54 protein-coding genes and 1 pseudogene (1 of these 55 running past the window's edge) are annotated in these 57,200 nt (G+C 61.3%); 25 read left to right on the top strand and 30 right to left on the bottom strand.

Annotated elements, in window-relative coordinates; all coding sequences use genetic code 11:
- From ACP7AP_RS08585 to ACP7AP_RS08555, 7 genes are all read right to left on the bottom strand, one after another.
- On the bottom strand, positions 1-493 hold the 5' portion of the coding sequence (locus tag ACP7AP_RS08585; RefSeq protein ID WP_426033790.1) for a M16 family metallopeptidase. Its footprint begins 857 nt before the window's first position; only the first 493 of its 1,350 coding nucleotides appear in the window; its start codon is at positions 491-493; its stop codon lies off the left edge, out of view.
- 77 nt (positions 494-570) lie between these two features.
- Entirely contained in the window at positions 571-1,092 is a 522-nt protein-coding gene (locus ACP7AP_RS08580) for a DUF3035 domain-containing protein (RefSeq protein ID WP_426033789.1), read from the bottom strand.
- A 56-nt stretch (positions 1,093-1,148) separates the two neighbouring features.
- Positions 1,149-1,646, bottom strand: a complete 498-nt coding sequence (gene lspA / locus ACP7AP_RS08575) for a signal peptidase II (RefSeq protein ID WP_426033788.1) — start codon at positions 1,644-1,646, stop codon at positions 1,149-1,151.
- Between the two features lies 1 nt (position 1,647).
- The gene (gene purH / locus ACP7AP_RS08570; RefSeq protein ID WP_426033787.1) at positions 1,648-3,234 is read right to left on the bottom strand and encodes a bifunctional phosphoribosylaminoimidazolecarboxamide formyltransferase/IMP cyclohydrolase; all 1,587 of its coding nucleotides are present in this window, start codon (positions 3,232-3,234) and stop codon (positions 1,648-1,650) included.
- Positions 3,235-3,250: 16 nt separating this feature from the next.
- The gene (locus ACP7AP_RS08565; protein ID WP_426033786.1) at positions 3,251-4,990 is read right to left on the bottom strand and encodes a heparinase II/III family protein; all 1,740 of its coding nucleotides are present in this window, start codon (positions 4,988-4,990) and stop codon (positions 3,251-3,253) included.
- A gap of 233 nt (positions 4,991-5,223) precedes the next feature.
- Positions 5,224-6,360, bottom strand: coding sequence for a saccharopine dehydrogenase family protein (locus tag ACP7AP_RS08560; RefSeq protein WP_426033785.1), 1,137 nt, complete (start codon positions 6,358-6,360; stop codon positions 5,224-5,226).
- 12 nt (positions 6,361-6,372) lie between these two features.
- The gene (locus ACP7AP_RS08555) at positions 6,373-7,425 is read right to left on the bottom strand and encodes a saccharopine dehydrogenase (RefSeq protein WP_426033784.1); all 1,053 of its coding nucleotides are present in this window, start codon (positions 7,423-7,425) and stop codon (positions 6,373-6,375) included.
- Between the two features lie 171 nt (positions 7,426-7,596).
- Between ACP7AP_RS08555 and ACP7AP_RS08550 the strand changes: the two genes are divergently transcribed.
- Entirely contained in the window at positions 7,597-10,101 is a 2,505-nt protein-coding gene (locus ACP7AP_RS08550; protein WP_426033783.1) for a hypothetical protein, read from the top strand.
- Positions 10,095-10,922 (top strand): glycosyltransferase family 2 protein, encoded by an 828-nt coding sequence (locus ACP7AP_RS08545; RefSeq protein WP_426033782.1) that lies wholly within the window; start codon positions 10,095-10,097, stop codon positions 10,920-10,922. Before ACP7AP_RS08550 ends, ACP7AP_RS08545 begins: the two co-directional genes overlap by 7 nt.
- Before the next feature lie 178 nt (positions 10,923-11,100).
- Here ACP7AP_RS08545 and ACP7AP_RS08540 read toward each other — a convergent pair whose 3' ends face one another.
- The 6 genes from ACP7AP_RS08540 to ACP7AP_RS08515 form a co-directional block, all read right to left on the bottom strand.
- Positions 11,101-11,889: an exodeoxyribonuclease III gene (locus ACP7AP_RS08540; RefSeq protein ID WP_426033781.1), complete on the bottom strand. Its 789-nt coding sequence runs from the start codon at positions 11,887-11,889 to the stop codon at positions 11,101-11,103.
- A 262-nt stretch (positions 11,890-12,151) separates the two neighbouring features.
- Complete coding sequence (gene hemP, locus ACP7AP_RS08535; protein ID WP_426033780.1) at positions 12,152-12,346, bottom strand: hemin uptake protein HemP; 195 nt, start codon at positions 12,344-12,346, stop codon at positions 12,152-12,154.
- 163 nt (positions 12,347-12,509) lie between these two features.
- Entirely contained in the window at positions 12,510-13,286 is a 777-nt protein-coding gene (locus tag ACP7AP_RS08530) for a heme ABC transporter ATP-binding protein (protein ID WP_426033779.1), read from the bottom strand.
- Between the two features lie 3 nt (positions 13,287-13,289).
- Complete coding sequence (locus ACP7AP_RS08525; protein ID WP_426033778.1) at positions 13,290-14,360, bottom strand: FecCD family ABC transporter permease; 1,071 nt, start codon at positions 14,358-14,360, stop codon at positions 13,290-13,292.
- A gap of 1 nt (position 14,361) precedes the next feature.
- Positions 14,362-15,225 (bottom strand): heme/hemin ABC transporter substrate-binding protein, encoded by an 864-nt coding sequence (locus ACP7AP_RS08520; protein WP_426033777.1) that lies wholly within the window; start codon positions 15,223-15,225, stop codon positions 14,362-14,364.
- Positions 15,225-16,265: a hemin-degrading factor gene (locus ACP7AP_RS08515; protein ID WP_426033776.1), complete on the bottom strand. Its 1,041-nt coding sequence runs from the start codon at positions 16,263-16,265 to the stop codon at positions 15,225-15,227. The genes ACP7AP_RS08520 and ACP7AP_RS08515 overlap by 1 nt, the downstream gene beginning before the upstream one ends.
- A 222-nt stretch (positions 16,266-16,487) precedes the next feature.
- On the opposite strand from ACP7AP_RS08515, the gene ACP7AP_RS08510 reads away from it, so the two are divergent.
- From ACP7AP_RS08510 to ACP7AP_RS08495, 4 genes are read left to right on the top strand one after another with little or no spacing between them, the layout of a single operon-like run.
- Positions 16,488-18,623: a TonB-dependent receptor domain-containing protein gene (locus tag ACP7AP_RS08510; protein WP_426033775.1), complete on the top strand. Its 2,136-nt coding sequence runs from the start codon at positions 16,488-16,490 to the stop codon at positions 18,621-18,623.
- Positions 18,623-19,411: a tonB-system energizer ExbB gene (gene exbB / locus ACP7AP_RS08505; protein WP_426033774.1), complete on the top strand. Its 789-nt coding sequence runs from the start codon at positions 18,623-18,625 to the stop codon at positions 19,409-19,411. Before ACP7AP_RS08510 ends, exbB begins: the two co-directional genes overlap by 1 nt.
- A gap of 3 nt (positions 19,412-19,414) precedes the next feature.
- Positions 19,415-19,855 carry a TonB system transport protein ExbD gene (gene exbD / locus ACP7AP_RS08500; protein ID WP_426033773.1) on the top strand — a complete coding sequence of 147 codons (441 nt, stop codon included), beginning with the start codon at positions 19,415-19,417 and terminating at the stop codon, positions 19,853-19,855.
- Positions 19,852-20,775 carry a TonB family protein gene (locus ACP7AP_RS08495; protein WP_426033772.1) on the top strand — a complete coding sequence of 308 codons (924 nt, stop codon included), beginning with the start codon at positions 19,852-19,854 and terminating at the stop codon, positions 20,773-20,775. The genes exbD and ACP7AP_RS08495 overlap by 4 nt, the downstream gene beginning before the upstream one ends.
- On the opposite strand, the gene ACP7AP_RS08490 is transcribed toward ACP7AP_RS08495, so the two are convergent.
- From ACP7AP_RS08490 to ACP7AP_RS08470, 5 genes are all read right to left on the bottom strand, one after another.
- Complete coding sequence (locus ACP7AP_RS08490; RefSeq protein WP_426033771.1) at positions 20,776-21,834, bottom strand: DUF1513 domain-containing protein; 1,059 nt, start codon at positions 21,832-21,834, stop codon at positions 20,776-20,778.
- A gap of 1 nt (position 21,835) precedes the next feature.
- Entirely contained in the window at positions 21,836-22,807 is a 972-nt protein-coding gene (locus ACP7AP_RS08485; protein WP_426033770.1) for an imelysin family protein, read from the bottom strand.
- 2 nt (positions 22,808-22,809) lie between these two features.
- Positions 22,810-24,318: a di-heme oxidoredictase family protein gene (locus ACP7AP_RS08480; protein ID WP_426033769.1), complete on the bottom strand. Its 1,509-nt coding sequence runs from the start codon at positions 24,316-24,318 to the stop codon at positions 22,810-22,812.
- Between the two features lie 128 nt (positions 24,319-24,446).
- Complete coding sequence (locus tag ACP7AP_RS08475) at positions 24,447-25,712, bottom strand: imelysin family protein (RefSeq protein WP_426033768.1); 1,266 nt, start codon at positions 25,710-25,712, stop codon at positions 24,447-24,449.
- A 12-nt stretch (positions 25,713-25,724) separates the two neighbouring features.
- Positions 25,725-26,231: a hypothetical protein gene (locus ACP7AP_RS08470; protein ID WP_426033767.1), complete on the bottom strand. Its 507-nt coding sequence runs from the start codon at positions 26,229-26,231 to the stop codon at positions 25,725-25,727.
- A gap of 191 nt (positions 26,232-26,422) precedes the next feature.
- Between ACP7AP_RS08470 and ACP7AP_RS08465 the strand changes: the two genes are divergently transcribed.
- Complete coding sequence (locus ACP7AP_RS08465) at positions 26,423-27,658, top strand: MFS transporter (RefSeq protein WP_426033766.1); 1,236 nt, start codon at positions 26,423-26,425, stop codon at positions 27,656-27,658.
- Positions 27,659-27,867: 209 nt separating this feature from the next.
- Here ACP7AP_RS08465 and ACP7AP_RS08460 read toward each other — a convergent pair whose 3' ends face one another.
- A complete protein-coding gene (locus ACP7AP_RS08460) occupies positions 27,868-28,554 on the bottom strand; it encodes a response regulator transcription factor (protein WP_426033765.1) in 687 nt (228 codons plus the stop codon).
- Between the two features lie 151 nt (positions 28,555-28,705).
- Between ACP7AP_RS08460 and ribA the strand changes: the two genes are divergently transcribed.
- From ribA to ACP7AP_RS08445, 3 genes are all read left to right on the top strand, one after another.
- Positions 28,706-29,791, top strand: coding sequence for a GTP cyclohydrolase II (gene ribA, locus ACP7AP_RS08455; RefSeq protein ID WP_426033764.1), 1,086 nt, complete (start codon positions 28,706-28,708; stop codon positions 29,789-29,791).
- Positions 29,788-30,288, top strand: a complete 501-nt coding sequence (locus ACP7AP_RS08450) for a L,D-transpeptidase family protein (protein ID WP_426033763.1) — start codon at positions 29,788-29,790, stop codon at positions 30,286-30,288. The genes ribA and ACP7AP_RS08450 overlap by 4 nt, the downstream gene beginning before the upstream one ends.
- Positions 30,289-30,439: 151 nt before the next feature.
- A complete protein-coding gene (locus tag ACP7AP_RS08445) occupies positions 30,440-32,311 on the top strand; it encodes an alpha-amylase family protein (protein WP_426033762.1) in 1,872 nt (623 codons plus the stop codon).
- 62 nt (positions 32,312-32,373) lie between these two features.
- Here the strand turns inward: ACP7AP_RS08445 and ACP7AP_RS08440 are convergent, their stop codons facing one another.
- Positions 32,374-33,027 carry a YggS family pyridoxal phosphate-dependent enzyme gene (locus tag ACP7AP_RS08440; RefSeq protein ID WP_426033761.1) on the bottom strand — a complete coding sequence of 218 codons (654 nt, stop codon included), beginning with the start codon at positions 33,025-33,027 and terminating at the stop codon, positions 32,374-32,376.
- A 113-nt stretch (positions 33,028-33,140) separates the two neighbouring features.
- Complete coding sequence (locus ACP7AP_RS08435) at positions 33,141-34,091, bottom strand: porin (RefSeq protein WP_426033760.1); 951 nt, start codon at positions 34,089-34,091, stop codon at positions 33,141-33,143.
- A gap of 449 nt (positions 34,092-34,540) precedes the next feature.
- Between ACP7AP_RS08435 and ACP7AP_RS08430 the strand changes: the two genes are divergently transcribed.
- The 5 genes from ACP7AP_RS08430 to holA all read left to right on the top strand — a co-directional run bounded on the left by ACP7AP_RS08430 (position 34,541) and on the right by holA (position 40,136).
- Positions 34,541-35,056, top strand: a complete 516-nt coding sequence (locus ACP7AP_RS08430; RefSeq protein ID WP_426033759.1) for a DUF3576 domain-containing protein — start codon at positions 34,541-34,543, stop codon at positions 35,054-35,056.
- Positions 35,057-35,188: 132 nt separating this feature from the next.
- Positions 35,189-37,927, top strand: a complete 2,739-nt coding sequence (leuS, locus tag ACP7AP_RS08425; RefSeq protein WP_426033758.1) for a leucine--tRNA ligase — start codon at positions 35,189-35,191, stop codon at positions 37,925-37,927.
- A 57-nt stretch (positions 37,928-37,984) separates the two neighbouring features.
- Positions 37,985-38,479, top strand: coding sequence for an LPS assembly lipoprotein LptE (lptE, locus tag ACP7AP_RS08420; RefSeq protein ID WP_426033757.1), 495 nt, complete (start codon positions 37,985-37,987; stop codon positions 38,477-38,479).
- Positions 38,476-39,126, top strand: coding sequence for a phytanoyl-CoA dioxygenase family protein (locus ACP7AP_RS08415; RefSeq protein ID WP_426033756.1), 651 nt, complete (start codon positions 38,476-38,478; stop codon positions 39,124-39,126). The genes lptE and ACP7AP_RS08415 overlap by 4 nt, the downstream gene beginning before the upstream one ends.
- Entirely contained in the window at positions 39,123-40,136 is a 1,014-nt protein-coding gene (gene holA, locus ACP7AP_RS08410) for a DNA polymerase III subunit delta (protein WP_426033755.1), read from the top strand. The genes ACP7AP_RS08415 and holA overlap by 4 nt, the downstream gene beginning before the upstream one ends.
- A 3-nt stretch (positions 40,137-40,139) precedes the next feature.
- On the opposite strand, the gene ACP7AP_RS08405 is transcribed toward holA, so the two are convergent.
- On the bottom strand, positions 40,140-40,706 hold the full coding sequence (locus ACP7AP_RS08405; protein WP_426033754.1) for a hypothetical protein: 567 nt from the start codon (positions 40,704-40,706) through the stop codon (positions 40,140-40,142).
- Between the two features lie 252 nt (positions 40,707-40,958).
- Here ACP7AP_RS08405 and ACP7AP_RS08400 point away from each other — a divergent pair, with 252 nt between their 5' ends.
- From ACP7AP_RS08400 to ACP7AP_RS08370, 7 genes are all read left to right on the top strand, one after another.
- A complete protein-coding gene (locus tag ACP7AP_RS08400) occupies positions 40,959-41,297 on the top strand; it encodes a hypothetical protein (RefSeq protein ID WP_426033753.1) in 339 nt (112 codons plus the stop codon).
- A complete protein-coding gene (locus tag ACP7AP_RS08395) occupies positions 41,285-42,400 on the top strand; it encodes an HPP family protein (protein WP_426033752.1) in 1,116 nt (371 codons plus the stop codon). The genes ACP7AP_RS08400 and ACP7AP_RS08395 overlap by 13 nt, the downstream gene beginning before the upstream one ends.
- 18 nt (positions 42,401-42,418) lie before the next feature.
- Complete coding sequence (locus ACP7AP_RS08390; protein WP_426033751.1) at positions 42,419-42,850, top strand: GAF domain-containing protein; 432 nt, start codon at positions 42,419-42,421, stop codon at positions 42,848-42,850.
- Between the two features lie 197 nt (positions 42,851-43,047).
- A complete protein-coding gene (locus ACP7AP_RS08385) occupies positions 43,048-44,214 on the top strand; it encodes an ABC transporter substrate-binding protein (protein WP_426033750.1) in 1,167 nt (388 codons plus the stop codon).
- 94 nt (positions 44,215-44,308) lie between these two features.
- Entirely contained in the window at positions 44,309-45,307 is a 999-nt protein-coding gene (locus tag ACP7AP_RS08380; RefSeq protein WP_426033749.1) for an ABC transporter ATP-binding protein, read from the top strand.
- Positions 45,308-45,410: 103 nt separating this feature from the next.
- On the top strand, positions 45,411-46,343 hold the full coding sequence (locus ACP7AP_RS08375; protein WP_426033748.1) for an ABC transporter permease: 933 nt from the start codon (positions 45,411-45,413) through the stop codon (positions 46,341-46,343).
- Positions 46,333-47,151 (top strand): ABC transporter permease, encoded by an 819-nt coding sequence (locus ACP7AP_RS08370; RefSeq protein ID WP_426033747.1) that lies wholly within the window; start codon positions 46,333-46,335, stop codon positions 47,149-47,151. The genes ACP7AP_RS08375 and ACP7AP_RS08370 overlap by 11 nt, the downstream gene beginning before the upstream one ends.
- A gap of 261 nt (positions 47,152-47,412) precedes the next feature.
- Here the strand turns inward: ACP7AP_RS08370 and ACP7AP_RS08365 are convergent, their stop codons facing one another.
- Entirely contained in the window at positions 47,413-47,841 is a 429-nt protein-coding gene (locus ACP7AP_RS08365) for a GNAT family N-acetyltransferase (protein WP_426033746.1), read from the bottom strand.
- Positions 47,838-48,992 carry a succinyl-diaminopimelate desuccinylase gene (gene dapE, locus ACP7AP_RS08360; RefSeq protein WP_426033745.1) on the bottom strand — a complete coding sequence of 385 codons (1,155 nt, stop codon included), beginning with the start codon at positions 48,990-48,992 and terminating at the stop codon, positions 47,838-47,840. Before dapE ends, ACP7AP_RS08365 begins: the two co-directional genes overlap by 4 nt.
- 329 nt (positions 48,993-49,321) lie before the next feature.
- On the opposite strand from dapE, the gene ACP7AP_RS08355 reads away from it, so the two are divergent.
- Positions 49,322-50,323, top strand: a complete 1,002-nt coding sequence (locus tag ACP7AP_RS08355; protein WP_426033744.1) for a Hint domain-containing protein — start codon at positions 49,322-49,324, stop codon at positions 50,321-50,323.
- Positions 50,324-50,497: 174 nt separating this feature from the next.
- Here ACP7AP_RS08355 and ACP7AP_RS08350 read toward each other — a convergent pair whose 3' ends face one another.
- A complete protein-coding gene (locus ACP7AP_RS08350; RefSeq protein ID WP_426033743.1) occupies positions 50,498-50,896 on the bottom strand; it encodes a hypothetical protein in 399 nt (132 codons plus the stop codon).
- Positions 50,897-51,046: 150 nt separating this feature from the next.
- Here ACP7AP_RS08350 and ACP7AP_RS08345 point away from each other — a divergent pair, with 150 nt between their 5' ends.
- The gene (locus ACP7AP_RS08345) at positions 51,047-51,592 is read left to right on the top strand and encodes a hypothetical protein (RefSeq protein WP_426033742.1); all 546 of its coding nucleotides are present in this window, start codon (positions 51,047-51,049) and stop codon (positions 51,590-51,592) included.
- A gap of 3 nt (positions 51,593-51,595) precedes the next feature.
- Here the strand turns inward: ACP7AP_RS08345 and ACP7AP_RS08340 are convergent, their stop codons facing one another.
- The 5 genes from ACP7AP_RS08340 to ACP7AP_RS08320 all read right to left on the bottom strand — a co-directional run bounded on the left by ACP7AP_RS08340 (position 51,596) and on the right by ACP7AP_RS08320 (position 56,625).
- Entirely contained in the window at positions 51,596-51,925 is a 330-nt protein-coding gene (locus ACP7AP_RS08340) for a hypothetical protein (RefSeq protein ID WP_426033741.1), read from the bottom strand.
- A 91-nt stretch (positions 51,926-52,016) separates the two neighbouring features.
- Positions 52,017-52,505: a cupin domain-containing protein gene (locus tag ACP7AP_RS08335; protein WP_426033740.1), complete on the bottom strand. Its 489-nt coding sequence runs from the start codon at positions 52,503-52,505 to the stop codon at positions 52,017-52,019.
- Positions 52,506-52,580: 75 nt separating this feature from the next.
- Positions 52,581-53,408 carry a 2,3,4,5-tetrahydropyridine-2,6-dicarboxylate N-succinyltransferase gene (gene dapD, locus ACP7AP_RS08330; protein WP_426033873.1) on the bottom strand — a complete coding sequence of 276 codons (828 nt, stop codon included), beginning with the start codon at positions 53,406-53,408 and terminating at the stop codon, positions 52,581-52,583.
- A 329-nt stretch (positions 53,409-53,737) separates the two neighbouring features.
- Complete coding sequence (locus ACP7AP_RS08325) at positions 53,738-55,909, bottom strand: esterase-like activity of phytase family protein (protein WP_426033739.1); 2,172 nt, start codon at positions 55,907-55,909, stop codon at positions 53,738-53,740.
- Between the two features lie 98 nt (positions 55,910-56,007).
- Positions 56,008-56,625 (bottom strand): AraC family transcriptional regulator, encoded by a 618-nt coding sequence (locus tag ACP7AP_RS08320; protein WP_426033738.1) that lies wholly within the window; start codon positions 56,623-56,625, stop codon positions 56,008-56,010.
- 4 nt (positions 56,626-56,629) lie between these two features.
- Here ACP7AP_RS08320 and ACP7AP_RS08315 point away from each other — a divergent pair.
- Positions 56,630-57,058, top strand: a pseudogene (locus ACP7AP_RS08315) (SDR family oxidoreductase).
- Positions 57,059-57,200 lie beyond the last annotated feature (142 nt).

Raw genomic sequence — 57,200 nt, 5'->3', positions numbered from 1 at the left:
AGCTGCCGGGATCGCTGTCGGTGCGCTGGCCGCGTTCTTCCAAGATCACCTGACGCTCGGTCGTCACATCTTCTTCCGACATGTTCAGATTGACCATGCGGTCGGATTCCATCTGCATCATCAGATCAAGCCGATCTGCGGCAACCCTTTGGAAAAACGCGGTATAATCCTGCGTGGTGAAGGCGTTGTCATCGCCACCCTGCTTTTCGACCGTGGCGGAAAACTCGCCCGTCGGCACTTTGGCGGTGCTCTTGAACATCAGATGTTCAAAGAAATGCGCGATGCCGGAATGGCCTGCGACCTCATCAGCGCGGCCGATTTTATACCAGACCATCTGGGTGACAACAGGGGCGCGGTGATCTTCGATCACCACCACCTGCAGGCCGTTGTCGAGGGTGAAACTGCTGACCGTGTCGGCGCTTGCGGCGAAAGGCAAGTTGGGCAGCGACAGGGCGAAAAGGCCGAGCATAGCGCGGCCAAGGGGGCGAAGCATCGCGGTCCTCCGTGGATTACAGGACATACGCTAACCGCAATGCCCGCCCTGCGAAAGCCGGGGCAACGGGGTTGTGATCACTCGCCCTTGTTGCGCGGTGGGGCCGAGGGGGTGCGCGCACCGGCTGCTCGCCAACGTGCCAATTCGGCGTGCTGGTCCAGCGACTGTTTGGCATAGGCCTTGTAATAGACATTCAGGTTGAACAGGCGCTCCAACGGGCGGCCATTGTTTTTCTTGCGGAATTCCAGATCTTCAGCCGCCAAAGTCGCCCGGATACCGGGGGTAACGCCCTGCCGGGTGGCGTAATTGTAGAGCCCCGCATCGCTGACGCCGCTGGTGGCCGCGGGTTTGCCGCCCAAAGCGGTGATGGCGTCGCCTTGCGGGTTCGGATCGGTCAGATTGGCACCGCCCGGCGTGGGGGCGGGCAGATCGGCAAGCGAGACCGGCAGTTCCAAAGCTTTCGGCGGCAGAATTGCGAATTCATCCGGGCCGTTGCTGTCCGAGCGCAGATTCATCAGATCGGGCGCCTTTTCGCTGCAGGCCGCAAGCGCCAACAACGCTGCGCCCGCGAACGCGAGAACCACCTTTGCTGATCGCATATTGCTGCCTCCACCAAGCTCTACCATCGCCGTCTTAGCCTATGATCCCGCCCGCGTCACGGGGTCTTTCGCCGCTTGGCGCGGGTTGGCTTGGCAGATTTGCCACCAAACACCACCAAACCCAAGGCACCTGCGAAGATTGCGATGTCAGCGATGTTGAACGAATAAGGGTTTTCATACCCGCAGCACGACATCGTCAGAAAATCCGCGACATAGCCGTAAGCGATGCGGTCGACCACATTGCCCAAAGCGCCACCGATCAGCAGCCCGCCCGAGATCATTGCCCAGTTGCCGGGGCGCTCGCGCCGCAACCAGACCAGCACCCAAGCCGAGATCGCCACAGCCACAGCGATCAGCACCCAGCGCATCAGATCGGCGCTGTTGGCGAACAGGCCAAAGTTGACACCGCGATTCTCGGCCCAGCGGAAGTTCAACAGCGGATCAAGCACCTCGATTTCCCCGCGCTCCCTGATGGAAAGCAGGCGAATGACGCCGAGTTTGCTCAGCTGATCCAGCAGAAAGACGATGATCGCGGTGATGGAAAGCGCGCGCATCCTAGTGCCGGAAATGCCGCTGATCGGTGAACACCATGGCAAGGCCCGCCGCATCCGCCGCCGCAATTACCTCATCATCGCGCATCGAGCCGCCGGGTTGGATGATCGCCGTAGCGCCTGCCTCCGCCGCAGCCAACAGTCCGTCGGCGAACGGGAAGAACGCATCCGACGCCACAACCGACCCCACCGTGGGGCTTTGGCTTAGGCTCAAAACGTCGGCCATATCATCCGCTTTGCGCGCCGCGATACGAGTCGAATCAATCCGGCTCATCTGCCCTGCCCCCACACCCACCGTCGCGCCATCCTTCACATAAACGATGGCGTTTGATTTCACATGCTTGGCAACTTTCCACGCAAACATCAGATCGGCAAGTTCGGCTTCGCTCGGTGCGCGCTTTGTCACCACTTTCAAATTGGCGACAGTAACGGAGTCGGTGTCGCGGTCCTGCACCAGAAACCCGCCAGCAACCTGCTTGAACGCCAAAGATTTCTCGGCAGGGTCCGGCAGGCCCTTAGTCGTCAACAGCCGCAAGTTTTTCTTGGTTGCAAAGATCGCCTTGGCCTCATCGCTGGCCCCCGGCGCAATCACCACTTCGGTGAAAATCTTCACGATCTCCTCAGCGGTTTCCGCATCCAAAGGCTGGTTCAGTGCCACAATGCCGCCAAACGCCGAAGTCTGATCGCAGGCATAGGCCCGCAAATACGCCTCTTTCAGCGTGCCAGCCTTGCCCACCCCACAAGGATTGGCATGCTTGATGATCGCGCAAGCCGGACCTGCCCCCGCAAACTCTGCCACCAATTCAAACGCCGCATCGGTGTCGTTGATGTTGTTGTAGGACAACTCCTTGCCCTGCCATTGCTTGGCCGTGGCCACGCCTTCGCGCTTCGATCCATCGGTGTAGAACGCCGCCGCCTGATGCGGGTTCTCGCCATAGCGCAGGCCCTGCGCCAGCACGCCACCGAAAGACTTCGAGCGTGTAAACGACTGCCCCAACTGCCCCGACAGCCAGCCCGACACAGCGGTATCATATGCAGCGGTGCGAGAATAAGCCGCCAAAGCCAGCTTCTGCCGAAACGCCAAAGTCGTCGCCCCGTCATGCGCGCGCGTCTGGTCAATCAGGCCCGCATAATCCGCAGGATCGGTCACAACAGTCACAAAGCGGTGGTTCTTCGCAGCCGCCCGAATCATTGCAGGCCCGCCGATGTCGATATTCTCGATGCAGGTGTCATGGTCGGCACCTTTGGCGACGGTTTTCTCAAACGGATAAAGATTGACGATCAGCAGATCAATCGGCTCGATCCCATGCGCCGCCATCGCCAGCAGATGCTCGTCATCATCGCGCAACGCCAACAATGCCCCATGCACATTGGGGTGCAGGGTTTTGACGCGGCCATCCATCATCTCGGGAAAGCCCGTCACATCAGACACATCGCGCACTTTCAACCCTGCGGTGCGCAACATGCCGCTCGTGCCGCCCGTGGAAATCAACTCCACCCCCTGCGCGGCCAGTGCCCTTGCAAGGTCCAGCAACCCGGATTTGTCGGAGACAGAAATCAGCGCGCGGCCAATGGGAACAAGATTGGTCATGTCAGCCCCTAATAGGTCAGATCGGCACCGGCATCTCGTCGCGGTCCAGATCCCGGATGGCCAGCGGAGTATCCTGTGCTTTCGCCAAGGTCCAGCCGATCCGCGTCTCCAACTCTACAGCACGCGCCGAAAGCACGATCTGCCGCGTCGGGCGCGGCTTCAAGCGGCCTTTTTCCAGAAAAACCGAAGGCTCCAGCGTCAAAGCAGCAAACCCATCATGCCGGAACACCCAGATTTCGCCGCTTTTCAAGGCAAGCGATATCGCAGACCCACCCATATCCAGCGCCGCATCGACATCCGGGTGCAAATGGAATCGCACGCTGAACGCAGCGCCCTGCAACTGCGCCTCATTCATCAACCGCTCAAACCGCGCCCGCTCTGCCTGCGTCCGCGCGGTCAGCGCATCCAGCCCCGACAGTTTACGCCCATTCGTCGTCAGCAATAACTCCCGCGAATGCGTCAACCCATGCGTCGCCGACCACCCCGAATGTGCCATATACAAATGCAGCCCATCCGCCTGTTGCCCCTGCCGCAACGACGTGACCTGCGCGCGGTCCACCAAAGCATCCTGCCCAAACGCGAGCCGTGGCCCCGGCTTCAAGCGGCTGGATGAATACCCCTCCACCGCCAAAGTCGCATGCGACGCCGTAGCCCGCCCCGCCTGCCGCCACTCCGTCCCAAACGGCGCACCTGATCCGCAATTCACAATCACCGGATGCCGCCCCGAAGTCAGCTCAAACGCCGCCGTTGAGGCATGCGCCCACATCCCCGCAGCCCCCCCCGGCGGCCGCGCCGCATCCACAATCACCGTGGTGCGGGCTTCCGCCAGCCGCGCAAACCCCATCGCCAACCCCAGCCCCACACCCGACCCCGGCTTCACCCCGGTCGCCGCCAGCGCCAGATCCAACCGCCCCTCCAGCCCCCGCCCGCCACCATGAAACCGCGCCAGCCCACCATCGGCATGCCGCAGCGCCCGCAACGAAGGCGCAATCCGCTCCAACGCCGCAATCAGCGCAGGCGGCGTCACATGCCCCGCCTCTGACAACGCCTGCTCGGCCCAAGTCAGCAGCGTGAACACCTCCAGCAATTCCTCGGGGTTCCGCGTCGGAATCCCGCCCATCGCGTCAATCTCACGCCCACATTCCACCGCCAAAGCCGCCACCGCAGGCCGCACCCGCGCCTCCATCCCGGTCAGCGCAAGCCCTGCATAAATCAGCCCGGTCAGTGCCTCAAACCGCGGCAGCCCCGGTGCCGCATAGGCCCAGCGCCGCGACAAGAACACCACCTGCGCTGACAGACTGCGGTAATACGCCTCCGACTGCGCGCCACCGCCACCCTGCAACAACAGCAGCGCATGATTGATCCAGCGGATCAGCCGCCGCCCCGTCAGATCTGGCGTCCACCCCGGCCCTTGGCCCCGACCAAACCGCGCGATCCAACCCCAAGTCCAGTCCTGCGCACGGGTCCGTGCCGCAAAATTCCCCAGCGCGCCCAAATCATCCAGCCACAAAAACCCCTGCACCTCGGCATCCGCGCCCGGATCGTCCAAAGCGACATCCCAGATCGACGCCCCCGGCGCTTCCACCAACTGCCCGGCAAACTGGAAATTGCCCGCCACCAACTGCCGCCCGCGCGCATACAAACCCACCGAGCGCGGCTCTGGCTGCGAGACAAACCCGGTCGCAGCCGCTGCCCGCAAAGCGCGCCACATCGCCAGCCGATTGCCAAGGCTTGCCCTGCCGGGGGTGCGTGTCATCGTATTCCTGTAACCTGCCAGCCCGCTTCAGCGCGGATCATTGGCACACAGCATAGCGCCGCCGTGCCACTATGTCACCCGCCGCAGCGATTGCTCTTTCTGAAATACTCCCCGCGGAGCGTTCAACCGCCGACCCAAAAGCCAAGACCGGGCATCACACCCGGCCTTTCAACCTAGCACCAAAGCCGCCGCGTGCCCCCTCGATGGGGGCCAAGGCGGCACCCCCGTTCAGGTCAGTGCTGCACCCGCTCCATATACTGCGCCAGCCCGCGCACCTGACCCAGCCAGCTTTCCAGCAGCTTCGGGTCATGCGGCGCACCATGCACCCCCACCGCAATCTCGCGCTTCATCACCGATTCCACCGCGAAAGACACCGGAGTCGACACCAGCCGCGCCATCGCTGATCCGCGCGCATCGCCCCAGGCATCCATCGCCCAAGTCTCGTGGAACACCGGGCGGCCATCGCGCTCTGCCTTCAGCGACACGAACAAGATCACCCGATCCGGCTCACCCGGCGCATAGGAATTCTCGGCGACAAACTGCGCCGCCATTTCCGCCAACCGCGCATCACCGCTTGGGCCTTCCAACGTCTCAATCTCGCGGAACACCGGGGTCCATGCGTCTTGCCAACCGTTCAACCGGATGGTGCCACGCACAAAATCCTTGACCTTCCAATCGGGATCAAAGCGGTAATCCTGCATGAACGGATAGGAATCGCGGTTGGGATAAACCTCAAAGCTTTCCGGCTGCGGCAGCGGTGCGTCATATTTGGTGATAGCATCCCAAGGCCGATTGACCCGTAGTTCCGAAAAATTCCGCAAACTGCGTGAAGGTGAACGCAACGCCTTCAACACCCCCAGCGGAGCCCAGGAAAACTTGTAGCGGAACGGGTTCGGAATTTTCGGCACACCGCCGCAATAGCTGGTGAAAGACAGCACGTTATCAACGTGATAGGCTTTGGATGCGCGATACCGCGCCACCAGATCATGCGCCATCAGATGGTCAATGCCGGGGTCCAGACCGACCTCGTTCACCGACACCAGCCCGGCATCGCGAAAGGCTGCGTCCAAAGCCTTCATCTCCGGCGCGATATAAGACGACGACACAAAATGCGCGCCCTTGTCCAGACATGTCTGCGCAATCGCCACATGCTGATCCGCAGGCAGCATCGAAATCGCGATGTCACCCGGCTGTAAAGCACCCGCCAAAGCCTCCAACGAATAGGCGCGAATATCCGCGCCCAGATCGCCCACCGCTTCCTGCGCCTTCTCAACCGTGCGGTTCCACACCACCACCTGATGGCCATTCTCAATCAACCGCCGCAACCCCGGAGCCGAGGACAAACCCGTGCCGCACCAATGAATCGTCATAGTTTCTCTCCCTTACAGGCTGGCAGTATGGCGGGCATATTCCGCCGCCGCACGGCCCCAAACCCCAGAATTCAGATCACCCAATGTCGCCAAAGAAGCCAACAACTGAGCCGCATAATCTTCGCTGCTTTCCACCGGCAACAGTGACGGCAGGTTGTCAATCGCGGTGACATCCAGCACCGGGTTTTCCGCCACCCGCAACGCCGGCGCGTCCCATTCCGTCACCCGATCATACACCTTGATCGGTGAGAAATCTGATGTCGGATCGCAGGCAATGTCACCAATCACCGTCAGTTTGCGCGTGGTATCCTGCTTGGCCGAGGCGGGCACGAACACCGGGCAACCGGGGCGGGCAAGGATACAGTTCAGGAAAATCTGATGCTGCAAGATTTGCGGGAACGGCCCACCACTGGCAGTCTCCGCCTGATCCCACTGCGTCACAGCAATATCCAGCGCCGCACACAGGTCAGACGCCCCGGTGCCAACCCGGCCCAAAGCCCCGATCACGATGGCCTTCGGCAGCTTGAAATCCGCCAGTTCCGCCTCCAAATCCGCCAACAACGCCGCCTTGCCGGGATATTTCGCCACAGGTCCGGCAATGCCGCCGCGCTGCTGCGCCGCCCAGCATTTCAAGCTGACAGCCGCCCCCGCATAGCCCGCCCAATAACCAAACGCCGCCACCCGGCGACCATCTGCCCCCACCAGATATTCCAGGTCATACAAAGTGCCGCCACCCGCCTTGAAGCGCTTCAAAAGCACCAGCCCCGCAGGCTGGCCCTTATAGGCATGGCCGAACATGATGTGACGATGGGTCAGCGGCGTACCATCCTCGGGCAACTCTTTCAGCCCAAAGATAATCGCATCAGCAGGCGCCTGCGGCCAAAGATTCTCCGCCGCAATCTCACAGCCCGCCGCCCGATAGCCCTCAATCCCAATCGCACGAACCGAGCTTTCCTCGACCGTCACCCGGATGCCCGCGCGGATCAGCGCCGCCGCCCCCTCCGGCGTCAGCCCAACGCGCTCCTCATTCGGGCGCTGCTCTGCCCGGACCCAAAGATGCGTCATGCCAATCCCTCGCGCTGTCACCGTTTGGCGGCTGAATACCAGATCACAGCCCAAGAAACAGGGGCCGCGTGGCCCCACGCCTGAATTTCGCCCAAACTGCGACGTAGGGGTCGTGGCAAGGCGGCGACATTCCGGCTATCGTTACCGCAAACCGTTTCAAAGAGGCACCCGATGTCCCTGCTCTCGTTGCTGACCGATGTGCTGTTCATCGGCCATTCACTGGTCGGCCCCACCCTGCCCACCGTGCTTGACGCCACCTTACGCGAGATGGGCCAGCCCTCGGTGGTGCAGGCCCAGATCATCAATGGCTCCTCGCTCGCCTACAACTGGGACAATTCCGCCAATGCCGAAGGCGTCGATGCCAAAGCCCGCCTGAAAGCCAAAGCGACCGATGTGCTGATCATGACCGAAGCCCAGCCTTTGGCGGGCCAAATCCAATACAACGACACGGCGGGCTATGTGGCGAAATTCTCAGCCCTCGCCCTAGAATCCAACCCGCACACCCGGCTTTACGTCTATGAAACCTGGCCCAGCCTGAACTCGGGCCCCGGCAATATCACCAAAGACGACCCCGACGCAGGCATCCCGTGGCGTGAACGCCTAGCACTCGATTTGCCGCTGTGGGAAGGTGTCGTCGCAGATGCCTCGGCCAAGGCAGGGCATGAGGTCAAGCTGCTTCCCGTGGGCCAAGCGATGGGGCATCTGGCGGATGAGATCAAGGCGGGCCATGTGCCGGGGGTCAGCGATATCAAAGAGATGTTCGTCGATGACATCCACCCCAACGGCAAGGGTTTGTATTTTGTCGCCATGGTGCAGGCGGCAGCGATTGTCGGAAAAAGCCCGGAAGGCATCCCCGCCAAAGTCACCCGCGCCTGGACGTCGCGCGATGCGGTGATCACCCAAGAGCAGGCCGAGGTATTTCAGCGCATCGCGTGGGAGGCGTTGGAAGCCTATATTCCCGGCAAAATCGCCGCCCAAATCACCCCCGCACCCACGCCACAACCCACCCCCACGGCCATCCCGGACGCCCAAGACCCGCCCTTCCCCGCTTTTAAGCCCATCACCAACACCCACCTTGCCCTCGGCCTCGCAGGCGTCAACGATTGGTCCGTCCAGCAACCGTTCCTCAACCTGATGAAAACCGCCCGGCCTTGGATCGGCCATCTACCCGACCAGTTTGGCGGCTGGGCCGAGGCTGATCTGGCAAAAGCCGGGGCCTTGGGGCCAAACGGCTGGCCCACAAAAATCCCGCCCGAACTGGCGAAAATCTCCACCCTGATCCTGACCGATCTGCCCGAGGATGCCGCAGGCGTCGCGGGCCGCTACCAGTTGACCTACCAAGGCAAAGGCACCCTGAAAGTCGAAGGCCGCGCGCAGGTGGTTGAAGAAACCCCCGGCAAAATCCTGTTCGACTACACCCCCGGCGCAGGCCTCGTCGCCGTCACCCTGCTGGCCTTGGACGCCACAGATCCGATCCATGATATCACCGTCGTCCGCGCCTCCCGCGCGCAGGCTTTGGCAGATGGCGCAATCTTCAACCCCGATTGGCTGGCCCGCATCCGGGGTGCCCGCGGCATCCGCTTCATGGATTGGATGATGACCAACGATTCCACCCTCGCCGACCCCAAAGATCGCCCGAAACCCGCAGATTACTCCTACGCCCGCAACGGTGTGCCGATTGAGGTGATGGTGGCTCTGGCGAATGAATTGAAGGCCGATCCGTGGTTCACCCTGCCGCATCTGGCCTCCGATGATCTGATCCGCACCTATGCCCAGATTACCCATGACCAGCTAGACCCGAGCCTTAAAGCTCAGGTCGAATACTCCAACGAAGTCTGGAACTGGCAATTCGCCCAAGCCCGCTGGGCCGAAGAACAGGGCATCGCGCGCTGGGGGCAGGACAAGACTTGGGTGCAATTCTATGGCCTGCGGGCGGCACAGGTGATGGCGATTTGGTCGGATGTGTTCAAGGACGCCCCCACCCGCCTGACACGGATCGTCGCGGTGCAAACCGGCTGGCTGGGACTAGAGGAGCAAATTCTCGACGCGCCTTTGGTGGTGGCTGAAGGCCTGCCGCCGCCCGTCGCCAGCTTTGACGCCTATGCGGTGACGGGCTATTTCAGCGCGGAGTTGGGTGGGGATCAGAAATTCACCAGTGTGAAGGATTGGCTGAGGCAATCGGCAGACGCGGCGCGCAAAGCAGCGACCGATGCCGGATTGAACGGCACCGATGCCGACGCCTTCTTCGCCCAACACCGCTATGATCTGGCCGACAAACTGGCGGGCCAAGAACTCCGCGATGGCTCTGTCACAGGCAATCCGGCCAACAGTCTGACGCAAGTGCTGGCCGAAACCCTGCCCTATCACGCCGCCATCGCCGCTGACCGGGGACTGAAACTGATGATGTATGAAGGCGGCAGTCATGTGGTGGGCTATGGCTCGGCGGTGGATGATGAGGAGTTGACGGCGTTCTTCACCCATTTCAATTTCACGCCAGAAATGGGCGGGCTTTATGCCGAATTGCTGGCGGGGTGGCAGTTGATCAGCGATCAGCCGTTCAACGCATTTGTCGATGTGTATCGGCCCGGAAAATGGGGAAGCTGGGGCGCGCTGCGGCATTTGGGCGATAGTAACCCACGCTGGGATGCTTTGGCGAAGGGCTGCATCACGTGCTGATCCCTCGGCTAAGCGTGATCATTCCGGCCAGCAACGAGGCGGGGTATATCGGCGCTTGTTTGACCGCGCTGTTTGCGTCCAGTCCGATCAATGCAGAATGTATCGTGGTTGCCAACGGCTGCCGCGATGCCACCGCAGCGGTGGCGCAGAGCTATACCGCACAGGCGCAAGCGGCGGGTTGGGCGCTGACGGTGCTGGACTTGCCGCAGGGCGGCAAACCCAATGCGCTGAACGCGGGCGATCAGATCGCCAAGGCGGCACTGCGGGCCTATCTGGATGCAGATGTGATTGTCTCGCCCAATCTGATGGCCGAACTGATCACAGCGCTTGATGGCAATGCCCCGCTCTACGCCACCGGAACCGCCCGCATCCCTTGCGCCAAAAACGCTGTCACTCGTGTCTATGCAAGGTTCTGGCAGCGCCTGCCCTTCGCGCAAAGCCCAGCGCCTGGCTATGGCCTGTTCGCCACCAATGCCGCTGGTCGCGCGCGCTGGGGGGATTTCCCCGCGATCATCTCGGACGACACCTTCGTGCGGTTGCAGTTCAAGCCGGATGAGAGGGTGCAAGTCGCTGCGACATATCAATGGCCAATGATCGAGGGCTTTGCCGCACTAACGAAAGTACGCAGACGCCAGGATGCAGGCGTGGCCGAGATTAACCGGCTTTACCCCGGCCTTCTGGCGCGCGAAGCCAAAGCCCCGCTCAGCAAAGCCCGCCTTCTGGCACTGGCCCTGCGCGATCCCGTGGGTTTTACCATCTACGCCACCGTATCACTCGCAGTGCGCCGAAAATCGGGCAAAGAGTGGGCGCGCGGTCGCTAACCGACTGTGGCTAATAACCGACTGTGGCTAAAACGACGCCTACCACAACATATTGTGGTCAAAATTTCGACAAACACAAGTCTCTCCCAGCGGGGAAGACTTTCGCCAGTCTCAAACACCTTGCCACAGAACCGGAATTCGCGCGAATTCCGTTGCCGATTTCCGCGCGGAAATCGCCCTACAGATCAAACGTCGCAAACACCGGGGCGTGGTCCGAAGGCTGCTCCCACCCCCGCACACTGCGCAAGATCCGGCTGCCATGCGCGGCCTTGGCAATATCCGGCGTGGCCCAGATATGATCCAACCGCCGCCCCTTATCCGCCCCGTCCCAATCGGGAGAGCGGTAACTCCACCAGCTGTACAAGTTACCCGTCGGAATATCGGCGCGGGTCACATCAACCCAAGCCCCCGACTCCATCGCCGCGCCAAAATGCTCGACCTCAATCGGCGTGTGGCTGACGATCTTCAACAGCGCCTTGTGGTTCCACACATCATCCTCACGCGGCGCAATGTTCAGATCACCGACCAGAATGGCTTTCGACGGCTTCTCACCATGAAACCAATCCCGCATCTCGGTCAGGAAATCCAGCTTCTGGCCAAACTTCACGTTCAGCGCCCGGTCTGGAATATCGCCCCCCGCCGGGACGTAGCAGTTGTGGATCACCACGCCATTCTCCAGCCGCGCCGCCACATGCCTTGCATGGCCCATCGCAACGAAATCGCGCCCGCCGGCATCCTCCAGCGGCAGCTTGGATATGATCGCCACGCCGTTATAACCCTTCTGGCCCCGCGCAACCATATAACGGTAGCCCAGCGCGCGGAACTGCTCCACCGGGATCATCTCGACCGGGCTTTTACATTCCTGCAAGCACAGCACATCGGGGGATTCCTCGGCCATCAGCTTGACCACCAGACCTTCGCGCAGACGGACCGAGTTGATGTTCCAAGTGGCGAGGGTGAAGGTCATCGGGTGCTCCTGATCCAAGAGGCCAAGCCTATGCGGGGTGCGGCCTGTTCTCAAGAGGGCAAAGCCGCAGACCAGAAGCGAAGGACCCGGCACCCAAAAAGTCGCCCAGCCAGGTATGGCCGGGCGTAAGGTCCAACAGGGAGGTAATGTCTTACATATACCATAGAATACCGCGCATTTGCGCGCGCTGTTACAAATTACCAAAGCCATGGCTTTTTAGCCACAACCCAAGATTGCGCCATGCGCAAGGCAGGCGTTGCGCCTATTTGGTGAGGATCAGCTTTGCCGATTTGGTGATGCGCAGGTTGTAAATCTGCCCGTCCAACTCGATCAGCGCCGTGCCGCCCCCCCCGGTCAGCGCCCGCGCGTCGTAGCGCAGGGTGCGATCTGCGGATACGGGCTCGGCAGCGGCTTTCGATGCCAGAAACTGAGGGGTCAGGATTTGAGTTTCGTACATGTTGCGCTCCGCAAAAGTAGGGTTGGCACTGAAAGACCGGCTTCCCAGAGGCGGGTGGCGTGGCAATACCCTACACCTAGCAAATTTGTCAGGAATATAAAACCTGATTCTTTTACTTACCTTTAGACAACTGGCCCACTGCGGCAGGGCTGCAACGCCCTGTTCAGCTGGCAACCGCCTGTGGCAGCAGCCAAGTGCCGTGGCTGGGCAGCGCGTTGGTCCGAATCGGGCAGCCGTAGGCGTTTGACAGCAATGCATCGGTCAGCACCGCATCTGGCGTGCCTGCGGCGACCAAGGCCCCTTCGGCCAGCAGCACCAGCCTGTCAGCAAACATCGCGGACAGGTTCAGATCGTGCATCACCGCCACCACCCCACCGCCCGCATCTGCAAAACGCCGCGCCAGCCGCATCACCTGTAACTGATGGCCCAGATCAAGGCTGGCCACAGGTTCATCCAGAAACAACCAGCGCGCACCACCCGTGCCGACCGGGTTCCACACCTGCACCAAAGCGCGCGCGAGTTGCACACGCTGACGCTCACCGCCCGAGAGGTCTTGGTAATTCCGCGCGGCGTGATGCAGCAGATCAACTTCGACCAAAGCCCGCTGCGGAAGATCGCGGGACTCGGCGTTTTCGCCCATACTCAGGCCCAGCCGGATGACCTCCAACACCGTGAACGGAAACGCCAGTTGAGTTTCCTGCGCCATCACCGCGCGGATCGCCGCCAGTTGCCACGGCTTCGCGCGCGCCACATCAAGCTCGTTCAGCGTGACCTTGCCCTGATAGGCGACTTCGCCAGTAATCGCGCGCAACAGCGTGGTTTTGCCGGAGCCGTTCGGGCCGACAATCGCCGTCAGCGTGCCCGGACGCGCGGTCAAACTGACGCCGCGCAGCGCCGGGCGGCGGTTCAGGGCGACACAGATATTTTCGACCTGAAGCATCGGCTAAATCCCCACAAGCCCCTGACGGCGCATCAAAATCCACAGGAACACCGGCGCGCCCAGCACGGCGGTCACGATGCCAATCGGCAGTTCCGCTGGGGCGACGATGGTGCGGGCAATCATATCGGCACCGACCAGCAAGCTTGCCCCCAGCAGGGCAGCATTGGGCAGCAGATAGCGGTGATTTGGTCCGGTTGAAATGCGCAAAAGATGCGGCACCACGATGCCGATAAAGCCGATACCGCCCGCAACCGCGGCCGACGCGCCCGTCGCGGCGGCCACGCCCAAAATGGTCAGTTGTTTCAGACGCTCCACCTCAATGCCCAGATGCGCCGCTTGCGCCTCACCCAAAGCCAGCGCGTTCAGGCCCCGCGCCATCAGGGGTGAGAACAACAGAACGGGCAAAATCAACGGCAAAGCGGTTGCCAGCTTGCCCCAGCCCGCGCCTGCCAATGACCCCATGCTCCAGAACGTCAGGTCGCGCAGTTGTTTGTCATCGGCGAGATAAACGAGGATGCCGGTGAACGCCCCCGCCAAAGCCCCCAAAGCAATGCCCGCCAGCAGCATATTGGCAACCGAGGTATGACCGCCCCGCGTCGCCAAACGGTACAGCAAAAGCGTTGCCCCCCAGCCGCCCAAGAACGCCGCAACGGGCACCACATGGCCGCCGAAATGCACGGCAATCCCGGCAGGCAGCAGGCCACCCAGCACAATCGCCAACACCGCCCCAAGCCCCGCACCCGCGCCAACCCCGACAATACCGGGATCAGCCAACGGGTTGCGGAACAGCCCCTGCATCAGCGCGCCAGACACCGCCAAGGCGGCACCGATCAGCAGGCCCATCGCCAGACGCGGCAGGCGGATGTTCCACAAGATCACCTGATCGCGGGTCGAAAGTTCGCCCTTGATCGCCGCATGGAACAGATCGGCAAGGTTCAACCCCGCCGCCCCGGTGCCCAAGGACAGCGCCGACACCACCAGCAGCAGCCCGATCAGCGCGCGCAGCATCAGAACCGCGCGGGCCTCACGTTCGCCGCCCATGCTGCGGCTGCGTCCCAAGGCGAGCGACAGCATCTTAACCCGCCTTCGGATACAGCGCGTCGTACAGCAGTTTGGCGGCATCCGGGGTGCGCGGGCCAAAGCCCAAAAGCATCATGCCATCCATCCGCACGATGTTGCCCGCCTGCGCCGCAGGGGTTTGCGACAGGGTCGGATGCGCCATCACATCGGGATTGCCAATCGCCAGATCGCCCTCGCGGTCCATCATCAGGATCAGATCGGGGGCGGCGGTGAGAATCGCCTCATCTGTCATCTGCTTGTAGCCAGCAAAGCCCGTCGCGGCATTGATGCCGCCCGCCAGCGCAATAATGCCTTCCGCCGAAGACCCTTCGCCCCCTGCCATAACCAGCCCGCCTTGCAGCGACAGCACGAACAGCAAGCGTTTTTTATCTGTCACCGCAGCGGCGCGGACTTTGGCCTCGGTCAGTTCAGCCTGCACTTTGGCGGCCAAGGCATCGCCCTCGGCATCAAGCCCCAAGGCCGCAGCCACTGCATTGATCTTGGCAACCACGCCCGCAGGCGTCGGATCGCCCGGCATCCGCAGGAAGGGCACGCCAGCGGCCGTCAGCACATCGACCGCAGCAGGCGGGCCAGCATCGGCTTCGGCCAAGATCAGATCAGGAGCAACCGACAGCACACCTTCCGGCGACAAAGCGCGGATATAGCCGATATCGGGCAAGGCGGTGATCTGCAACGGGTAGTTCGAGGTTGAATCCCGCGCCACCAACAGATCGCCAGCCCCCAAAGCCACAGCTATTTCGGTGATCGAGCCACCAAGCGTCACGACCCGCTTGGGCTGCTGCTCGGCCACCGCCGGGGTGATCAAGGCCACTGACACAGCAAGCGCCAGACCTACCCGCAGAGAAATTAGTTTTTGCATCAGACCAGCTCCGTCTCAAGCACGGGCAACGAGGCCATCATCGCATCCCAAGCCACTGGCGGCGCATCCTTGCGATAGCCGAAGATTTGCAGGATCAAGCCGCCCGCGGCATCAAATGCCTCAACCGAGATCGCATCGCCGCGCTGGGTCGGCTTGGTCACACGCCAGACCTCGGTGATGTGATCGGCGCGCAAATGCAGGTTAAAGCGCGGGTCCATCACATTGATCCATGGCCCCATCGGCACGACTTTCTCAATCATCCCGCCGTGGATTTGGATGCAGCCTGGGTTGCCAACGAAGATCATCAGGGGGATTTTCTGGTCAGCCGCAGCATGCAAAACCGTTGTAATCGCATCGCGCGCAACCTGCACGGCGAACTGCGGACCAACGGCACAGTTTGCGCCCAACCGGTTGAACTTCAACCGCCGTGTCAGTTTCAGGAACTGATGCGTGTCGGTCATGGTTTTCCATTCGGCGCGCAGATCATCGGCTCGCGCCGGATCACCCTTAGGCCCCTCGACGGGTGCGCGGGCGATCAGAGTCAGCTGATCCGACTGTTCAGGCAAACGCAAAGTGGCGACCAAAGCGTGAAACGCCGCCACGTTCGACTCAGGTTTCATATGCACCTTATGCACCGCGTCGCCTGCCACATCGAACACTTGGATGCTGCGCTTGGGGCCATCTTCGCCCGCCTCAACCACCGCAAAGCCGAATTTCCAATGGCTGGGGAACATCCGCATATCAATCTCGGGCCCCAGCACCATCGCAGCATGCAGGCCAGAGTGGTAATCTTTATAAACGCCGCGCCGTTCATGCACGCAGGACTCGTTACGGGTCAGCGCCATCACATCGCCCAACTCACCAATCAACGGAAACAGGGCATCCGGGGCGGCATTGATTGCCGTGGCACTGTGGCCAACATAAGCCGCCACCAGATCGGCTTCGGTGATTCCCTGCATCGCCGCAAAATCGCGGGCGCGTGCCTTGGGGTTTTCGATGCGCAGGGCGCGAATCTGTGCGGGTGTATGCGTCGCAGTCATGCCAGAATCCTAAGTTTTGTTGGGCGCGCGGATCTGGCGGGCCATTGGGCCGTGGCTGGAGCGCAAGGGTCAAAACATATCTGCAGAGATATACTTGACAGTTATAGTCTGGATTTCTATGAGCTTATTCCTGATAGATCAAGTCAGAATATATCTCTGCCCGCCAGCTTGCCCCGTGACGGCAAGGCCAGCCATTCGCAGACCCTTAAACAAGGACCGCCAATGCTGCCTCGCCGCACCTCCGCCCTGCGCGGACATCTGCTGTTATCCACCATCGCGATTGCCCTGATCGCATCGCCAGTTGCCGCCCAAGACGCCGCCACTCAAGATACGTCGGCCCAAGATGGCGGCGTATTCCAGATGCTGGGCCGGATCATCTTCGGCGCAGGCACCGCAAAAGTCGCTATCGACACGCCGCAGGCTGTCACCGCGCGTGAGCAAGCCGATCTCGACCGCGCCCAGCCCAACACCATTGGCGATGTCCTGAAGGGTATTCCGGGCGTACAAGCCACCGGATCATCGGCGCGGCCCTTGGGGCAGGCCTTTAACATCCGTGGCATCGGCAATACCGAGCAAACCGCCTCGGAAGCCCGCATCGCGGTCAGCGTTGACGGCGCGCCAAAATTCTTCGAGCAATACCGCCTCGGCTCTTTCTTCGGTGATTTTGAGTTGTTCAAACGCGTCGAAGTGCTGCGCGGCCCAGCCTCGTCTACCCTGTATGGCACGGGGGCTATTGGCGGCGCGATTGCCTTTACAACCAAGGATGCCAGCGATTTCCTTGAAGACGGCAAGACCACCACCCTGCGCTTCAAATCCAGCTATAACAGCAACGGAGACACGCGAAAGCTGGGCGTGATCTTTGCGACCAAACAAGGCAACGCCGAATATTTGGGATCTTTGAACTATTCCAGCGGTGGTGAGATCAAAGATGGCGGCGGCACTGTGCTGGCGGGTACAGCGCATGAAAGCATGTCCGGTCTGCTGAAGGGCAAATGGACGCTGGGGCAGGATGAAGATCAAAGCCTGACCCTGTCGCTGTCGCGCACCGATACCGATCTTGACGACACTTTGTTGGCGCAAACCGGGGGGGCTGCGGCGGCGTTCTTCGGCACCGCTGACATTCATTCGGTTGACGACACCGTGTCGTTGAAATGGAACAACAGCTTTGCCAACAACCCGCTGCTCGATCTGTCGGTGCAGCTGTCCTACACCAACACCACGGTGGATAAGAGCAACTTCTCGCTCGGCGCGGGCTGCCGCCCAGGCTCCAGCCAAGTGCTGTGCGAAGGTGATTTCGGCTACGCCACCACCACGCTTAAGGTTGAGAACACCGCCGAATTCGGTGACAGCGGCTGGGACAACCGGGTCATCACAGGGGTGCAACTGTCGCAGCAAGAGCGCAGCGCCCATTCCACCGTGGGGCCATATAAATTCCACCCGCAAGGCACCGACAGCAAAGTCGGCGTCTATGCGCAAGGCGAGTTTATCTACAGCGAACGTCTGACCCTGATCCCCGGCATCCGCATTGATTTCGGCCAGTTCAGTGCGGGCGATATCGCGGGCGGTCTGGATACCGACGATACTGCAATCTCGCCGAAACTGGCGATGATGTATAAGATCAACGACAGTTTCTCGGTGTTCGGCTCGCTGGCACATACCGAGCGGATGCCGACTTTGGACGAACGCTATTCAACCGAAGCCGCAGGCACTTTGCCGGAACGTCTGGCAAGCGTGGGTCTGAACAAGGAAGAAGCAGATTCGGTCGAGTTGGGCTTTACCATCCGCCGCGAAAACCTGCTGTCCGATGGCGATAACCTGCAACTAAAGCTGACGGGCTTCCACAACGATGTGGAAAACATGATCGCCACAACGCCGCGCGTCGCGGGTGGTCCGGCTGTGCCATACTATTCCAACATCGCCGCCGCCGAATTGTGGGGTGCGGAACTGGAAGCCAGCTACGACGCCGAGCGTTGGTTCAGCAACCTGTCATGGAGCAAAGTGCGCACCAAGAACCTGAACCCAGCTGTAGGTGCGACTTCAACCACCCTGCCCGACACCCCGGCAGAAGCGATTTCGCTGACCCTCGGGGCCAAACTGCCGGTGCAGAACCTGAACATCGGCTGGACTGGCTATTACTGCGACAACATCAAAACGTCGTCGGCCACCACCACGGGTGATTCTTACCAGACCCACGATTTGTTCGTTAAATGGTCGCCGCAGGAAGGTGCCCTTAAAGGCTTGGATGTGAACTTTGCTGTCGAGAACATGTTCGACGAAAAGTACAAGAACAACCTCGCGCTCGATAACGGTGTTGGCCGCAATTACAAACTGTCGGTCGCCAAATCGGTGAGTTGGTGATGCGCCACATTTGCGCCTTTATCATCGGGGTGGGCCTTCTGGCCCATCCTGCGTTTGCGCAAACCATCGCCTCGGATCTTGCCGCACCCCATGCCAGCACCGATCTGTTCAGCATTATCCTTTCTGCGCATTGGGTTGTGCAGACGGTGATGGTGATCCTTGCGGTGGCGGCCTTTGCCGCCCTGACCATCATGGTGCAGAAAATCGCCGAACTGACTTTGGCGTTCCGCGCCCTGCGCCGCAGTGCCTTGAAGCTGACCGCTGCCACCGATATTCCGTCGGCGATCCGTGCGATGGCCGCCCAGCGTGACCCCGCCACCCAGATGATCCGTGTGGCGCATGAAGAATTCGTCAGCCTCGCCGATTTTCCCGTCGATCCCGCCTATGCCCATGCCGCCCAACAGCGCACCCGTCTAGCTATGGACCGAATTGAAGCCAGCGCTTTGGCGCGCCTGCGCGCAGGTTCAGGCCTGCTTGCCTCCATCGGCGCCACCTCGCCGTTCATCGGCCTGTTCGGCACGGTGTTCGGCATTATGAATGCCTTCCCCGCCATTGCCGAGACCAAAACCACCAGCCTCGCCGTCGTAGCCCCCGGTATTGCCGAGGCTTTGTTCGCCACCGCCATCGGCCTACTCGCCGCGATTCCGGCGGTGCTGATCTACAACGGCCTGTCGCGTGCGATCACCGCTTACCGTCGCAAGCTTGCCGACGCCTCCGCCCAGATTGAGCGGTTGCTCAGCCGTGATCTCGACCGCCGCAGCGCTACCCATTTCAAAACCGTAGGCTAACCCATGGCAATCACCACCAGCAGCCGTAGCGATGACGACGATGACGCGATGGCCGACATCAACGTCACACCCTTCATCGACGTGATGCTGGTGCTGTTGATCGTGTTCATGATCGCAGCGCCGCTCTCAACAGTGGATGTGCCGCTGAACCTGCCAACATCCTCTGCCGAAGCCACCCAACGCCCGGAAGACCCGGTCTGGCTGAGCCTTGCGCCCGATCTGACGCTGACCTTGGGCAACCAACCCTTGACCGGGGCCGATCTGCAAGCGGCCTTGGATGCGCAAACCAAAGCCAAGCGCGATACGCAGGTGTTTCTGCGCGCTGACCGCGTGGTGCCCTACGGTGATCTGATGACCGTGCTGGATCAGTTGCGCGGGGCGGGCTACCTGAAAGTCGCCCTCGTCGGTCTGCAAAGCACAACTGAAACGCAGGTAACTCCATGAGCCAGCAATTCCGCAACTGCCCGGCATCCTGCCCGATCGCGGCATCAGCACAACAGCCGCGCACATGGGTAAGCTGGATGCTGTCCGCAACCACCACCGCGCTTATTCTCAGCGCCGCCAGTGCCTTGGCGCTGACCTCAAACCCCGCGTCAATCGTCGATCAACCGATCTTCCTCACCCTGCCGCCAGCCCCCGCTGCCGCTGAAAGTGTCGCCGCGATGTCCGACCCCGCCCCGCTTGCCAGTGCCGAAGCGCCCCTGCAAGCCGCAGCCGACGCGCCCGAAATTGACACCCCTCCCGACATTCCCGAACCGCAGCCTGAGTCAAAACCCATCCTGCCCGAAATGGCAAAACCCGAACAACTGGCCGATGTGAAACCCGAGTTGGATGCACCGCTGCCGCCACCCGATCCGCTGCCCGCTCCCGATGCGCTGCCCGCCGCAGCCGAGCCACCGCCCCCCGAGCCAAAACCGCCAGAGGCGGCCAAACCAAAGGTGGAAAAGACCGAAGCCAAGCCGAAGAAGGCCGAGAAGAAGCCGACCAAAACCAAAAAATCAGAAGACCCCGCCCCGAAGAAAACCGCCAAAGCCAGTTCAGCGGCACCAAGTGCGGGCGGTGCTACGGCTGCCCAAAAGGGCGCGAACGCCACAGCGCAGGGTCAATCGCCTGCGGCCTATCAAAAGGCAGTCATGAAAAAAATCCGTGGCGCCAAGAAGCGTTCCAGCCCCGGCAAGGGCAGCGCTGTCGTCGGCTTTGCAATCTCGCCCAGTGGCGGTCTGTCGCTGGTGAAGATCGTCAAAAGTTCCGGCTCCGCAGCACTCGACGCGGCGGCGCTGGACCATATCCAGCGCTCCGCCCCGTTCGCACCACCGCCTGTGGGGGCCTCGACGCGGTTCTCGTTTGAGTTTGTCGGGAAATAATTAGCTAAGTGCGATCAAATGGTTATCCCAAGCCGTCGCATTGCGGCTTAGGGATGCCAAGCCGTCGCGGCCATAGCTCCATACGCCGCCCTGCCCATCGGTCAGCCGCAACCCATCGCCCACCGCCGCCGCTCCCGATACATCGGCACGCGGATCGGTCGCAAGCCACTGACCCGCCCTATCAAACAGCATCACCGCCCCCGCCGGGGCCGAAGTCAGCGCAATCAGATCACCAGCGCGGCTGACCGCAATCGACCCGGCATAGCCCTTCATCGCAAACGCCTGTTCGTCCGGTGGCGGGCACAGTTGCGGCACGGACCCTGGCACCCAGAGCCCCAGTTGCGCGACGGTTTCCGTCTTATCGCCCTCCCACTGCATCGCAAACGCCACGCCGGCACCGTGCAATGCCAGATGCCGGATCGAGTTTTGGTGAAACTCATCTGCCAATTCCACCTGATCCAGAACCACGCCATCCGCCGAGAGCAGCGTCAGATTGGGCCGCATCGTGTCGGTGTTCAGCTTGGTGCGATCCCCCGGATCGGTCTCAATCCCGCCATTCGCCACCACAAGACGGCCATCCGCCAACCGCCGGATGTCATGCGGGCCGATGCCGCCACTGTCCCATTCGCCGATGCGGGTGAAACCGGCCGTCTCCCACAGCCCAATCCGCCCTGCCGAGCCTTCGGCCACCACTTCCGAGGTCATCAGCAACGCGCCATCCGTCGAGAACGCGCCATGGCCGTTGAACTGCCGCCCCTCCGGCGGGGTCAAACGGTGCCGCACCGCCCCCGTCAAACAATCCAGCACCAGCGCAAACGTGCCGGGGCGGCGCGCAAATGCCACCGCCAGTGCCTGCGTCGGATGCGCCGCCGCCGCATGGCCGCGCGCGGGCAGGCCGATCTCAAACAGGCTTTCGCCCGCCGCACTTAGCCCGTGCAGCACAAATTCATCGCCCAGCTTGCCCGCAGCCAGACAAGCCGGAGAGCCAACCTCGGCCCAAGATACCCTTGGCAAGCTGGCCGCCGCCAACCCTGCCAGAAACGCCCGCCGCGTTGCCATATCAGTCTCCATCCGCCGCGTTAAAGCCGACGCCCACATCCAACTCGGGGCCAAGTTCTGCCACCACGGTATCTGTCAAAGCGCTGATCGCCTGCTGCAAAATCTCTACCTTCAGATGGCCCTGCGGCGTGGCAACCCCAGCGAATCCCGGATCATCCAAGGTTTCAGCCAGCTTGATGGCACGATCAAAACCCGCCAAAGTCAGCGGCGCATCCGGCGTCATCGTCACCACCATCGCGCGCAAGGCTTGCAACGAGATCAGCACATTGCGCTGACTGCGCCCCGAGGCCACCGCCTCAGCACGTTCCGGGCGCGGCTTGTCAAACGTGCCCAAGGGGCGGCCAAGTCGTTGATCTTTATCGAACTCCAGCGCCGATACGACTTGCGTAAACAAAGTCTGGCGCACTTCTGGCCGGGTCTGGAACGTGGTGTTACCCAGATCCCCCGCCGTCAGCACGGTCTTGGAATAGCTGTTGATCCAGTTGTCGTCGATGATCTTCGCCATCCGCGCCAAATCCAGCGTCGTCGCTTGGATCAACGCGCAGGGGTCGGCGGGCAAGGGTTCCGCCGGATACAGCAAACGCTCCAACCCGGTCAGCCCACGCGCAGCCACCGATTGATCGGGGAAATGTTCTGGCGTCAGTTGCAAAGCATCGCCCAACAACAAAGCACGTTGCGATTTCGCGCCAGAGCCCTTCGGATCAGGCCAGAACGCAATCGCCACCGAAAGCCCATCCGCCTCGGCAGGACCAAAGCGCAGGTGTTGCGCCGCGACCCACGCATCATAGGCTGTATTGAACGCGGGTTTCAAACTGTCAGCCTTGCAATCCTTCGCGGCGGCATCAGACAACGCCTGCGTGCTAGCCGCAAACGCCGCATAACCGGGCAGGATATGGTCTGATAAGGTCTGTTCAAAATCCGCCAGCGCTGGGGTGGCGAGGCAAAAAGACAGCAAGAACGAGCGCAGCAGCATGATTACAAACTTTCCAGAAATGCGAGGATAGCGTCTCGGTCGTCTTTCGGCAAAGCCACCACGGCGTCGCGGCTGGCCTGCGCCTCGCCGCCATGCCACAGCACCGCTTCCAGCAAGGAGCGCGCCCTTCCGTCGTGCAGAAATTCGGTATGTCCCGAGACTTGCTGCGTTATGCCAATCCCCCACAGCGGCGGCGTTTTCCATTCTTGCCCGGTCGCACGACCTTCGGGTCGGTTGTCGGCCAACCCCGGCCCCATGTCATGTAGCAGCAGGTCGGTATAAGGCCAGATCAGTTGGAAACTTTGCTCGGGCTGGTCTTTCAACCGATCCGTAACATATTTCGGCGTGTGACAAGACATGCAGCCGATGTCGTAAAACACCTGCTTGCCACGCAGAACCTTCGGATCATCGACACCCCTGCGCGCTGGCACACCCAAGTTGCGGGCATAAAACGTCACCAGATCAAGGCTTTGGTGATCCACTTCCAACCCATCCCGCACACCCGGTTCTTGCCCGCTTAACGCCACCCGGCATGCCGTTTGCGCGACAGTGCAATCGCCCCATGGGTTAGGATGAAGCGAGGTCGCAAGGCCCATATCGCCCTGAAACGCCCCCGCTGACTGGTCACGAATACTGGCCTTACCGCCTTTGAAACCAAAGCGGCCCAGCATCGGCTTACCATCTGCGCCATCCGGCACAATGCTGGCCCGCCCGGAAATCCCATCACCATCGACATCAGTCTCATCGACACGCGCCAGAATATCCGCCTCGGGGATCGCCTCTAGCAGACCCAAACCGATCATCTGCGGCGCCACACGCGGCGACAGCATCACATCTTTCGCCATCGGGCCATAAGCCAAATCCGCCACCGCATAGGCAGGCTGCCGCAGTGAAACCACCGTGCCATCGCCCAGCGTCACCGGAACCTCGGTATAGTCGATCACCATGCGGCCCTCGGCGGCAACGCCCGTCGAGGCAAAATCCTGAAACTGCCCGCCATAAGTCGGCTCGTCCTGCGTCGCCAGCCAGTCCTTGATCTCGGCCGGATTGCTGCCACCGGGCACCGAAAGCCGCAGAAACATCGACACAGCGCTTTCCTCGGGGCCCGCAGGCACATGCCCGCGCCCGTCTTTCAAATGGCAATCCTGACAGCCGCGCGCATTGAACAGCGGCCCCAAGCCATCCGAAGCCAAGGTCGAGGCTGGCGAGGGCACCCATGTCTTGGTGAACAATGCGTTGCCAAGGTTGAAATTCATCTGGCGATCAAATGGCATATTGCCCGAGTATTGCGAAAACGCATCCGCCGTCGGCCGCGCCCGCACTGTGGCCGCGCCGCCCGATTTCGCCTCGAACTTCTCAGATGTGCTGAAATCCGTCGCCGGGGCCAACACCCCTGCAATGCGGGCTATCTCGGCCTTGGTGCGGGGGATCACATTCAGCGGTTGATCATCTGGGCCTTGCGCAAAAGCAGGTCCGGCCAGCAGGGGTAGTATCAGAAGGACGCGCAGCATCCGGGTCTTCCCTATATCAGTCGGCAGCGCTGTGGTTCGTTCACGCAGCACCACCTGCCTACTCAGAGTGGGTTTCAGCAGGCTTTGTCAATCGCAGCTCGCGACCGACAAAGCCCGTAACGCAAGCGTTACTGGAACACCGCGCCCGGATTATCAAGACTGTCCGAGCCTTCAATGCTGGTGCCGGTCAGCCCCAAAGTGGTGATCGCGCGTTCAATCGACGCGGTCTGCGTGACCAAAGCGTTGACGCCGCCCATCACCAAAGCCTCGCCTTCCTTATTGCCCGCCGCCAGCATCTGATCATAGGCCATGCCGCCATCCGACGCCGCCTTGATCGCACCCAAAGCCGTGACTGTCGCAACCAGTTCCGTCTTCAACTGGGTATCCACGGCAGGGTCAGCCGCCGCCACCAGCTCCGAGATCGACGCCCCCGACACAACGCTGCCGTCCACGCGGGTGTATTTCCCCAGATAGACGTTCTCAATCCCAACGCCGTCATAATAATGGCTGTTGGCAGTGTTGTCCGAGAAGCAATCATGCTCCTCCTCTGGGTCGTTCAGCATCAGGCCCAAACGCATGCGCTGGCCCGCGACCTCGCCATAAGACAAGCTGCCCATGCCAGTCAGGATCGCCGACAAAGCTGCCTTCGGGTCTTTCTCAATCGTCGCGCGGGCTGCTCCGCCCGTGGCCCATTGCATCGCCATATCAGCCAGATCCATCACCAACAGATCGGTCGAAGCCTTCAGATACGCCGCGCGGCGGTCGCAGTTACCGCCTGTGCAACCTTCGCCCTGCACATAATCGGTGAACGGCCGATTGCCTGCCCCCGGCCCGGTGCCGTTCAAATCCTGCCCCCATAGCAAAAATTCCACCGCGTGATAGCCCGAGGCCACATTCGCTTCGATCCCACCCGCTTCTTGCAGGGTGCCCGAGATCAACTCCGGCGTGATCACCGTCGCATCGACCTCCACGCCCGAGGTGGTAAATTTCGGCGTCGCAATCACGTTCAGTGTCGCCACATCGTTTTCTTCCGACTTGCCGTAAGACGGGTCCACATAGTCGATCAGCCCCTCATCCAGCGGCCAGGCGTTGACCTTACCCTCCCAATCGTCCACCGCGACGTTGCCAAAGCGGAACGCCTCGGTCTGCATGTAGGACGGACGCGAGGCGATCCATGCCGCACGCGCGGCTTTCAAGGTGTCTTGCGACGGCGTAGCGATCAGCGCATCCACCGCCGCTTGCAGCGCCTTTGCGGTGATCAGACTGTCCTCATACCCTGCCGCAGCAATATCGGCGTAGGTTTTGGCCACCGCTGCCGGATCGGCGGCAAACACGGGCTGAACAGCCGACACAAAGGCTGTGGTGGCAAGCAAGACAAAAAACGAGTTGCGCATAGCGGGGCTTTCCTAGTGACGTGTGGCTGGGGTGGCGAAATAACCGCCGGTGGCTGAAAGTCTGTGAATGATATCAAGGGTAGCGCGGCCAACATGTTCCGCCACCTGCACGGCTTCATAAGCGATGTCGGGTGGCAGCATGGTCAGCGCAAAGGCCATCGCATCTTCGCGATCCCCCGCCGTAGCCGCAGCCACCATCTGCGCGAAGGCGCTTTCATCACCGCCAAGGCAGGCACAGTGGGTGTGGTGCCGCATCAACGGGCGGCGACCCATCTGCACCATCAGCGTGATCAGGTGTGCGAGGTTATTCACCTCAAGCGCCGCCTGCTCTGCGCCAAAAATCGCGGTGAAATCTTCCGCCACCGCAATACGTCCGGCCTCACCATCGCACCATTGCCGCAGCAGTTGCACCATGCCGCGCTCCAGCGGCGGCATATCTGCCAGCATCCCCACCGCAGCACCGCCACGAACCGGGCTCGCCTGCGTGACTTTCGACGATTTGAACCAGGAATAGCTCATGACTTCCAACTGCCTTTCGAGACTGCACGTTGCAACCAACGCCCTGCCGACAGGTTGGGCCTTGTCGCATTAACTGACGGATTCGCTCGGAATTGTAAATCCGATTCTTTCTGTCGGCTAATCGCTGCCAAGCCTGCGCTTGACCCCACCCCATCTTGACCCCACCACATGCGCCATGCAGTCATGCCGCCATGATCCAAATCCCGCTCTGGCAAAACCGCAACTTCCGCCTGATGTTCGCCTCATCAGCCGCCACCAACCTTGGTGACGGCCTGATCACCGTCGCCGTGGCGTGGCTCGCCACCTTGCTGACGCAAGACCCCTTTCTGATCGGCCTTGTCGCCACCGCCCGCAGCCTGCCGTGGTTTCTGTTCGCCTTGCCCGCAGGCGTGATCACCGACCGCGTCGAGCACCGGCGCCTGATCATCGGCGCCGATTGCCTGCGGATTGTGATCTCCCTCGCCCTGCTGACCCTCGCGCTGACCGCCACGCCCGGCACCGGCCCGGTGCTGCTGATGGCCGCGCTGTCGTTCGTCTTGGGCAGCGCCGAGGTCTTGCGCGACAACACCGCACAAACCTTCACCCCTTCCGTTGTAGAGAAAACCCAACTGGAACAAGCCAATGGCGCGATGTGGAGCGCCGAACAACTTGCCGGCCAGTTCATCGGCCCGCCGCTTGCTGGCCTGCTGATCGGTGTATCGGTGGCGCTGCCGTTCGGCATCCAAGCTGCGATGCTAGTTACAGCCGTCGCCCTGATCGCCAGCATCAAGCTGCCAAAACGCGCGCAAACCACCCCACATCTGCCGATGCTGGCTGCCTTAAAAGAGGGGATGCTCTGGCTCTGGCGCGACATCCCGCTGCGCCGCTTGGCGTTCATTCTGGGCGGCGTCAACTTCATCGGCTACGGTTTCGCCGCCGTGCTGGTGCTGTACAGCCAACGCGTTCTCGGCCTCGATGCTTTCGGCTTCGGCATCTTCCTGACGCTTCCGGCCATCGGCGGCCTCGCCGCCACCCTGATCGGCCCACGCATCCTGCGCCACGTCACGCCAAGATCGGCCATCCTGCTGGGCATGACCGGATTCACAGCCGCCGCTCTCGTCTTAGCCCTGCAATCCCCGCTCTGGCTGATCGCAATCTTCATGGTGCTCGATGGCTTCTCCGGCATGTTGTGGAACATCGCCCAAGTCAGCTACCGCCAACGCCACATCCCCGCGCCGCTTTTGGGCCGCGTCAATTCCGCCTTCCGCTTCATCGGCACCGGCCCTGCGGCGTTTGGAGCCTTCACCTTCGGCTGGCTGATCTCATGGGCGGGTTCGGGGGCCGAGCCATGGGGCATGGCTGAAGCCGTCTTGCTGCCCTATTGGGTCGCCTTCGTCATCGCCGGGGCATTGACGCTCTACGCCACCGCCCGCCTGCAACTGCGATAGCAAGATCGGGACAAAAGAGGCCGGGCACAAGGCCCGGCCAGGTCCAACAGGGAGGGTGCTGTGCCATAACCCCGACACAGCAAGGGGAACTTTAGGGCCATCAGGCGGGGAGGACGCCATCTGGCCTAATCCGATAGATAGTCATTCAATCAGGCAACAATAAGACCCGTAAGTGACGAAAACCTTACCTAAAGCGACCAATCTTAACCTTAGGCGACCAGCTTATAGCCGCCATTCTCGGTCACCAGCAGCCGCGCATTGCTCGGATCAGACTCAATCTTCTGCCGCAGACGGTAGATATGCGTCTCCAGCGTATGCGTCGTAACCCCAGCGTTATAACCCCAAACCTCGTGCAGCAGCACATCGCGGGCCACCACGCCTTGTTGCGCGCGATAGAGATACTTCAGGATGTTGGTTTCCTTTTCGGTCAACCGCACCTTTTTATCCTTAGCATCGACCAGCATCTTCTGCGCCGGTTTGAAGGTATACGGCCCCATCTGGAACACCGCGTCTTCCGATTGTTCATGCGTGCGCAACTGTGCCCGAATCCGCGCCAACAACACCGGAAACTTGAACGGCTTGGTCACATAATCATTGGCACCCGAATCAAGGCCCAAGATCGTGTCGCTGTCGGTGTCATGCCCGGTCAGCATCATGATCGGGCATTTCACCCCGGCCTTGCGCATACGGCGGCACAATTCGCGGCCATCGGTATCCGGCAGACCGACATCCAAAATCACCAGATCGAAAAGACCCGCCTTGACCTTCTCCATGCCCTCGGCCCCAGTGCCGCCCTCAAACACGTCGAAATCTTCGGTCATCACCAGCTGTTCGCTCAGCGCTTCGCGCAGATCGTCATCGTCATCGACCAGCAGAATTTTGCGTAGCGTTGCCATATGGGCCTCCATCAGCCGAGCCGTTTGCTCTTACACAAACACATGCGCCGCGCCTTCGGTTCCGACAAGATTTGCTACAATCGTCTCACGCGCTCGTGTCGCTGGCTTGGGAAATGTTTCAATCCGCTGCAGTTTCGCCTATGTAACCCGCATGAGCCTGCGCCCCTCCACCCCCGAAATCCTCGCCCGCGCCCGCGCTGACCTTCGGCTTGGGCTGGCCATCGTGCTGACAGGTGGTGGTCAAGCCATGCTTTGCGCCGCCGTCGAAGAACTGACCGACGCGCGCCTTGCCGCCCTGCGTGCCGAAGGCCAACCCGAACTCGCCCTCACCGCCCGCCGCGCCGAGACGCTGAAAGCCATCCCCTACGACACCGATCTCGCCCGCCTGCGGGTGCCAGAGGGTGCCGATCTGCGCTGGCTGCGCGCCGTCGCCGACCCCGCCGACGATTTGCGCGTGCCGATGAAAGGCCCGCTGGTGGCGTTGCGAGACGGCCCCGCCACCCTGCACCGCACCGCAATCGCACTGGCAAAATCCGCGCAACTGCTGCCCGCAATGCTGCTGGTTCCTGTAACTGACGGCCTTACCCTCGCCGCCCGCAACAACCTGACCCTGCTGGCGAACACCGATTGCGCTGATCTGGAGCGCCTCGCGCCTTTGGCCCCGGTGATCTCCGCCCGCCTGCCAATGGCCGCTGCCCAAGCGGGTCGTCTGCACATCTTCCGCCCCGACGATGGCAGCGCCGAGCATTACGCCATTGAGATCGGCCGCCCCGACCGCGACAAACCCGTCCTCGCCCGCCTGCACTCCGCCTGCTTCACGGGTGACGTTTTAGGTTCCCTGAAATGCGACTGCGGCCCGCAACTCCACGCCGCCCTCGCTCAGATGGGGACAGAGGGCGCGGGCGTTCTGCTATATCTGAACCAAGAGGGCCGAGGTATCGGTCTGGCCAACAAAATGCGCGCCTATTCCCTGCAAGACCAAGGCTTTGACACCGTAGAGGCCAACCACCGCCTCGGCTTTGAGGATGACGAACGCGACTTCCGCATCGGCGCGGAAATCCTGCAAACCATGGGCTTCTCCCAAGTGCGCCTGCTGACCAACAACCCAAAAAAACTGGCGATGCTGCAAGCCTGCGGGTTGACCGTGACCGAACGTGTGTCGCTGCAAGTCGGCCAAACCGCGCAAAACCAAGGCTATCTCGCCACCAAAGCCGCCAAATCCGGGCATCTGCTATGAAATCATCTGACCTGATCCTGACCCCGATGGGCCTGCTGTTCCAGAACCGCCGCTTCCCCTGCACCATCGGGTGCGGCGGCATCACCCAAGACAAACACGAAGGCGACGGCGGCACGCCCACCGGAACCCATCGCATCGTCGGCATGCTCTACCGCCCCGACCGCATCGCGCGCACGGCGCTGCCGGATTGGGCGCTGCCGATCCGCCCGAATGACCTGTGGTCCGATGATCCCAACGACATCGACTACAACCAGATGGTGCGCGCGCCCTATCCCTATAGCCATGAGAATCTGACGCGCAGTGACCCACAATATGACCTGATCCTGATCACCGACTGGAACTGGGTAGAACCCACCCCCGGTCGCGGCTCGGCCATTTTCATCCACACATGGCGCAGCCCCAGCCACCCCACCGCTGGCTGCATTGGCCTTGCAAGGCAAAACCTGCTCTGGATCGCAAACCGGCTGCGTCACGAGTCTCGGCTGGTCATCCGCTAAGGCGGTTCAGGTTTTTCACAAAAGCAAAGGCATCGGAAAATGCGGTCGAGCTTATGAAAGAGGCAGCGGTTTCCGATTCCATGTAAACCTGAACCACCACCTTCCCAAAGCGGTTCGAGCATCTTATCCTGAAGCCGAACAGGGGGATAAGATGGCAACAGCTGCAAAACCGGACGACCAGATTTTCGCCCTGCGCATGGCGCGATCTGCCCTTGATCTGTGGCCGATGCTGGATCAACTTTACGGCCAGCATCCCGCTTACGCCCAATTCAGCACTGATCTGAAAGCCGCGCTGGCCGAGGGCTGGCGCGACCGCCCCGCCGATCTCAAGATACTGGACCTAAAGCGGGATTTGGAACCAGACTGGTTTCAACGCGTCGATATGGCGGGCTATGTCTTCTACATCGACCGCTTTGCAGGCAACCTGCGCGGTGTGCTGGATCACCTTGATTACCTTGAAGACCTCGGCATCACTTATGTCCATTTTATGCCATGCCTGAACCCCCGCCCCGGCGATTCCGATGGCGGCTATGCGGTGATGGATTATCGCAACATCAACCCGGATTATGGCACGCTGGACGATTTCAAAGCGGTTTCAACCGAACTGCGCAAGCGCGGCATCTCTCTCTGCATCGACCTTGTGCTGAACCACACCGCGAAAGAACACGCGTGGGCCAAGGCTGCAGCCACTGGCGACAAGACCGCGCAAGACCTGTATTGGATGTTCGACACCCCCGACCTGCCCCGGTCCTATGCCGAAACCTTGGTCGAGGTTTTCCCCGACAACGCCCCCGGCAATTTCACCCATTACCCCGAATTCGGTAAATGGGTCTGGACCACCTTTAACGAACATCAATGGGATCTGAACTGGTCTAACCCGCAGGTTTTCCTAGAGATAACAAAAATCATGCTGCATCTCGCCAACACCGGCGTTGATGTTTTGCGGCTGGACGCGGTGGCCTTCATGTGGAAGCGCATGGGCACCCGCTGCCAGTCGGAACCCGAAGTGCACATGCTTCTGCAAGCCTTGCGCGCCTGTTGCCGCATCGCAGCCCCTGCGGTGATCCATCTTGAGGAAGCTATCGTCTCGCCGCAAGAAATGCTGCCCTACCTTGGCCGCGGCAAGCATGACGGCCGCGAGGGCAACCTCGCCTACCACAACTCCCTCATGGTGCAATTCTGGAGCGCGCTTGCCACACGCGACACCCGCTTGATGACGCATGTGCTGGCCAGCCACTTCCCGGATCGCCTCACCAATGCGACCTACGCCACCTACATCCGCTGCCACGATGACATCGGCTGGGCTGTCACCGACGAAGATGCGGCGGCCTGCGGGCTTTCCGGCGCAGCGCACCGCCGCTTTCTGTCCGATTTCTACGAGGGCAGCTTTCCCGGCAGTTTCGCCGAAGGGGCACCGTTTCAAATCAATGAAGCCACTGGAGACAAGCGGATTTCCGGCAGCTTTGCCTCGCTCGCGGGGTTAGAGGCGACAGATCAGCATGACCGGGAGATGGCGGTGCAGCGCATGCTGATGGGCCATGCGCTGATCGCGGCATTCGGCGGCATCCCGTTGATTTACATGGGCGATGAACTGGCATTGCTGAACGATCGAAGCTATCTGGTCGATCCCGCCCACGCCCATGACAGCCGTTGGATTCACCGCCCGCGGATGGATTGGGCGCTGGCAGCAACCCGCCATTCCGGCAATTCCCTGTCGTCGCAATGCTTCCTTGGCACCCAGACCATCCTTGCCAGACGGCGCGCCACGCCGGGGCTGCACGGCGGGCATCCAACGCAGATCATAGATACCGGGAATCCGACGCTGTTCGCGGTGCAGCGCGCAGCACCCACGGGGCCGATTCTATGCCTGTTCAACTTTTCGCATCATTGGCAGCATGTAGCGGGCGGCTGGTTGCAGGCGCAGGGCATCACGCATTGGCACGATGCTTTGTCGGATCAGATTGTGACGCTGCATGGCGATTATCTGGCGCTGCCACCCTATGCGCGGGTCTGGCTGAGCTGAGGCTTATCGCTTCCTGCGGGCGCTCTGCGCTTGCGATAAGCGCCCGAAGGAAGCGCAGAGCCTTAGCCGTAACGCCGCGCCCCAAAAATCGCGCTGCCCACCCGCACATGGGTGGCACCTGCGGCAATCGCGGCTTCAAAATCGCCACTCATTCCCATCGACAAGCCAGCGAGACCATTGCGCGCGGCCATCGCGGCCAAGGCGGTGAAATGCGGGCCTGAAGCCTCGGCCTCGGGCGGGATGCACATCAGACCCGCCAAGCTGAGATCCATCGCGCGGCAGTCGGCGATAAAGCCATCCAGCGCCTCGGGCAGAACCCCGGCCTTCTGCGGCTCGGCCCCGGTATTCACCTGCACGAACAACTGCGGACAACGCCCGCGCGCCTGCGCCAGTTTTGCCAGTTTCTCGGCCAAAGACGCCCGATCCACGGTATGGATCGCGTCAAACAACTCGACCGCCAGTTTTGCTTTGTTGGTTTGCAGCGGCCCGATCATATGCACCGCAACGCTGCCAAATTCGGCCCGGAACCCCGGCCATTTCGCCTGCGCTTCCTGCACGTAATTCTCGCCAAACAGCCGATGGCCAGCCTCTAACACTTCACGCACCCGCGCGTCGGGTTGCACCTTGCTGACCGCGATCAGTTGCACCGAACCGAGGATTCGCCCCGCCGCGGCTTCTGCCGCCCGCACCCGCGCTAAAATCACCTGCAACGCCATGGTATCTCCGCGCTTTTTGGGCCCCTGCTTTGGCCGCACTTGATCACTGCCCCGCACAAAAGAAAAGAGCGGGCACAAGGCCCACTCTTTCCGAAGTATTTTGATCGGTTAGATTAGAACGACATGCTCACGCCGAGGTCACCCTGCATTCCGCCGTCGAAGCCCGACTCGATGGCACCAGCCAAGGTCGCGCCGCCGAGGTCGTAGGAAGCGCCGATACCGTAAGCGGTGTCGAAATCTTCGCCCAACGTATTGGCGCCGTCCGAGTCAGTCACATAACCAGCAAGGGTGATACCGTTGATGGTGTAGTTGCCGTAAAGAGTGATGGTTTTGCCCAGATCCGACAGACCATTGTCGTTGTAGTTCAAGCCAACATTTGCAACGTCGTTGATCTTGTACGCTGCACCAATGAAGGTCAGGTAGTTGCCGTCACGGCCAGCGCCTTGGTCAGCGTAAGCTGCTGCAACGGTGAACTGACCGGTGGTGAAGTCAGCAGCAACCGACAATTCGTCGCCATTGTCGCTCAGGTCATCAGACGGGATGGTCTGGTCAAACTGAATGTACGAAACCTTCAAGTTCACGCCGGAGTACGAGTAAGCCGCATAGATACCAACGCGGTTCAGCGCGTAAGGACCGCTGCTGAACGAGTAATAGTCGCCTTGCGGATCGCCGAACGAACGCCCTTGGAAGCCGATTTCCGGGTTGTACATCAGAGCAACCGAGTCAAACGCGGTGTTTGCGTTACCAACTTCAACACGCACGCCGCTTGCTTCAACGTAAAGCATTGCCGGGCTGAATTCAGCAGCGGTACGTACGCCACCGGTGTCTTGAATTGCAGTACCATTGGCGTTCTGGAAGCGGATACGGCCACCGTAGGTTACGCCGTTGTCAGCTTCAAACTTTGCGTCAACGTTGATACGCAGACGGTAAGCCAGTTGTACTTCGTTTACACGGTTTTCGTTGAAGTCCAGACCGAAACGGCCCGAACCGCTCAAGGTTACTTCAGCAGTGGCTGCACCAGCGGTCAGAGCCAGCAAGGTGGTGGAGAGAAGAATTTTTTTCATCGTGTTTCCTCGTTTTTTCTCAAATACGCGACCATACTCAAGCGATGCTGAAGCAGGTATGTCGTCGTTTTCCTCTGCCACGGGCCTGATTGCAACGGGAAGCGCAGCAATCAGGCCAATCGGACACTCGGTGATGCACCCTTGCCACAGTTGCAGCGCCCGCCACGACCGCAGCTTTTGGTGCAAAAACCTTGAACTGTGGATGCCTACAGGCGCGCTTGTTACCAGAAGCGCGGTTGGTTGCGCGCGATTCTTTTTTTTCCCAGCGGGGAAGGCCTATGGTTTTTTACATACAGGACACCATGCGCAGACCTAAGCCCCACATTTGGTAGAGCCCCCCTGCTGTGCCACAAGCTGTGCGTGGGCGGAAACCCTGCGTTTGGCGGAAAAGCCTTGGCACGCCCGAAGCTGTCAGTATAAACAGCGACAGGTTGGTATGGAGAAACCGGATGATCTTGCGTCGTATCACGGGTAAAGCGTTGAATTTTGGCCTGATGGCCGCGCTTTTGACCAGCCTTTCCGCCTGTGGCATGCTTGGCAGAGCAGGAGGCGGGTCTTATGACCCCAAAGTGCAGGCCGAATTGTCGCGCGAGAACCGCGAAGCGGCGAAGGGTCGTCAAACCGGCATCGGCACGCTGTTTTCCAAATCTGACAACCCCAACACCACGGTAGAGGTCAATAAATATCTCTGGAAGGCCAGCCTCGACATTCTGAACTTCCTGCCCATCGAATCGGTGGACCCGTTTACCGGCGTGATCGTGACTGGATATGGCACACCTCCGGGTGGCGGCCGCTCGGTTCGTGCGACGATCTATGTGCAGGACCCGGCCTTGGATGCGCGCAGTCTGAAGGTGGCGATGCAGGGCAGTGGCGGCGGTGCGGTCTCGCCCGAAACCATCCGCGCGGTGGAAGATGCCATCCTGACCCGCGCGCGTCAGTTGCGGATTCAGGACAGCGGCTTGTAAGCGGTACTGGTTCGTCAAACTGGGGCCAGCCCCAGACCCCAGGGATATTTGAGCACAGAGGAGGTGGGCAGGCTGGACCTTGCCCCCGTTGCCAGTGTAATTGCGCCAAGGAACTAGCCTGAGGGGCCTGATATGTCGCGCTACGAACCCAAGACCATCGAACCGAAATGGCAAGCAGCTTGGGATAGCGCCGAGACGTTCAAGGCGCGGCGCGATCCGTCACGCCCAAAGTATTATGTGCTGGAGATGTTCCCGTATCCGTCAGGCCGCATCCATATGGGCCACGTGCGCAACTATACGATGGGCGATGTGGTGGCGCGCTACAAGGCCGCGCAGGGGTTCAGCGTCTTGCATCCGATGGGCTGGGATGCCTTCGGGATGCCCGCCGAAAACGCCGCGATGGAACGCGGCGGCCATCCGAAAGAATGGACCTACGGCAACATCGCCGAGATGCGCAAGCAGATGAAACCCTTGGGTCTGTCGATTGACTGGTCCCGCGAATTCGCCACCTGTGACCCGGAATATTACGGCCAACAGCAGGCGATGTTCATCGACATGATGGCCAAGGGCTTGGTGTACCGCAAGAATGCCGTGGTGAACTGGGATCCGGTCGATATGACCGTGCTGGCCAATGAACAGGTGATTGACGGCAAGGGCTGGCGCTCGAACGCTGCGGTGGAACGCCGCGAGTTGACGCAATGGTTCTTCAAGATCAGCGATTATTCTGCCGAATTGCTGAGCGCCTTGGACGGCTTAAAAGATTGGCCCGAAAAGGTCCGCCTGATGCAAGCCAACTGGATCGGCCAATCGCGCGGCTTGCAATTCGCCTTCACCACTACCGGCGCGCCGGAAGGCTTCGACCGGATCGAAGTCTACACCACCCGCCCCGACACCCTGCTGGGGGCGTCGTTTGCGGCGATTTCGCCTGATCACCCACTGGCAAAACATCTGGAGCGTCACGACTCTGCCGTCGCCGCCTTCACCGCCGAATGTCGCAAGGGTGGCACTACGGCTGAGGCGATGGAGACGGCGGAGAAAATCGGCATGGATACCGGCATCCGCGTGCTGCATCCGTTTGATAACTCGATAGAACTCCCGGTCTATATCGCCAACTTCGTGCTGATGGATTACGGCACCGGAGCAATCTTCGGCTGCCCGGCGCATGACCAGCGGGATCTGGATTTTGCCCGCAAATATGGGCTGCCCGTCATTCCAGTGTTCAGAATTCCCGAAGCTATTCACGACCATGAGCATCCTGACAGCGATTTTGAGAAATCGAGCTGGATCGAAATAGAGGATCGCGGGGATTCTGGCGAAGATCGACCAACCTACTCACTTTATCAGCGCATTGTGAATGCCGCCTTTGCTCCGCCAAAATCAGAGACGGTGGAATACATCCGTGGTTTCGCAGGTGATGACTACCAAACCGGCGAAGACGCCATCGCCGCCGCCATCGCCGAATGCGAAGCCCGTGGCATCGGTCGCGGCGTCACCAACTACCGCCTGCGCGACTGGGGCATCAGCCGCCAACGCTATTGGGGCTGCCCGATCCCGGTGATCCATTGTGCCGCCTGCGGTGTGGTGGCCGAGAAGAAAGAGAACCTGCCCGTCCGCCTGCCGGACGACGTGACTTTTGATATCCCCGGCAACCCGCTGGATCGTCACCCGACATGGCGCAACTGCACCTGCCCGCAATGCGGTGCCGATGCGCGGCGTGAAACCGACACGATGGACACTTTCGTCGATAGCAGCTGGTATTACGCCCGCTTCACCGCCCCACATGCGACGACGCCCACCATCGCCGAGGATGCCGATTACTGGATGAACGTCGATCAATACATCGGCGGTATTGAGCATGCGATTCTGCACCTGCTGTATTCCCGCTTCTTCGCCCGCGCCATGCACGCCACCGGCCATTTGCCCGCCAAAGCCATCGAGCCGTTCAACGCTTTGTTCACCCAAGGCATGGTAACGCATGAGATCTACAAAACCACCGACGCCAACGGTCGTCCGGTGTATCACCTCCCCGAGGACGTGACGAGTTTCAGCCTCGCCGACCGCCGCGTCACCGTGCTGGGTGATGTGCCGCCGCCCGATCCCGATATGATCGCCGATATCGACGCATGGCTGCAGGCGCTGGGCGACGAAGGCTCATTGGTTGAAGTTATCCCCTCTGCCAAAATGTCGAAATCGAAGAAAAATGTCGTCGATCCGATGAATATCATCGAAGCCTTCGGGGCCGACACCGCCCGCTGGTTCGTGATGTCCGACAGCCCGCCCGAGCGCGATGTGGAATGGACAGCCTCCGGCGCGGAAGCCACCTTCAAACACCTGTCCCGCGTCTGGGCTCTCTGTTCCCGCATCGGCGACATGCCCGCCGATCATCAGGGCATTGGCGACCAAGACATCGCCAAAGCCACCGCCAAAGCCACCGAGGAAGTCACCCGCAGTATTGAGACCTTCGCCTTCAACAAGGCCATCGCGGCGCTTTACGGGCTGACCAACACCCTCGCCAAAGCCAACGGCTCGACCCCCTCGATGAAACAAGCCATCCGCACCCTCGCGCAACTGATGTGCCCGATGACCCCGCATATCGCCGAATCGATCTGGAGCTATCAAGGCGGTGCAGGCCTCTGCGCCACAGCCCCTTGGCCGAAAGCCGATCCGGCGTTGCTGGTGGATGATACCGTCACCCTGCCGATCCAGATCAACGGCAAACGTCGCGCGGAAATCAGCGTGCCCACGGATATGCCTGCTTCCGAGGTTGAAAAACGCGCGCTGGCGGATGAAGCTGTGGTGAAGTTCCTCGCAGGCGCGCCTGTGAAGAAAATCATCGTTGTGCCGGGGCGCATCATCAATGTCGTCATTTAAGGCGTGGTGCGTTAACTTGATTTCCATTGCGAACAGCAACGGAAAAGGTGATTTTCAATGACCACAACACGCCCTAACCGCCGCCTGTTCCTGCTGATACCGCTGGCCCTCACCGCCTGCGGCTTCACGCCCGCCTACGGCCCCGGCGGCCCGGCGCAAGGCATCCAATCCAGCATCCGAGTCGCCGACCCTGCCGACAAAAACGCCTTTGATCTGGTCGAGCGTCTCGAAGAACGTCTGGGCCGCCCCCAAGCGGCGCGGTTTGACCTGACCTACACAATCAATACTTACGCCGCCGGGGTCGGCATCGCTCCCGACAACGCTATCACCCGGTATAACCTGAATGGCGTGATCGACTGGGCGCTGACCAACCGCGCCACCGGAACCCGCGTCACTGGCGGCCAAGTCAAAAGCTTCACCTCCTACTCCGCCACAGGGTCCACCGTCGCAGGCTTGGCGGCCCAAGAAGACGCCGCCCGCCGCCTGATGCGCATCCTCGCCGACCAGATCACCGCAAGACTGCTGGCGACCTCCAACAGCTGGAACCAATGACCGCGCCCGAAGATTTCGCGACGACAGGCAGGCACTGGATGTGCCAAGCCCTGACCGAAGCCGACCTCGCCCCCTATGACGCTATCGCCAACCGCAATCACGGCCCCGGCGCGCGGGTGGATCTGGGCGGCGACTTTGGGACAAATACTCCCCTGACCCGCGGCATCACCGCCCTATTCCCCGATTTCCACGCCGTCCGCGCCATGGTCTTCAACAAGACCGAAGCCAACAACTGGGGCGTGCCGTGGCATCAAGATCGCCTGATCGCCGTCGCAGCCCGGCACGAGGTCGAAGGCTTTCACAACTGGTCGCAAAAGGCAGGGGTCTGGCAGTGCGAGCCACCTTTGGATTTTCTGAACCAAATGCTGTTCGTGCGCCTGCACCTTGACCCGGCCGAGGCGGATTCTGGGCCAATGGAAATCGCCCTTTACAGCCATCACGCCAAGCTCATCCCCAGCGCCACCTGCGATGCCACCGCCGCCGCCCATCAAACCGAGCTTTGCACCGCCCAGCGCGGCGATATCCTGATCCTGCATATGCTGACCCTACACCGCTCGCGCCCGGCAGCCCAACCCAGCGCCCGTCGCACCCTGCGCGTAGATTTCACCAAATCCGCCCTTCCGGCCCCGTTGGAGTGGGCAGCATGAAACTCGCAGGCATCGAAGCCTCGCGCTACTGCGCCAAACCCGACCCCAACCGCGCAGGGCTGTTGATTTTCGGTGCCGACACCATGCGCGTCGCGCTGAAACGGCAAGAGGCCATCGCCGCGCTGATCGGCCCGCAGGGTGAGGCCGAAATGCGCCTGACCCGCATCCAATCCTCAGATCTGCGCAAATCCCCCAGCCTGCTGACCGATGCCACCCGTGAAGCAGGCTTCTTCCCCGGCCCCCGCGTCGCCTTCCTAGAAGATGCCACCGATGGCCTCACCGCCTCCATCGCCGCCACCCTACAAGACTGGCGCGCGGGCGATGCGCAGATCGTGGTGACAAGCGGCAATCTTACCGGAAAATCCACCCTCAAAACCCTGTTCGAAAAACACCTGAACGCCGTCAGCATTGGCCTTTATGACGATCCGCCAACCCGAGAAGAAATTGAGGCTGAACTCGCCAAAGCCGGCCTGAAAAACTTCGCCCCCTCGGCAATGGCCGACCTCGCCACCCTCGCCCGCGCCCTCGACCCCGGCGATTTCCGCCAGACCCTGGAGAAAATCGCGCTTTACAAATACAACGACCCGACCCCGCTGACGCCCGAGGAAATCCACGCCCTTGCCCCCGCCACCATCGAGGCGGAGGTCGATGATCTGATCGCCGCCGCTGCCGACCAAAACGCCAACCTGATCGGCCCGCTGCTGCGCCGACTTGAAGGCCAAGGCCTGCTGCCCGTTACCATTTGCATCGGCGCTTTGCGGCATTTCCGCAGCCTGCATATCATGGCCTCTGATCCCGGCGGCATCACCTCTGGCATCATGAAAGCCCGCATCTTCGGCCCCCGCCGCGACGCGATGCAACGCCAAGCCGGAAACTGGGGAATGCTGCGCCTTGAAGATGCCCTCAGCCTGCTGGTTGAAACCGACCTCACCCTGCGCTCCACCTCCCGCGCCCCGGCGATGGCGGTGATGGAGCGCGCGCTGATCCGGCTTGCGATGATGAAGCGCTAGACTTTACAGCGGGGAATGTGCCACCCCACCAAACAACACAAATGCCGCATAGACCGCCCAGAACATCAGACAAAACAACCCAAACCGCAGCCAGCGCGACCTTGTGCCAGACACGATCAGCGCCGCAACCGGATACCACAGCCCTGTCGCCGCCGCCCAGACCAGCACCATAATGCCAAGACCCTGCAGATTGCCCGAGACAAACACCATCAGCCCGCCCCATATCCACGGCACCCAGTCAAACACCGCAATCGGCGTGACAAAGGCCAGCGCCAGCGCACCAACCACCCGCCCCCGGTTCAAGCGCAGTACCCCGCGCATCCGATGCCGGTTCGCCCAGAACAGCACCGCACTCGTCGCAATGCCATAAGCCAGCACCAACGCAAACGGCACCGTCGTCAGCGGCGAGGCGACAAAAATCATTCCCCCTTGCTTCAACAACATCGGCGCGCGCCAAAACACCGCCAAAGCCCAAAACAACACTGCCAGCGGCAGCGCCACCCGCCGCACCCATCGCCAAGGCAGCGGCAACACGATCTGCAACGGCAGGATCAGGTTTTTCTCGTCCATCATCCCGCAACCAAATCACCCCCAACGCCGCGCGCCAAGTGCGGAAATCCCCACCTCACGCGACTTAATCCGCCTCGCCATGATGAAAAGCGGCTAAATCCCTAAAAATTACCTCAAATTATCATCCTCTCTGCTCAAATATCCCACCGGGGTCCGGGGGTGTGAAACCCCCGGTTCAACGCCAGCTCCAAGCCAAACCTTGACCTCCCCCGCCCCACCTGCTTCAACCCAAGCAAACCACAGCAGGCCCCCATGCCCAAACTGCTCTCCCCGATCGAGACCTTCCTCGCCCCCCTCAGCAAACTCGCCCTCAAACACCCCGAGGTCGAAGCCGAGGTGATCTGGGCCAACGGCCAGGAATGGGAGCCCCAGCAAGGCATCGACGCCCTGTTAGAGGCCGAAGAAATCCCGTTCTACGCCGAGGGCCTGCTTCTGGAAGGCTTTCAGATGCACTACCAGATCCTCGCCGAGACTGAGGCCCCGAAACACCCCGCCCATGTCCGGCTGTTCTTCTGGCAAATCGATCCTCCCACCCTGCCAACCCCAGAGCCCGACCTCACCCTGATCGCAAGCGCCACATGGCCCAACTAAACATGGCCCGCCTGACCCAAACCCTGAAACACATCCTGCATGGCCTCGGCCCCTCGATGCCCGCGCCAAAGCCCTCCGAGGCCTTCCGCGCAAGCCTCGGGGCCGCCCTCGGCCTCGCCCTCACTGCGGCAATGCTCTGGCTGCTCAACCCCAGCGCCAACCTGATGACACATCCCGCGCTGATCGCCCCGTTCGGAGCCTCCACCTTCCTGATCTTCGCGGTGCCAAACAGCCCGATGGCGCAGCCTTGGGCGGTGGTGTTGGGCAACGCCGCCTCCGCCCTCGCCGCCATCCTCATCCTGCACGCGGGCCTCCCGGTGCTTCCAACCGCCGCCCTAGCCGTCATGCTGGCCGTCCTCGCCATGGCCAGCTTGCGCGCCATGCATCCCCCCGGCGGTGCCGTCGCCCTCGCCACCGTGCTTTCGGCCAACCCCGACACGCTTCCGGGTCTGCACTACCTTCTCCTCCCCGTCGCCAGCGGCAGCCTTGCCCTCGTCGCCCTCGGCATCGCATGGAACCACGCCACCGGTCGGCGCTATCCGTTCCGCATTGCCGCTGAACCCCCGCAACATGGCACCAAAGACCCCGCCCCCGACCGCCGCTTCATCCCCTCGCCCGACGTGCTCGCCGCCACCCTCACCCGCCTGCGCTTGGGCTCAAACCTCGGCGTCGAAGACCTCGCCCGCCTGATCGAGGCCGCCGAGACCGAAGCCAATGCCCGCAACCTTGGCCCCACCACTGCCGCCCAAATGATGTCGCGCGACCTGATCCAAGTCGCCCCCGACACCAAGCTTCCCGACCTTGCCGAAAGCTTCCGCAGTCACCGCTTCAAAACCCTGCCGATCCGCAACCGCGATGGCAGCTTCGGCGGCCTGGTGTCGCAAGCCGCCCTCGTGGGCCGCGCCGATCCGCACCTTACCGCAACGATGCTGGCTGACTCCGAGACCCGTCACGCCACCCCGCAGACCCCGCTGGCCAGCCTCATCGCCCTGCTCGCAGACGGCGGCCAACAGGCCGTACCCGTCTTAGAAGACACGCAACTTGTCGGCCTGATCACCCGCTCTGACCTGATCGCCCTGCTATCCGGCCACATGCCGACCTGATCCCATCTGGAGACGCCAATGCCCCATGTCTACGACACCCTGCACCAAGCCTGCGCCGCGCTTGGCACCCGCCTGTTCACCGTCACCGTGCAAGACCTGAAACTCGGGGTAGCGCGCCGCGCCTATACCTCGCATCCGGTGGAATACCCGGTATCGGGCACCAAGCCGCTGACCCGCGATGGCTGGTATGACTTCTGCATCACAGGCCAACAAACCTTCGTCGCCAACACCACACCCGAGTTTGCGAAGTACTTTTTCGACCATGCCCTGATCACTTCGCTCGGCCTCGGCTCTTGCATCAACATCCCTCTGATCGAGGGCGGCGAGGTGCTGGGCACCGTCAATCTGCTGGCCGAAGAACATCACTTCACCCCGGCAAAGCTGGCCGCCTATGAAGGCCTTGTCACCCAACACCACGCCGCCCTCGCCACTGAAATGGCCAAAGGCTAAGCCTGGCCTTCCTGAACAATGGGTGGGGAAAGCCCGCCCTTCCCGGCCTGAAGCTTGCACATTTCCATCGCCCCGACTTATCGTTTGATCAAAAAAATACCGCCACCCTGTGATTTTCTGTTGCGAAACAGCGCCGCCCCGTTACCGTGATGCCATGACCGGGAACCCGGCTTGCGCTCAATCACAGGGAGCTTTCGATGACAAAAACCCGCAAATCCGCCACGGCTGCAGCACTTCTCGCCAGCCTCGCCACAGCCATCACACCCGCCTTCGCCGAGATGACCGAGGTGGGCGCTTCGGAAGGCCAACTCAATATCGTCGCCTGGCCCGGCTATATTGAACGCGGCGAAACCGACAAAGCCTATGACTGGGTGACGAAGTTTGAGGCCGAGTCCGGCTGCAAAGTTGCTGTAAAGACCGCCAATACCTCGGATGAAATGGTCGCCCTGATGAACGAAGGCGGCTTTGATCTGGTCACCGCTTCGGGTGATGCCTCACTCCGGCTGATCGCGGGCAAACGGGTGCAGGCGATCAACCCCGCCCTGATCCCGTCGTGGAGCAAAATCGACCCCCGGCTGCAAGATGCCAAATGGTTCACGGTGGATGGCGTCCACTACGGCACCCCCTATCTCTGGGGGCCTAACGTGTTAATGTATAGTACCGATGTGTTCAAGGAAGCGCCAAAGTCCTGGAATATCGTGTTTGAGAAGATGGACCTGCCCGATGGCAAGACCAACGAAGGCCGCGTGCAGGCCTATGATGGCCCGATCCACATCGCCGACGCCGCACAGTATCTCATGTTCCACAAGCCCGAGCTGAAAATCACCTCGCCCTACGAGTTGAACGAAGATCAGTATAAAGCCGCGCTTGACCTGTTGCGCACCCAGCGCACCTTGGTCAGCCGCTACTGGCACGACGCCTATATCCAGATGGATGACTTCAAAAACGAAGGCGTGGTGGCTTCGGGCTCGTGGCCGTTCCAGGTCGGCCTGCTGCAATCGGAAAAACTCCCCATCGCCTCGACGATCCCCGAGGAAGGTGCGACGGGCTGGGCCGACACCACCATGCTCGCCGCCGATGCCGCCAACCCGAATTGCGCCTATAAATGGATGGAGCATACGCTGTCATCGAACCTGCAATCCGATCTCTCGGTGTGGTTCGGCGGCAACCCCGTGGTGCCCGCCGCCTGCACTGACAAATCCGGCATGCAAACCGCCGAAGGCTGCACCGCCAACGGTCTGGATGATTTCGACAAGATCAAATTCTGGACCACGCCTGTCGCCAACTGCGCCCAAGGGGAAGGCGCGTGTGTGCCGTATTATCGCTGGGTGTCGGATTACATCGGCGTGATCGGCGGGCGGTAATAATCAGCGTTGGGGTGTAACCCCACCCTACATCACGGCAGGGGTCAGCGCCCCTGCCTGCTCTCCCGCCCCGGCGGATAAAGGCCCATAGTACATGCCCGCAGCCGTAGAATTCCGCAGCGTTTCCCGTCATTTCGGCCCCACCGCAGCCCCGATCAAAGCCGTCGATGGTGTTGATCTGACTATCGCCGAAGGCGCATTCTTCGCCATGCTTGGCCCCTCGGGTTCCGGCAAAACCACCTGCCTGCGGCTGATATCCGGCTTCGAAGCCCCCACCGCAGGCGAGATTTGCATCTTCGGCGAGAATGTCTCGAACACTCCGCCGCACCTGCGCAACGTCAACACGGTATTCCAGGACTACGCGCTGTTCCCCCATATGAACGTCCGCGATAACGTCGCCTACGGGTTGATGGTCAAAGGCATGGCCCGCGCCCAGCGCTACGCCAAGGCCGAAGAAATGCTCGCCCTCGTCCACCTCGACGCCTATGGCAGCCGCAAACCGGGGCAACTGTCAGGCGGCCAACGCCAACGCGTCGCCCTCGCCCGCGCCTTGGTAAACGAGCCGAAAGTCCTGCTGCTCGATGAACCACTCGGCGCTTTAGACCTTAAACTCCGCGAGGCCATGCAAGACGAGTTGAAATCCCTGCAACAACGCCTTGGCATCACCTTCGTCTTCGTCACCCACGACCAGCACGAGGCCCTCTCGATGGCCGACAGCCTCGCTGTGTTCAATGACGGTAAAATCGCCCAGATCGGCACGCCTACTGAGATCTACGCGCAACCGAAAACCCGTTTCGTCGCCGATTTCGTTGGCTCGTCCAATGTGCTGCCGCCAGCGCTGACCCAATCGCTCGGCGGCCCCGCCAAATGGTCGTCCCTACGCCCCGAAACCCTGCACCTCGATCCCTCTGGCACCTTGCAAGGCACCGTCACCTCGCTGCGCTACCTCGGCTCCGGCCACCGCGTAGCATTCACCACCCAAGGCCAAGACATCGCCGCCATCCTGCCCACAGGCACCGAACTCCCAACTCCCGGCAGCGAAATCCGCCTCGGCTTCCACCCCGATGCCCTGCACATCATGGATGAAGCCTGATGCGCCGCAATTTCATCTGTTTTCTAAATATCCCCGCCGGAGGCTCCTGCATCGGCCTCCAGCCTGAGTATTTCAAAAAGAGCAAATCCAAGCGGGTCGCAGCATGACCGCCATCCTCCCCACCAAATCCACCGCCGACCGCCTTACCGCCCTGTTCTGGCGCAAACCCAAGCTGCTTCTGGCCCTGCTGATCACCCCGCCACTGCTGTGGCTCGGCGTGATCTACCTCGGCTCGCTCGCTGCCCTGCTGCTGCAATCCTTCTATTCCATCGACGAATTCTCCGGCATGGTGGTGCGCGAGTTTACCCTGAAGACCTATGGCGAGCTCTTGTTGCCGCAAAACTACGACATCATTTTGCGCACCCTGCTGATGTCTGCGGCCGTCACCCTGGCCTCTGCCATTATCGCCTTCCCCATCGCTTATTACGCCGCCCGCTATGCCAAGGGCCGCTGGAAGGCGGTGTTCTATTTGGGAATAATGCTGCCCCTCTGGTCGTCTTACCTCGTCAAAGTCTACGCTTGGAAGCTGATCCTCGCGAAAGAGGGCATCATCACCTGGGCGGCCACAAAAACCCATACCAACTTCCTCTTGGATGCCGCGCTCGCTTTGCCCGGTATCGGCGGCAATTCCCTGTCCACCAGCTATATCGGGATGTTTCTGGTGTTCACCTATGTCTGGCTGCCCTACATGATCCTGCCGATGCAGGCATCGTTAGAGCGAGTCCCGACCTCGATGCTGGAAGCCTCCCAAGACCTCGGCGCCACCAGCAGCCAGACCTTCCGCACCGTGATCCTGCCGCTGGCGCTGCCGGGCGTGATCGCGGGCTCGATCTTCACCTTCTCGCTGACCATGGGCGATTACATCATTCCGCAAATCGTCGGGAATTCCGCCAATTTCATCGGCATGGCGGTCTACCAGCTGCAAGGCACCGCCGGAAACACCCCGCTCGCCGCCGCCTTCGCTGTGATCCCGATCGTGATCATGCTGATCTACCTCAGCCTCGCCAAACGCGCCGGAGCCTTCGATGCGCTCTGACGCCACAATAGATCGGGCATCCCTCGCCCTGAAAACCGCCGCGACCGCAGTGCTGCTGTTCCTGCACTTGCCGATCCTGATCATCTTCCTCTACGCCTTCACCACCGAGGAGCGCACCTACGCCTTCCCGCCCCCCGGCCTGACACTGAAATGGTTCGCCGCCGCGTGGGAGCGCCCGGATATCTGGCAAGCCTTAACGCTTTCACTCCAAGTCGCCACCGCCGCAACCCTGCTGGCGATGATCCTCGGCACCCTGATCTCCGCCGCCATGGCGCATGCCCGCTTCTTCGGGCGCGAGCAGATCAGCCTGCTGATCATCCTGCCCATCGCCCTGCCCGGCGTGATCACGGGCATGTCCCTACGCTCGGCTTTCGGCTTGATGGACATCCCGTTCTCTACCCTCACCATCATCCTCGGCCACGCAACCTTCTGCATCGTCATCGTCTACAACAACGCCGTCGCCCGCTTTCGCCGCCTGTCCGGTGGCATTATGGAGGCGTCAGCCGACCTCGGCGCCAACGCCTTCCAGACCTTCCGCCACATCCTGCTGCCCAACCTCGGCACCGCCCTATTGGCCGGAGGCATGCTCGCCTTCGCCCTCAGCTTCGACGAAGTCATCGTCACCACCTTCACCGCAGGTCAACAATCCACCCTGCCGATCTGGATGCTGGAAGAACTGATCCGCCCGCGCCAACGCCCGGTCACCAATGTCGTCGCCATGGTGGTCTTCGCCGCCACCTTCCTGCCCATTCTGCTGGCCTATTACCTGACCCGCAACGGCTCCGAGACCGCAGGCGCGGGCAAATAACCGCGCCGTAATTCGGACGAAAAGTTCGGATACAGAAAATCATGGCACCGCCGACCTCTGCGGCTTGGCCCTAGCACTGATGCGGCATCCGCAAGGCCCGCCGCATCAGCGCGCCTTACAGTATATCGCGGTTAATCGAGGACAAGTTCAGATATCTCCTCGCCGCCCCGGACTTGATCCGGGGCCTCGACCCGTTAATCGCACCCCATGAGGCTCCGGCTCAAGGCCGGGGCGGCGAAGGATAGACTGCAAGGTCAAAACTTACCCATCAAAGCCCAGCACCATATCCCGATGCGCGATCCCCGCATCATCGTAAACCGGACCAACCGCCTGAAACCCCAGCCGTTCATAAAACCCAAGCGCCTGCAACTGCGCGCCCAGCTTGGCCTTCGTCACACCCTCGATCCCACGAAACCGCGCCACAGCTACCTTGATCAGCGCAGCCCCGATCCCCGCTCCGCGCGCAGCGTCAAGCACACAAACCCGGCCAATCTTGCCGACCTCGCCCTGCACCAACAGCCGGGCCGAGCCGACCGCCACCCCGTCCAACAAGGCCAGCAGATGCAGGGCGGCGTCGTCTTGATCGTCCAGTTCGCGGTCTTCCGAGACGCCCTGTTCGTCGATGAATACCACGCGGCGCAGCTGGCGGCACAGGGCAATGTCGCGCGTCTCTATAATCTCTACCGTCACGCGAAATACTCCCGCAGCACGCGGGCGTAGATCGCCTTCAACGCGTGAATCTGCGCCACTTCGACCCGCTCATCGACCTGATGCATCGTCTTGCCGACCAGCCCGAACTCTACCACCGGACAATGATCCTTCACAAACCGCGCATCCGACGTGCCGCCAGAGGTCGAATACGCTGGCACGCGGCCCGTCTCGGCCTGCACCGCCTTCGCGACCAAAGCCGAAAACTCCCCCGGCGGCGTCAGGAAACTTTCGCCCGACACTGTCACCCGCAACGAAATCACCACCCCGCTCATAGCCTGCACGGCTTCCGCATGCCCCTGCAACCACGCCGTCAAAGATGCCCCCGAATGGGCATCATTGAACCGGATGTTCACCGTAGCCGTCCCCCGCGCCGGGATCACATTCGTCGCCTTATTGCCGCAATCAATCGTGGTGATCGCCAAGGTCGAGGCATCAAAATGCGCGGTCCCCTGATCCAAAGGCTCTGCCTCCAACCGCGCCATCAGCGCCACCAAAGCGCTCATCGGATTCTTCGCACGGTGCGGATAGGCCGAATGGCCCTGCACGCCCACCGCCGTAAAGTAGCAAGTCATGCTGCCGCGCCGCCCGATCTTCATCATCTCGCCCATCTCATTCGGGCAGGTCGGCTCGCCCACCAGACAATGCGTCATCCGCTCGCCGTTCAACGCCATCCAATCCAGCAAAGCCACCGTGCCATCCAGCGCCTCGGCCTCCTCATCGCCGGTAATCGCCAAAATCACCGCGCCATCGGGCGGCGTAGCCTGCACAAAATCCACCGCCGCTGCCGCAAAGGCCGCGACCCCCGATTTCATATCGGTCGCCCCCCGGCCATACATCCAGCCATCGACCACCGCCGCACCAAACGGGTCCTGCGTCCACGCCGCCGCATCGCCCACCGGCACCACATCAGTATGCCCGTTAAAGCCGAACGATTTATTCGCCCCCGCCACACCCCAGCGCGCATATAGGTTCGCGATCCCGCCGCGATCCACCCGCGTGCAAGCAAACCCCGCCGCCTGCAAAACCCCCGCCAGCAGCACCAAAGCCCCACCCTCCTCCGGCGTGACCGAGGCACAACGGATCAGATCAGCGGTCAGTTTTTCCGGGTCAACGGGAAGATGCATAGCCATGACAGACGCCTTTCGCTAAGAAACCATGCCACCCGAGATACCGCCGCGCCCAAACCAATGCAACGGCCCGTAAAGGTGTGCCCCGCGCGCAACCATTGCGCTCCGGCAGAACCCTGATGCCGAAAGGCAGTGGCCGCGCCGCCGCATCCCACCTAGCCTAAAGATACGACGGCGCGACAAAGATATTCCATGCGATGGGGCCAACGAGCCCTTTGGGCGGCAACGCACATCGCCATGGCAACCGAGGCAAAGATGACAGCGGGCGACTTGCACACCCCGACCAAGGCCCCCATCCGCCCGATTGCCGCGGGTCAATCGGCCATGGGCAGATGACGGACAGCTTCCATCAAGGCTGGGTCGCGCTGTCGGATCGCGGTCTGCTCAATCCCGCTGCGCCGGATGCCCTGCTGCATCAAGGCCTGTTCGTGATGGAACTGGCACTGCCGCTGCAAAACGCCAGCCTGCTGCTCGACCACCAATCCAACACCGGCTGGCCGCGTACCTTTGCGATCTTCCACGACCCCGCGACGGGCATCGTCATCCTGCACCGCCAAGGCAAAGACGTCGCCCGCCATGTCCTGCCCGGCCCCTTGCCACAAGGCAAAGGCACCGCCCGGCTGTCATTCCAGTTCAACGCCCCAGCGCGGCACTGGAGCCTGTCCTTCGAGCTTCTCGGCACTGACCCGCCGGTGACCATCACCGCCGAGGGCCAAAACCCGCTGCCAATCCCGCTGTCCGATCTGCAAACCCTCTGCACCAAGCACCGCCCCTCTGGCCCGGTGCTGTGGTTCGGCCTGACCGAAGGCAAAGCCCCGCCCGGCGCAGCGCCTTGGATCGGCCTGCGCACCCCGGTGGAAACCAGCCTCGGCCCGGTGCTTGCGGGTCATCTGAAACCCGGCGACATCGTCATCACCGAAGACGGCCCGCTCCCACTCCGCGCCGCCCAGCGCCTCGCCCTGCCCGCCCGCGGCAGCTTCGTCCCGGTCCTGCTGCGCGCGCCGTTCTTTGGCCAAACCCAAGACCTGCTGGTCTCCGCCGATCAGTTGCTGGCGATCTCTGGCCCCGAGGTGGAGTATATCTTCGGCACCGACGCCGTCCTCATGCCCGCTGGCAGCTTGGTCGATGGCCGTACTTCCCTCTCGGATCAACGCCGCGCCATCACCGGATCGGTTGCATTAGACCTCGGCACCCCAGCCCTCATCGAATCCAACGGCTGCCTGTTGGCGATCGGCCACGAAGCAGCCCACGACCTGCCGCTGCGCTGCCTGCAAACCTACGAGGTGCTCACTCTGATGACGCTATTGGGACGCACCCCGCGCCGCGCCGCGTAAAGTCCGTAAAGCTTATCTAAAATTGTCATCCTCTGCGCGCACTCTGCGCGCAAATATCCCACCGGGTCTGGCCAGTTTGGCCTAGGGCCAAGCTGGCTTTGTGATGTATAACCCCCAGCGGCCAGCCCCTCGCGCAACTTCAGCCAAACATCATCCGGCACCCGTTTGCGAGCGCTATATTTTAACCGCTGACAGCTGGGGACGATAAAACAACAGCAGGCCTTTTCCGTTGCGGACTTCCACTCTGTCCGTATTGTCCGTGATAATCTGGCTGATCCCCTGCTGTTTGCCCCTGCGCTTGCAGGATAAAACCCGGTGGGCTGTTTTCAAAAGAATACGATACGGCATCACGAGCTCCCCAAATTTCGAGGCAATACCTAAAAAAGCCACAAAAATGCGGCTGCAATGTGGCGCGCATCTGAGTGTCGGCACAAAATCTAGCAATGCGGACCGGTTGCGCGTCACCAAGGCGAACTGCACATCTCTGAGTGTCGGCACAAAATCTAGCAATGCGGACCGGTTGCGCGTCACCAAGGCGAACTGCACATCATCGACACCACATGAAAGCAGCATATCGACACCCTCAAGGGTTTACGGGGCACGGCCCCCTCGCAGGGCTAAAATGCAACCGACCCGTGGGCACAATTCAACCTGATAGTGCCACCCGCAAAGCATTCCGACGCGAAGGTGAAGGCCCGTCTACCGTTCAGCAGGGTGCAGGTTGTGGGGGTTCTGGAAACCGCAGCCGCATATGCCCCGACCTCAATCGACCGCTGGGAGCCACTTATCGCAGCCTATCTAGGCGCGCGTATCGAAGAGATAGCGCATATAACGCTGACAGTTTCAGCAAATCGCAAAACCAGATTGCAGCCGACGCCGCCCGCATGGCTCAGCGCAGCTTGCAGAAGAAGGGGTGATCTGATGGCATACCGACCCAATCGCCGCCACCCGACCGGGCAGCATGAACAGACTTTCGCAGCGGATGTGGCGCGGCGTAAAGCGCTGTTTGAAGCCGGGGCAAGCGGGGTTGCAGCCGGTCTGGACCGCTACCTTATGGATGGAATGCTTGCGCCGGGTTTCGATTTGCGGGAAGAACCGCCGGATGAGGAAGGGTTTGGCGGCGGTCGACCAAGCCCGGTTCGGCTGACGTTGACCGCCACCACAAAAGCCAACGGGCATTTCGGCCGCTTTTCCATGCCGTTACATCGGCCAATCTGTGCCAAAGACCGCGCCAAGATGATTTTTTATGTATCTAATATTAATAAATAAAAATCAGTCATTGTAGAATGGCGTCATCTGCGCCACCACCACCGAATTCTCGGCCAAAGCCCGCGCCATCAATGCGCGTTCTTCATCGTCAACTTCATCGCCCGCTGCCAGTCGCTCCTCCAACGTGCCGTAACCCGACACATCCAACGGTGCCAGGTCGGCCTGCTTCAGGATCGCCACGGTTTCGCGCACCGCCTCGGCCTCATCAATGCCGCTGGCATAGCACATCAGCGCCGCTCCGGTGGATTTTTCGGGCAAACCATCGCCGGGTTTGCGGCCAACCTCGACGGCCAGAGTGTAAACCTGCTGCGGGCGTTTTGTGGTTTCGGTCATCGGGCTACCTTTGGCGGAACGGGATTGCCCCTCTTACGCGCAACCCATGCCAGAGAAAAGCCTTGCCGCATCGCCGAAAACTGCTGCCCCCTTAGCGCGGCAATAACCCCGGCCCGACCACTTTCATGCCATGTGCGGCAAACACCGCCGCCATCGCTTGCGGCGTAGGTAAGGTCAACGCGGCGGCCGTATGGAAGAACTCCTCCATCTGACCCGCCGGAAAGAACGTCACCAGCATCCGCCCGGTCTCCGACGTATTGGCAAAAGCATGCGGTACACCGCGCGGGGCCAGCAGGGTGTCCCCCGCTTGCAGATGAAACAATGCCGCGCCCACCCGGATATCGAAACTGCCCTCGCGCACGAAAAACCACTCATCCTGATCGGGGTGAATGTGCAGCGGCGGCCCTCCGCGCAGAGTGCGGTTGGTATCGACACTGCACGCCGCCCCGCCGGTATCCTTGCCCGACAACACCACATTGAACCAGGCATCCAGAAACGTGAGGGGCGTGCCGAAACGGTCAGTATCGGCGGCCACAAAAACGCCCGCAGGCGGTGTGAAATCAGAGGGTAAATCGCTCATAACACTGTCCCACCCTGGTATCCGGTAGGGTGTTATAACATGGAAGCCACCGCCCGTATATCTTGGCAGCCAGGCTCAGTCCCGCAACAATTCGTTGATCGAAGTCTTGCTGCGGGTCTTGGCATCGACCTTCTTCACGATCACCGCGCAATACAGGTTCACGCCGTTCTTCGACGGCATCGACCCCGCCACCACGACCGAGCCCGCAGGCACTTCGCCATACATCACCGCCCCGGTTTCCCGATCAACGATCTTGGTCGATTGGCCGATAAACACGCCCATCCCCAGAACCGAGCCTTCGCGGATGATACAGCCCTCAACCACCTCAGATCGCGCGCCGATAAAGCAGTTGTCCTCGATGATCGTCGGCCCCGCCTGCATCGGCTCCAGCACGCCGCCAATGCCAACGCCGCCCGACAGATGCACATTCTTGCCGATCTGCGCGCAAGAGCCCACCGTCGCCCAGCCATCCACCATCGCGCCCTCATCGACATAAGCGCCGATGTTCACGAACGACGGCATCAGCACCACGCCCTTGGCGATATAGGCAGAGCGCCGCACGATGCTGCCCGGAACCGCCCGAAACCCGGCCTTGCGCCAGTCAGCCTCGGTCCAGCCCTGAAACTTCGACGGCACCTTGTCCCACCAGTTCGAGCCACCATTGCTGCCCGAAATCTCATACATATCGGTCAGCCGGAACGACAGCAGCACCGCCTTTTTCGCCCATTGGTTGACATGCCAATCACCATTGCCGCGCTTTTCCGCCACCCGCAACGCGCCACTGTCCAGCGCCGTCAACGTCGCTTCAATAGCCTCCCGCGCTTCGCCTTTGGTGGTTGTCGAGATCGTATCCCGCGCCTCCCAGGCAGCTTCAATCGCAGTTTCCAACGCGGCATAGCTCATGGCAATCTCCTCATAGCTTTGCAGCCCTATAACGGTGCGGCCCTTGCCATGCAATCGCATCGGGCAATCACATCGGACTTGGCTAGGGCGGGGTTCACCCCGCCACTTGTTCAAATTCACAACACCGTTCAAAACCCAATCGCCGCCCCGCAAATGTTAAGTCGGTGCAACCCACCACGCGTTAAGTAGGGCGGGGTTCACCCCGCCGCCCTTTCAAATGCGCCGCAAAGCTGAAAGACCAAAACGCCGCCACCTCAGACCCTGAGGCAGCGGCGCGGAGTTTCAGTGATCTGGCCCGCTGACCAACCCAACAGGCCCGACGCTTCTGCTTACTTCACCTCACCAATCGACCAGAACAGCGTCTCACCCGAGCTGTCATCCACGCCGTCATTATCGGTAACAACCCAACCCGTCCCCGCGGCGTCAATCGTGAAGCCTTCAACCTTGTCAACAATATAGCCGTTCAGCACGCCCAGATCGGGCATTAAATCCCGCACCAATTCCTTGCTGACCATGGGCAGCTTGCCGCCCAATTCCGCCGGAACCAACTGGCTCACCGCCACCCGGTACAGCTTTTTGGTCACGGCCTTGTCGGCGATCTGGTTATCCCGCTCAACAATATAAGCCCAATCACCCTTTACAGTGATTTCCGACAGCCCCATCCATGCCCCTTCAGCGGGCGCATCCAGCGGATAATGCACCGCACCCCAGGTTTCTTCCTTGGTGTTATAAGCCAGCAGCTTGACCATACCTTTCGGATCGTCCTTCCACTCGCGCTGCACCGCCATCCACAGCGTGTCACCCACCACCGTGATGCCTTCAAACCCATAGCGAGTCTCATTGGCCAGCAGGCTTTCCGGCAGACCAATCTCTTGATCAATCGCGCCTTCGGCATCAATGTGGTAGATCGCATGTGGAACCAGCTTGTCGCTGCGGCCTTCCGAGGCCAGCCAGAACCCGCCCTCGCCATCCGCCGCAATGCCTTCCAGATCCAGCTTCTGCGCCGCATCACCGCCGCGCGTCACCCCCAATGCCGAGGTGATCTTCGCCGGGGTCTGCGTGGCATCAATCGTAAAGATCGTCGGGGCCGCCGCATAAACGCTATCGGACACTGCATAAAGCTTGCCCGCATCCTTCGGATCAGCCGCCAAACCCGACAAAGCTCCCCAGCCGATCAACGGATCAGACCCTGCCGAGGTGATCATCGGATAGGCCGCAGGCCCTTCCGCCATTTGGTAAATCATCACATGCGCCGGGGCCAAGCCATCTTCGCGCAAATCAACCTCATTCGCCGACACCAGCAGATTGCGCTGCGGAATAGCCACCATACCTTCGGGCGAAATCCCCGACGGCAGCAGTTGCTTCAACACCGGCGCCTTCGGGTCCGTCAGGTCATAAACCCCGATCACCGAGCCACGTTCCGACGCCACAAACGCCATCGGCACCTCGCCAAAGGTCGCGATCTCAACCGATTCCAACTCCACGCCCTTGGTCTTGCTGCGATGTTCAGGATATTGCCCGATTTCCGCAATCGCCCGCTCCAGCGACGCGCCGCTGTCATACACAACCGAGCCATCCCGGTTGAAAATCGTCCAACTGCGCGAGCCACCCTTATAATCGCCCTCATTCGCCACCGCGAAGTGATTGGCATCCACCCATTTCACCCCATCCGGCTCGCGCAAAGCAGCTTCACGCTTGCCGGTAAAATCCAACCGACCATCGCGCTTGGTATCAATGCCATCCAGATCGACCGCGCCTGCGCTGAAATGCCCAGAAACCTTGCCATCCGCGCCGATCAAAACGATCTCGTTATTCTCCTGCATGGTCAGAACGATCTCACCCGCCGCGTTGATGTCCAGAAACTCCGGCTCTGGATCATCCCCCGCCACGGCCGCCAGCCCGGTCATCTCGATCTTCTGCAACCCGGCGCAATCGACCACACCCGCCTTCACCGGCAGCTTCACCACAAACCCCGCCGGCATCTGCGGCAAAGCCCCGTCATTCACATCCTCATCGCGCTCATTTTCAATCGCAATCGCGAGGAACGAGCCATCCTTCGCCGCCGCCACCGAATCCGGCTGCCCGCCCAATTCACATTCCGCCACCACAGCCTTTGTCGCCAGGTCAACGCTGACCAGCTTGCCCGAGGTGTTCACATAATCCTTCGACGTATTCACCGCCGCAAACGCCGTCCCGTCGATGATCTTCGCCGTGGTGGGCTCGCCGCCCATGTCGATATTGCCCAACGGCTTCGGCGCTGCTGGATCGGTGATATCAATCAACCCGATCACCCCCAACGGGCTATCGGTATAGACCAAAGTCATGCCATCGTCCGAGGCGGAAATGATCTCGGCACTCGTCGCCCGCGCCAGATCTTCCCCAGCCGCCATGTTCAACGGCGTCGCAAAGCTGGCAATCCGGTTGAAAGTGGGCTCGGCCAAAGCAGGCAAAGCTGTGCAAATCGCCAGAGCAGAAGTCAGGCCAGAGATCGGAAAACGCATCGAGAGCATCCTTGGTCAGATAAAATCAGACCCAGCCATGCCCTCCCCGGATGAAACAAACACGACGCGGACGTGACAGTTTTACAACCGCGCCAAGATCAATCCTGATAACCCTCGCCCCGCGCAGCCCAGAACGAATCGCGCGGCGAAAGCCCGAACCGCGCCCGATACACCTCGGCAAACTGCCCTAAATGCGCAAACCTCCAGCGCAAAGCCACCTCTGTCACCGACCCCGCCCCCGCCACCAGATCGGCATGCGCATGTGCCAGCCGCTGATCACGCAAGAACCCCGGCGGAGTCGTCCCCCCGGCATCAGCCGCTGCCACCAGAAACAGCACCATCCTCAGCAAAGCCGCCCCCGCCCCGCTGCGCAGATCAAACCCACCCAAAAACGTCAAAGGCCGCAACGCAGGCGCGCCCAACTGTGCGGAAAGATAATCCTGCATCGCCTGCCGGTCGATCTGGATCAGCACCTGCCGCGTGCTTTCCGCCCAGATCATCGTGGTCGGCAGATGCGGGTTCAACACCGCCGCCACCTCGGGTGAGGAATAATACCGCTCCGCCCCATGCGCGATTATCACCCAACCCGACAGCGGGATCTGCACCAGATAAAACCGCTCCAACGCACCCGGCGCGATCAGCGTCTTGGCGCCATATTGGATGTAGTTCAGGCTCAGCCGCTCGCCGGGCAAATGGTGCTGGCGGGCATCCACCACGCCCTTGCCGATTCGGTCCTACCGATGCGAACAAGGGGGCCATCGTCAACTTCGGCTCAATCTCCTCCCGCGTGGCGCAGACGGGGCGCTGGGTTTATCGGGGTCGAAAGCTGCCATCCTGCAACTGACCCGCAGCCAAGCGATGGATCTCGCCCCGCAGGGCATCCGGGTCAACGCGGTGTCCCCCGGCTGAACGTGGAGCAATATCATGGATCAGCTCACCCACGGCAACCGCGCCAAAACCGATGCCGTCGCCGCCCCCTTCCACATGCTGGGCCGCGTCGCTGATCCCGAAGAAATAGCCGCCGCCGTGTTGTTCCTCTGCTCGGGCGAGGCCAGCGTCATCACCGGCACCGATCTCTGCGTTGATCGCGGCTATACCGCGATGAGGCCGGAACAGGTCGTACCCGCGATCCCAAAGCTGATGAACTAACCGCCAAAGCGGCAACCGAACACTAGAGCAAGTCACCTTCAATCGGGACCATATCCTGCGGCTTTGAAGTAGTTTCTGCATTCCTGGCTATGGAATAGATCGCAGACTGCACCGACGGCGGTCCAGAGGGCTTGGTACGTTC

This window comes from Cypionkella sp. TWP1-2-1b2, from assembly GCF_049896245.1.
Classification (GTDB): Bacteria; Pseudomonadota; Alphaproteobacteria; order Rhodobacterales; family Rhodobacteraceae; genus Cypionkella.
Note: the sequence above shows the minus strand (reverse complement) of the source record. Positions and strands in the feature narration are given on the sequence as shown.

Coding starts and splice junctions, on each gene's coding strand:
- holA (WP_426033755.1), top strand. CDS start 39,123: ATGAAACTCGCAGGCATCGAAGCCTCGCGCTACTGCGCCAAACCCGAC.
- ACP7AP_RS08515 (WP_426033776.1), bottom strand. CDS start 16,265: ATGACTGCGACGCATACACCCGCACAGATTCGCGCCCTGCGCATCGAA.
- ACP7AP_RS08560 (WP_426033785.1), bottom strand. CDS start 6,360: ATGACGATTCATTGGTGCGGCACGGGTTTGTCCTCGGCTCCGGGGTTG.
- ACP7AP_RS08460 (WP_426033765.1), bottom strand. CDS start 28,554: ATGGCAACGCTACGCAAAATTCTGCTGGTCGATGACGATGACGATCTG.
- ACP7AP_RS08555 (WP_426033784.1), bottom strand. CDS start 7,425: ATGACGCATCTTTGGGTCCGGGCAGAGCAGCGCCCGAATGAGGAGCGC.
- ACP7AP_RS08470 (WP_426033767.1), bottom strand. CDS start 26,231: ATGAGCTATTCCTGGTTCAAATCGTCGAAAGTCACGCAGGCGAGCCCG.
- ACP7AP_RS08395 (WP_426033752.1), top strand. CDS start 41,285: ATGGCCCAACTAAACATGGCCCGCCTGACCCAAACCCTGAAACACATC.
- ACP7AP_RS08525 (WP_426033778.1), bottom strand. CDS start 14,360: ATGCTGTCGCTCGCCTTGGGACGCAGCCGCAGCATGGGCGGCGAACGT.
- ACP7AP_RS08400 (WP_426033753.1), top strand. CDS start 40,959: ATGCCCAAACTGCTCTCCCCGATCGAGACCTTCCTCGCCCCCCTCAGC.
- ACP7AP_RS08445 (WP_426033762.1), top strand. CDS start 30,440: ATGGCAACAGCTGCAAAACCGGACGACCAGATTTTCGCCCTGCGCATG.
- ACP7AP_RS08435 (WP_426033760.1), bottom strand. CDS start 34,091: ATGAAAAAAATTCTTCTCTCCACCACCTTGCTGGCTCTGACCGCTGGT.
- ACP7AP_RS08520 (WP_426033777.1), bottom strand. CDS start 15,225: ATGCAAAAACTAATTTCTCTGCGGGTAGGTCTGGCGCTTGCTGTGTCA.
- ACP7AP_RS08465 (WP_426033766.1), top strand. CDS start 26,423: ATGATCCAAATCCCGCTCTGGCAAAACCGCAACTTCCGCCTGATGTTC.
- ACP7AP_RS08490 (WP_426033771.1), bottom strand. CDS start 21,834: ATGGCAACGCGGCGGGCGTTTCTGGCAGGGTTGGCGGCGGCCAGCTTG.
- exbD (WP_426033773.1), top strand. CDS start 19,415: ATGGCAATCACCACCAGCAGCCGTAGCGATGACGACGATGACGCGATG.
- ACP7AP_RS08565 (WP_426033786.1), bottom strand. CDS start 4,990: ATGACACGCACCCCCGGCAGGGCAAGCCTTGGCAATCGGCTGGCGATG.
- ACP7AP_RS08450 (WP_426033763.1), top strand. CDS start 29,788: ATGAAATCATCTGACCTGATCCTGACCCCGATGGGCCTGCTGTTCCAG.
- ACP7AP_RS08390 (WP_426033751.1), top strand. CDS start 42,419: ATGCCCCATGTCTACGACACCCTGCACCAAGCCTGCGCCGCGCTTGGC.
- ACP7AP_RS08325 (WP_426033739.1), bottom strand. CDS start 55,909: ATGCGTTTTCCGATCTCTGGCCTGACTTCTGCTCTGGCGATTTGCACA.
- ACP7AP_RS08335 (WP_426033740.1), bottom strand. CDS start 52,505: ATGAGCGATTTACCCTCTGATTTCACACCGCCTGCGGGCGTTTTTGTG.
- ribA (WP_426033764.1), top strand. CDS start 28,706: ATGAGCCTGCGCCCCTCCACCCCCGAAATCCTCGCCCGCGCCCGCGCT.
- ACP7AP_RS08440 (WP_426033761.1), bottom strand. CDS start 33,027: ATGGCGTTGCAGGTGATTTTAGCGCGGGTGCGGGCGGCAGAAGCCGCG.
- ACP7AP_RS08530 (WP_426033779.1), bottom strand. CDS start 13,286: ATGCTTCAGGTCGAAAATATCTGTGTCGCCCTGAACCGCCGCCCGGCG.
- lspA (WP_426033788.1), bottom strand. CDS start 1,646: ATGCGCGCGCTTTCCATCACCGCGATCATCGTCTTTCTGCTGGATCAG.
- ACP7AP_RS08540 (WP_426033781.1), bottom strand. CDS start 11,889: ATGACCTTCACCCTCGCCACTTGGAACATCAACTCGGTCCGTCTGCGC.
- ACP7AP_RS08375 (WP_426033748.1), top strand. CDS start 45,411: ATGACCGCCATCCTCCCCACCAAATCCACCGCCGACCGCCTTACCGCC.
- ACP7AP_RS08485 (WP_426033770.1), bottom strand. CDS start 22,807: ATGCTGCTGCGCTCGTTCTTGCTGTCTTTTTGCCTCGCCACCCCAGCG.
- ACP7AP_RS08380 (WP_426033749.1), top strand. CDS start 44,309: ATGCCCGCAGCCGTAGAATTCCGCAGCGTTTCCCGTCATTTCGGCCCC.
- ACP7AP_RS08355 (WP_426033744.1), top strand. CDS start 49,322: ATGACGGACAGCTTCCATCAAGGCTGGGTCGCGCTGTCGGATCGCGGT.
- ACP7AP_RS08475 (WP_426033768.1), bottom strand. CDS start 25,712: ATGCGCAACTCGTTTTTTGTCTTGCTTGCCACCACAGCCTTTGTGTCG.
- ACP7AP_RS08340 (WP_426033741.1), bottom strand. CDS start 51,925: ATGACCGAAACCACAAAACGCCCGCAGCAGGTTTACACTCTGGCCGTC.
- ACP7AP_RS08430 (WP_426033759.1), top strand. CDS start 34,541: ATGATCTTGCGTCGTATCACGGGTAAAGCGTTGAATTTTGGCCTGATG.
- ACP7AP_RS08405 (WP_426033754.1), bottom strand. CDS start 40,706: ATGGACGAGAAAAACCTGATCCTGCCGTTGCAGATCGTGTTGCCGCTG.
- hemP (WP_426033780.1), bottom strand. CDS start 12,346: ATGTACGAAACTCAAATCCTGACCCCTCAGTTTCTGGCATCGAAAGCC.
- ACP7AP_RS08580 (WP_426033789.1), bottom strand. CDS start 1,092: ATGCGATCAGCAAAGGTGGTTCTCGCGTTCGCGGGCGCAGCGTTGTTG.
- ACP7AP_RS08385 (WP_426033750.1), top strand. CDS start 43,048: ATGACAAAAACCCGCAAATCCGCCACGGCTGCAGCACTTCTCGCCAGC.
- ACP7AP_RS08550 (WP_426033783.1), top strand. CDS start 7,597: ATGTCCCTGCTCTCGTTGCTGACCGATGTGCTGTTCATCGGCCATTCA.
- ACP7AP_RS08350 (WP_426033743.1), bottom strand. CDS start 50,896: ATGCTGCTTTCATGTGGTGTCGATGATGTGCAGTTCGCCTTGGTGACG.
- lptE (WP_426033757.1), top strand. CDS start 37,985: ATGACCACAACACGCCCTAACCGCCGCCTGTTCCTGCTGATACCGCTG.
- ACP7AP_RS08415 (WP_426033756.1), top strand. CDS start 38,476: ATGACCGCGCCCGAAGATTTCGCGACGACAGGCAGGCACTGGATGTGC.
- dapD (WP_426033873.1), bottom strand. CDS start 53,408: ATGAGCTATGCCGCGTTGGAAACTGCGATTGAAGCTGCCTGGGAGGCG.
- ACP7AP_RS08480 (WP_426033769.1), bottom strand. CDS start 24,318: ATGCTGCGCGTCCTTCTGATACTACCCCTGCTGGCCGGACCTGCTTTT.
- ACP7AP_RS08495 (WP_426033772.1), top strand. CDS start 19,852: ATGAGCCAGCAATTCCGCAACTGCCCGGCATCCTGCCCGATCGCGGCA.
- purH (WP_426033787.1), bottom strand. CDS start 3,234: ATGACCAATCTTGTTCCCATTGGCCGCGCGCTGATTTCTGTCTCCGAC.
- exbB (WP_426033774.1), top strand. CDS start 18,623: ATGCGCCACATTTGCGCCTTTATCATCGGGGTGGGCCTTCTGGCCCAT.
- ACP7AP_RS08510 (WP_426033775.1), top strand. CDS start 16,488: ATGCTGCCTCGCCGCACCTCCGCCCTGCGCGGACATCTGCTGTTATCC.
- leuS (WP_426033758.1), top strand. CDS start 35,189: ATGTCGCGCTACGAACCCAAGACCATCGAACCGAAATGGCAAGCAGCT.
- dapE (WP_426033745.1), bottom strand. CDS start 48,992: ATGGCTATGCATCTTCCCGTTGACCCGGAAAAACTGACCGCTGATCTG.
- ACP7AP_RS08370 (WP_426033747.1), top strand. CDS start 46,333: ATGCGCTCTGACGCCACAATAGATCGGGCATCCCTCGCCCTGAAAACC.